Genomic DNA, 55,341 nt, shown 5'->3' with positions numbered 1-55,341 from the left:
GAGGGAGCCACTGCGGAGCATTGGCGACTGACGACAACGCGGCAAGCCGCGGTGCCAGACGACCCGGGCCCGGCCATGATCCGCCAGACACCCCCCTAGGTCGTCTCTTCCGGATCTTGTCGGCCGAGCCCGCGGCGTCCGGTGCCGTGCATGGCAGGGCTGAGGGGTGCTTCGGGTACTGGGCGTACTCGGGCGTCCCGACAACGCGGCCAGGTGCGGTGCCGGGCGTCGCGGGCCCGGCAGGATCCGGAAGGGGCGGCCTAGGCGGGGTCCTCGCCCGCCAGGCGGCCGAAGTCGCGCTGGAAGTCGCCGGGGAGGGCGATGTCCAGGCCGTAGTGGTGGTACAGCTGGAGCTCCTGTTCGGGGGAGAGGTGGCGGCCGACGCCGAAGTCGGGGGCGTCGCGGATGAGGGAGCGTTCGAAGGGCACCCGCAGGCCGTCGCCCGCCAGCTCGCTCGGTTCCAGGGGGACGAAGGCGTCCCGGCTGAAGAGACCCGTCCGTACGGCAGCCCATTCGGGGATGCCTGTGGCATCGTCGAGGTAGACCTCGTCGACGGTGCCGATCTTGGTTCCATTGCGGTCGAACGCCTTGCGGCCGATCAGGCTGCGCGGATCGATGTCGGTCTGCACGGTCCCTCCATTTGGTCGCAACTCCTCCGTAATGACTACAAAAGTGCATTTCCGGAGAGGGGGCCACTCGAGGGAGTGCCCAGATCCTCGCTGGTAGGCTGGGTGACGGCTGTTGACCCTGTGCGGGAGAGTCCTCCGAGTGAGCATGACGGAGGCGCCGAAGGAGCAAATCCTCCCCGGAATCTCTCAGGCATACGTACCGCACGTGACGAGGCCACTCTGGAAAGCAGGGGAAGGTACCGGGCGCGCAGTGCCGGTCCCTCCCCTCACCGACGGTGAAAGCCGGAGCTCACGGGCCACCCCCGCGACTCCGGTGAAGCTCTCAGGTTGAGATGACAGAGGGGGAGGCCGTCCGGGTGCCCGCGCCGTGGTGCCCCTCGCAGGTCGTACGACCAGGAGGCCTCCGTACATGACCGCCAACCGCATTCCGCTCTCCCAGCTGGAGCGAGGCATCCCCTTCGAGCAGCGCCACATCGGCCCTGATGCCGAGGCGCAGGCCAAGATGCTCGCCCAGGTCGGCTACGGCTCCCTGGACGAACTGACCGCTGCCGCGGTGCCGGATGTGATCAAGACCGCTGACGCGCTGAACCTGCCCGAGGCGCGCACCGAGGCCGAGGTGCTGGCCGAGCTCCGTCAGCTCGCCGACCGCAACCAGGTCCTGTCCTCCATGATCGGCCTCGGTTACTACGGCACCTTCACGCCGCCGGTGATCCTGCGCAACGTGATGGAGAACCCGGCCTGGTACACGGCGTACACGCCCTACCAGCCGGAGATCTCGCAGGGCCGCCTGGAGGCCCTGCTGAACTTCCAGACGGTCGTCGCCGAGCTGACCGGGCTGCCGACCTCCGGCGCCTCGCTGCTCGACGAGGGCACCGCCGCCGCCGAGGCCATGACCCTGGCCCGCCGCGTGGGCAAGGCCAAGGGCAACGTCTTCCTTGTTGACGCCGATGCGCTTCCCCAGACCATCGCCGTGATCGAGACCCGAGCCGAGCCGATCGGCATCGAGGTCGTCGTCGCCGACCTCTCCGCCGGCATCCCGGCCGAGATCGCCGAGCGCGGCGTCTACGGCGTCCTGGTCCAGTACCCCGGCGCCTCCGGTGCCGTACGGGACATCAAGCCGGTCATCGACCAGGCGCACGGACTCGGCGCGATCGTCGCCGTCTCCGCCGACCTGCTGGCGCTGACCCTGCTGACCTCCCCCGGCGAGCTCGGCGCGGACATCGCCGTCGGCACCACCCAGCGCTTCGGCGTGCCGATGGGCTTCGGCGGTCCGCACGCCGGCTACATGGCCGTCCAGGCCAAGCACGCCCGCTCGCTGCCCGGCCGCCTCGTCGGCGTCTCCGTGGACGCGGACGGCAACAAGGCCTACCGCCTCGCGCTGCAGACCCGTGAGCAGCACATCCGCCGTGAGAAGGCCACCAGCAACATCTGCACCGCGCAGGTGCTGCTCGCCGTCATGGCCGGCATGTACGCCGTCTACCACGGCCCGGACGGCCTGCGGACGATCGCCGGCCGCACGCACCGCTACGCCGCGCTGCTGGCGGCAGGTCTGACCGCAGGCGGGGTCGAGGTCGTGCACGGCTCGTACTTCGACACGATCACCGCCCGAGTGCCCGGCCGCGCGGCCGAGGTCGTCGCCGCCGCCCGCGAGGGCGGGGTCAACCTGTACCGGGTCGACGCCGACCTCGTCTCCGTCTCCTGCGACGAGACGACCCTGCGCGCCGACATCGAGGCCGTCTGGGCCGCCTTCGGCGTCACCGCCGACATCGAGGCGCTGGACGGGACCACCGAGGACGCGCTGCCCGAGGCGCTGCTGCGCTCGGACGCGTACCTGACCCACCCGGTCTTCCACCAGCACCGCTCCGAGACCGCGATGCTGCGCTACCTGCGCAAGCTCTCGGACAAGGACTACGCGCTGGACCGCGGCATGATCCCGCTGGGCTCCTGCACCATGAAGCTCAACGCGACCACCGAGATGGAGCCGGTCACCTGGCCCGAATTCGGCCAGCTGCACCCGTTCGCCCCGGTGGACCAGGCCGAGGGTTACCTCACGCTCATCACCGAGCTGGAGGAACGTCTCTGCGAGGTCACCGGCTACGACAAGGTGTCCATCCAGCCGAACGCCGGCTCCCAGGGTGAGCTCGCCGGTCTGCTCGCGGTCCGTGCGTACCACCGCGCGAACGGCGACGAGCAGCGCACCATCTGCCTCATCCCGTCCTCGGCGCACGGCACCAACGCCGCCAGCGCCGTGATGGCCGGCATGAAGGTCGTCGTCGTCAAGACCGCCGACGACGGCGAGGTGGACGCGGACGACCTGCGTGCCAAGATCGAGCAGTACCGCGACGAGCTCGCCGTGCTGATGATCACCTACCCCTCGACCCATGGTGTGTTCGAGGAGCACGTCGCCGACATCTGCGCCCAGGTGCACGAGGCCGGCGGCCAGGTCTACGTGGACGGCGCCAACCTCAACGCCCTGGTGGGCCTGGCCAAGCCGGGTCACTTCGGCGGCGACGTCTCGCACCTGAACCTGCACAAGACCTTCTGCATCCCGCACGGCGGCGGCGGCCCGGGCGTCGGCCCGGTCGGTGTCCGGGCGCACCTGGCCCCGTACCTGCCGAACCACCCCCTGCAGCCGACGGCCGGCCCGGAGACGGGCGTCGGTCCGATCTCGGCCGCGCCGTGGGGTTCGGCCGGCATCCTGCCGATCTCCTGGTCGTACGTGCGCCTGATGGGCGGCGAGGGCCTCAAGCGCGCCACCCAGGTGGCCGTGCTCGGAGCCAACTACATCGCCAAGCGCCTGGAGCCGCACTACCCGGTGCTGTACACGGGCCCGGGCGACCTGGTCGCGCACGAGTGCATCATCGACCTGCGTCCGCTGTCGAAGTCGACGGGCGTGAGCGTGGACGACATCGCCAAGCGCCTGATCGACTACGGCTTCCACGCGCCGACGATGTCCTTCCCGGTGGCCGGCACGCTGATGATCGAGCCGACGGAGTCCGAGGACCTCGCCGAGATCGACCGCTTCTGCGACGCGATGATCGCCATCCGCGGCGAGATCGAGCGGGTCGCGGCCGGCGAGTGGCCGCTGGAGGACAACCCGCTGGCCAACTCGCCGCACACGGCGGCGGCACTGGGCGGCGAGTGGAACCACCCGTACACCCGTGACGAGGCCGTGTTCCCCGGCGGGGTTTCGGCCGCGGAGAAGTACTGGCCGCCGGTGCGCCGGATCGACGGTGCCTTCGGTGACCGCAACCTGGTCTGCTCGTGCCCGCCGCTGGACGAGTACGACAACTAGGCATGACGAAGGGGCCGGTCCGGGAGCACTGCTCCCGGGCCGGCCCCTTTGCGTACTGTCGTCGGCTAGGCCGGACTCATCGCCTACGCGGCCGCGAGCGTGCGGTGCGGAGCGATGATCTGGCCGTCCGGCAGCAGCTCGCCGGTGTCCTCGAAGAGCAGGACGCCGTTGCACAGCAGGCTCCAGCCCTGTTCCGGGTGGTTGGCCACGGGGTGCGCGGCCTCACGGTCGGCGGAGTCGGCAGACGGGCATGCTGGCTGGTGCTGGCACATGGATGGGTTCTTTCGCTGCGGTGTGGTCTGTGTGCTGCGGCTCGATGCGTTGTTCATGGCCGCCCCCCGTATCAACGTCTTGGTTTGGTCAGGGTCCCAGTGTTGCCCTACGGACTTCCGTCCGCAGGGATTTCCCGGCAGCTGTCCTCATAGATTGATGACGCATCACTCGTGCGGGCGGTTCAGGCCAACTGGCCTGTCATTTCGGGTGGTTCGAGCGTGGCCCGAGTGGGCTAGGCCGAATGGGCAGTATCGGCCACGGGCCCGGATCAGGCGGCCGGCGCGGCCAGCGAGGGCGGCAGCGGCGACGCCGCCGGGGTGAGCCGGTGGGTCAGTACGGGCAGCAGCTCGGACACCGGGTGCGGCCGGTACGCGGCGATGCCGGGCGGGGCCGGCGCCAGCGGGACCAGCAGGTCCGCGGCCGCGGGCAGACCGGCGGAGGCATCGGCGCCCACCGCCCCGTGCAGCCACAGGGTCAGCATGTACAGCTCCGGTACGGACAGCAGTCGCGGCTGGTAGCTCTTGCCCAGCGCCTCCGCCTGGCGCAGGGCGCGTTCGGTGGCCGCGACGTACGGGCCTTCGAAGAAGTGGGAGAACACCCAGCCGTCCGGGGTGAGCCGGGTGTCGGCCGCCGCGACGTAGCGGTCCCCGCCGCGGATCAGGAACCGCCAGCCCGTCAGCCGTGTACGGGGAGGCCTGCCGCCGGCCGCCAACTGGGAGATGTTCAGCCGGTCCAGGACGTGGACCGGCAGGGCCAGTTCGGCGGTCGTCGGACCCTGGAGGGCGCGCAGGGCCGGGGTGTGCGCCTCGTGGACGGCCGTGGGGGACGCGAGTGCCGCGAGGACGCTGCGCAGGGCGGGCGCGGGAGCCGGAGGGACATGCAGCGGCATGGTGGGTCGCCTCTCACTTGGGAGACCTGTGGAACGGGGGCAGGTGCGGACGGCGCTGTCGCATTCTGGGGCCAGAGGGGGGCTGAGGGGCAATGGCCGCGCGCCAACTCTCTGCCTCGTTTGCGGAGTTTATACGACATGTGTTCACACAGTGTTTCGGCTAGCTGTCCCGCCTATTGCCGGCAAGGCGCTTACCGGTCCCGCTGTCATGGCTTTCATGCCGGTCGCGCGAGAACGTGCCGCGCTGACCTCGGAGGCTACCCGAACGGGGCTCGGCTGGAAAGCGCCTGTTATCCGGAAGCGGCAAAGGCGATGCGGAATTTGCATACCGCGACTTGCCAGGTGAATGTGCCCGAGCGCCCGTCGGCCAAACCGGCGCGCGCTCCCCGCCACGCACGCCCCCCGCGCGTTATCGATCACACCGTCGGGGCATCATCGACCGTACGCGGGCCTGGGGAGTGCCGGGCCAGGCCCACTCGAGGAGGGACGCTTCGATGGGGGAGAAGGTCGTGGCAGGCGGATTCGACCTGTCCGATCGGCAACGGTATCGGAGGAAGCTTCACGAGTGCTTGGAGGGACTGGAGCGGCTTCTGGCGGAGAAGAGGTTCGATCGCCCCAAGAACATGATGGGGCTGGAGATCGAGTTGAATCTCGCTGGTGCCGACGGTTTGCCGAGAATGGTTAATGCACAGGTTCTGGAGCGGATTGCCAGCCCTGATTTCCAGACCGAACTCGGAATGTTCAACCTGGAGGTGAACGTACTTCCGCACCGGCTCGGCGGCCGGGTATTCGACCAGCTCGCCGAGGAACTGAGTGCGGGACTCGGCTATGCCCACCGGCAGGCCGCCCTGATCGATGCCGGGGTGGTGATGATCGGCATTCTTCCGACGATCTCCCGCGAGGACCTGGTCACCGCCAACCTCTCGGCGGTCGACCGCTACTCGCTGCTGAACGAGCAGATCCTGATGATGCGCGGCGAGGACTTCACGCTGGACATCGACGGGGTCGAGCGGCTGACGTGGACCTCCGGGTCGATCGTGCCGGAGGCCGCCTGCACCTCCGTACAACTGCACTTGCAGGTGACGCCCGCCCGGTTCGCCGACGTGTGGAACGCCGCTCAGGCGGTGGCCGCCGTACAGATAGCCGTCGGCGCCAACTCGCCCTTCCTGTTCGGGCGCGAGCTGTGGCGGGAGTCGCGGCCGCCGCTGTTCACGCAGGCCACCGACACCCGGCCGCCCGAGCTCCAGGCGCAGGGGGTGCGGCCGCGCACCTGGTTCGGGGAGCGGTGGGTGGATTCGGCGTACGAGCTCTTCGCGGAGAACGTCCGCTACTTCCCGGCCCTGCTGCCGATCTGCGACGAGCAGGAGCCGCTGCGGGTGCTCGCGGAGGGCGGGGTGCCGAGCCTGCAGGAACTGGTCCTGCACAACGGCACGGTGTACCGGTGGAACCGGCCCGTGTACGGGGTCGCCGACGGGGTGCCGCACCTGCGGGTGGAGAACCGGGTCCTGCCGGCCGGGCCCACGGTGGCGGACGTCGTCGCCAACGCCGCCTTCTACTACGGGCTCGTACGCACCCTCGCGGACGAGCAGCGCCCGGTGTGGAGCCGGCTGCCGTTCGCGGAGGCGGAGGCCAACTTCGACGCGGCCTGCCGGTACGGGATCGACGCGCGGATCCGCTGGCCGCGCCGGGGCCGCGGCGGGGGCGGCGGGCTGGCGAGCGTGCCCGCCGTGCGGCTGGTGCTCGACGAGCTGCTGCCGATGGCCGCCGCCGGGCTGGACGCCTGGGGCATCGAGCCCGCCGACCGGGACCACTACCTCGGCATCATCGAGGAGCGGTGCCGGCGCCGGGCCAACGGGGCCACCTGGCAGGTGGAGACCTACCACCGGGCGCTCGCGGCCGGGCTGGAGCGGGACGCGGCGCTGGCGGCGACCACGCGCAGGTACAGCGAACTGATGCACAAGGGCGAGCCCGTGCACACCTGGCCGGTGGGTCTCGCGGAGGAGGAGGTGAGCACCGCGGCGGCGGCCGGGCGCTGACCGGGCGACCGCGCGACCGTGCGACGAGGCAGTATGGGGTCGTCGGAACGGGACGGCGGGACGGGAGTCGGGCGTGCGCACGGAGCCGGAAGCGGTGGTCGGGGACTCGCACCTGCGCGGGGACGGACGGGGGGTCCTGCGCTCCGAGACGCTGCTCGTGCTGGCGCTGTCGCTGGGCGCGAGCGGCGTATCGGCGCTGATCAGCTTCATCGGCTCGCTGACCAAGCCGGGCGGGCTCAAGGACCAGGCCGCCACGCTCAACGGCTCGTACGCCCCCGGGCGGCCCTGGCTGGACCTGGCCTGGCAGCTGTTCGGGATCGCGACCGCGCTGGTGCCCGTACTGCTGGTCGCGCACCTGCTGACCCGCGAGGGCGCGCCCGGCCTGCGGGTACTCGGCTTCGATCGCACCCGGCCCTGGCCGGACCTGGGCCGGGGCGCGCTCGTCGCGGCCGGGATCGGGAGCGCGGGGCTGGCCTTCTACCTCGGGGCGCGGGCGACCGGCTTCAACCTGACGGTGGTGCCGGAGGCGCTGCCCGACGTGTGGTGGAAGTTCCCCGTGCTGATCCTCTCCGCCCTGCAGAACTCGGTGGTGGAGGAGGTCATCGTGCTGGCGTACCTGCTGCGCCGGCTGGACCAGCTGGGCTGGTCGCCCATGGCCGCGCTGCTGGCCAGCTCCGCGCTGCGCGGCTCGTACCACCTCTACCAGGGCATCGGCGGTTTCATCGGCAACATGGTGATGGGCGTCGTCTTCGTGCTGGCCTACCGCCGCTGGGGCCGGGTCGGGCCGCTGGTCGTCGCGCACGCGCTGCTCGACATCGTGGCCTTCGGCGGGTACGCGCTGCTCGCGGGCAAGGTGGGCTGGCTGCCCACGCCGTAGCCCGGCTCAGGGAGCGGCCAGCAGCTCGCCGTCGATGACGGTGACGGCGTGGCCGGTGAGCAGGGTGCGGTCGCCCGCGAGCCGCACCCTGACCAGTCCCTGGCGGGCTCCGCCCTGGAGGCCGACCAGTTCGTCGCGGCCCAGGCGCCGGGCCCAGAAGGGGGCCAGTGCGGTGTGGGCGCTGCCCGTGACCGGGTCCTCGTCGATGCCGAAGGCGGGGAAGAAGCCGCGGGAGACGAAGTCGTACCCGCGCGAGGGGTCCTCGGCGGCCGCGGTGACGATGACCCCGCGCCGGCCGTAGCCGCGCAGGGCGTTCAGGTCGGGCGTGAGCTCGCGTACCGCCCGCTCGTCGGCCAGCTCGACGACCAGGTCGCCGATGTGGTCCGAGGTGTCGTGCACCGACTTGACCGGTACGCCCAGGGCGTCCTCCACCTCGGGAACCGGCGGGACCGGCGTCAGTGAGGACGTCGGGAAGTCCATGGTGATCGTGCCGTCCGCGGCAGATTCGGTCGTGAGGATGCCGCAGCGCGCGGCGAAGCGGACCGGCCCGGTGACGGGGCCGCCCGTCGCGGGGCCGTGGACGCCGAGGACGTGGGCGGTGGCGAGGGTGGCGTGTCCGCACATGTCGACCTCGCCGGCCGGGGTGAACCAGCGCAGCGCCCAGTCCGCGTCCCCGCCGGGCGGCAGCGGGTGGGCGAAGGCCGTCTCGGAGAGGTTCACCTCGGCGGCGACCTGCTGGAGCCAGGTGTCGGAGGGGAACCCGTCGTCGAGGAGCAGGACTCCGGCGGGGTTTCCGCGGAACGGGCGGTCGGTGAAGGCGTCGACGATTCTGATGCGCATGTCATCGACCGTAGGCCGGTCCCGCGAGCCCGGCCAAAGGCCAATCCGGGGTGACTGGACTGGTCGTCCCGCAGGTCAGCCGCATGGCGGACGTGTTCGTTGAAGGAGTTTCCGATATATCGTTGACGCATCGCGATGGGTCGGCGATAGTTGAGGCACCGGAACACCGATGACACGGAGACGAATGACGAAAGGAGCGCAGTCATGCGTTCACACGGACACGAGCACGGACGGGGCCACGGCCACTGCGGGCCGGAGCGTCGGGAGGAGTTCGCGGGGCGGCGTGCCGCCTTCGGGCCGTTCGGGCCGCCGTTCGGCGGCGGGCCCTTCGGTGGGCGGGGCGGGCGCGGCGGACCGCGCGGCCGGGCCCGGCGGGGGGACGTGCGCGCCTCGATCCTGGCGCTGCTCGCCGACCGGCCGATGCACGGCTACGAGATGATCCAGGAGATCGGCGAGCGCAGTGGCGGGGCCTGGAAGCCCAGCCCGGGGTCGGTCTACCCGACCCTGCAGCTGCTCGAGGACGAGGGGCTCATCACCAGCGAGAGCGAGGGCGGCAAGAAGCTGTTCACGCTCACCGACGCCGGCCGCACCGAGGCCGAGTCGGGCCCGGACGCCCCCTGGGCGGAGGCCGGGCGCGGCTTCGACTTCGAGGCGATGAACGAGATCCGGACGGCCGGCTTCGGTCTGATGGAAGCCTTCGGCCAGGTCTTCAAGACCGGCACCCCCGCGCAGCGGGAGAAGGCCCTCGCGGTCATCAACGACGCCCGCAAGAAGCTCTACCTGATCCTGGCCGACGAGCACTGAGTCCGGCCGGACCCACCCGCTGCGCGACAGCGCGGCAGCGCGCCCCGCGAGTCCTCTCGCGGGGCGCGCTGTCGTACGCGATGACGTGCGCCGGGAGCCCGGGCCGGGGTCAGGCCACCAGGCCGGCGAGCTTGCGCAGCGACTCGTTCAGCGCGGCCGTCGCCGAGTCCTTGAGCTTGCCCGCCATCAGGGAGACGGCGGCCCCCGAGAACTCGCCGTCGATGCGGACCGTGGTGGCCCCGCCGTCCGGGACCAGGGTGTAGCGGGTCAGGACGGCCACGCCCATCGGGCCCTTGCCGGTGATGGCGAAGACGCGCTCGGCCTCAAGCTCCGAGACGGTCCACACGACCTCGGCCGGGAAGCCCATCATCTTCATGTTCTCGGCGAAGGTGGACCCGACCGCGAGGGTCTCGGGACCGCCCTTGGGGAAGTTGGTGTGGGTCATGCTCCACTGGCCGTACGCGTCCCAGTCCGTCAGCTGGGCCCACAGCTTGGCGGCGGGCGCCTCGATGCGTGATTCCGCGGTGACTTCAGCCATGCGACCACCCCTTCTCGTCAGGTACGTGCGGCGGAACGTAGTCCCGGGGGACGGAACATTCAAGACTGACGACCTGTCAGATATCGAGGGCCCGGTCACGTCGGGTGTCAGGTGCGTCTCAACAGGCGTCACGTACGTGTTGGTCCTGACGGGCCCTGTCATGATGTCCGGATGCAAGCGTCAGGGAAGAACGCCGGGCTGGGCCTCGCCCTCGTTTCGGCAGTTGCGTTCGGTGGTTCGGGGGTCGCGGCGAAGCCGTTGATCGAGGCGGGTCTGGACCCGCTGCACATGGTGTGGCTCAGGGTGGCCGGGGCGGCGCTCGTGCTGTCCCCGCTGGCCTGGCGCCACCGTGATCTCGTACGCCGCAAGCCGCTGCTGCTCGCCGGCTTCGGCCTCGTCGCGGTGGCCGGTGTGCAGGCCTTCTACTTCGCTTCCCTGTCCCGGATCCCGGTGGGCGTGGCGCTGCTGTTGGAGTACCTCGGCCCGTCGCTGCTGCTCGGGTGGATCCGCTTCGTGCAGCGCAAGCCGGTGACCCGGGCGGCCGCGGCCGGGGCGGCCCTGGCCGTCGTGGGCCTGGCCTGTGTGGTCGAGATCTGGTCCGGGCTGAGCCTGGACCCGCTCGGCGTGCTGCTCGGCGTGGCCGCGGCCTGTTGCCAGGCGTTCTACTTCGTCTTCGCCGACCAGGGCACCGACGGGGACGATGCGCCCGACCCGCTGGGCGTGATCGCGTACGGGATGATCGTCGGCGCCGTGGTGATGACCGTGATCGCCCGGCCCTGGCGGATCGACTGGCAGATCCTGGGCTCCGACGCCGCCGTCGGCGACCTGACCCTGCCGGCGCCCCTCCTGCTGGGCTGGGTGGTGCTGATCGCGACCGTGTTCGCGTACCTGACGGGCGTGGTGTCCGTCCGCAAGCTCTCGCCGCAGATCGCCGGTGTGGTGGCCTGCCTGGAGGCGGTCGTCGCGACCGTGCTGGCATGGGTGCTGCTCGGCGAGCACCTCTCCACCCCGCAGATCATCGGCGGCGCGCTGGTGCTGGGCGGGGCCTTCGTCGCGCAGACCTCCCGGCCGACCCCGCCGGGAGCGGCGGATCCGGCCGCACTGGACCGCGAGACGGCGAAGGCCTAGGCTGCCGATCATGCTTTCGACCGTGCTTCCGCCTCCCGCCGCCTAGCGCGGGCGGCTGCCTTTCCCGCAAGTGACCCGGCCCGGGTGTTCCCGGGCGGGTCCGCGCTGCCCGCGAAGTGATGACCGGCTTCCCCCGTCCTTCATTTCACGCATGCGCGGAGATTTCTCGTGTCGAACCATTCGCCCGCTTCCGGGCGCAACCTGCTGTACCTCGTCGTCGCCGGAGCCGCCTGGGGCACCGCCGGGGCGGCCGCCTCCCTGCTCTTCCTGGCCAGTGACCTCGGCCCGCTCGCACTGTCCTTCTGGCGGTGCGCGGGCGGGCTCGCGGTGCTGCTCGCCGTGCTCGCCGTACGCCGCCGGGGCGGCCGGGGTGCGCGGGCCGGTGCGGGCGGGCGGCCTTCGGAGCTGTCCCTGATCGGTACGGGGCTGCTGTTCACGCTCTTCCAGGCCGCGTACTTCGGGGCCGTGCGGGAGACCGGCCTGGCCGTGGGGACCGTGGTCACGCTCGGCGCCGGACCCGTTCTGATCGCGCTCGGCGCGCGGTACTGGATGGGCGAGCGGCTCGGGAAGGGCGGCGTGGCCGCCGTCGCCGGGGCGCTGGCCGGACTGGCCGTGCTCGTCCTGGGCGGCGGGGGCGGCGAGGTGCGGCCGCTCGGCGTCGGCTGGGCGCTGCTGTCGGCCGCCGGATACGCGGCGATGACCCTGAGGGCCCGCGCGCTCGGGCGGCGCGGGGCCGGCGGCGATCCGCTGGTCACCACCGCCTGGTCGGTCGCGGTGGGCACGGTGAGCCTGCTGCCGCTCGCGGTGCTGGAGGGGGCGCTGCCGCACACCGGGCAGCCCGCGCGGGTGTTCTGGCTCCTGGTGTACGTGGCGATCGTGCCGACGGCGCTCGCGTACGCGCTCTACTTCACCGGGGCCGCGGCGGTGCGGGCCGCGACGGTGTCGGTGATCATGCTGATCGAGCCGGTCAGCGCGGCGGTGATCGCCGTCCTGCTCCTCGGGGAGCGGCTGACCGGCGCCGTGGTGCTGGGCACCGCACTGCTGCTGACGGCGGTGGGTGCGCTGATCGCGGCCGAGGCGCGGCGGCCCGCGGGCGGGCCGGTGGTCCGGCCCGCCCCGGTCGCTCAGAGCGCCGCGAGGTAGGCCGGTGCGGCGATGCCGGGGGCCAGGTCGGCGGCGGGGACCGGAGCCCCGTACGCCGGTGCGACCGGGACCACGCCCGACCAGAAGGGCAGGTCCAGGTCCTCGGCATCGTCGTTCGGCCCGCCCGTGCGCAGCTTCGCGGACACCTCGGTGAGGTCCAGGCGGATCACGGCGGTGGCGGCGAGCTCCTTGGCGTTGGTGGGCCGGCAGTCGGCGGAGCGGCCCGGTACGACGTGGTCGACCAGCGCGTCGAGCGCCAGCCGGCACTCCTCCTCGTCGGTGACCTGGTACGCGGTGCCGTGGACGACCACCGAGCGGTAGTTCAGCGAGTGGTGGAAGGCCGAACGGGCCAGCACCAGGCCGTCGACGTGGGTCACCGTCACGCAGACCGGCAGGCCGGGGTCGGCCTTGCCGGCGGCGAGGAGCGGGCGCGAACCGGTGGAGCCGTGGATGTAGAGGCTCTCTCCGACCCGGCCGAAGAGGGTCGGCAGGACCACCGGGGCGCCGTCGCGGACGAAGCCGAGGTGGCAGATGTAGGCCTGGTCGAGTATCGAGTGCACCGTCTCGCGGTCGTAGCGCGCGCGGTCCCGGGAGCGGCTGGGAACGGTGCGGTCGGTCGGCGCGTACCGGTCGTTCGGCTCCGGCGAGGGGGTCGGCTCGGTCGTCTCCGTTGCGATCGTGGCGCTCATGGTGCGTACTCCATTGCACTAGTGCATAATGTGGTTTGTGCTAGGAGAGTATCGGATCACAGGGCGGCGCGCATCCGAAATCGCGGCCAGTGTCGAGGCGGGCGTGGGCTCGGGTGCCCTGCCCCCGGGAACGGTGCTGCCGCCGATGCGGGAGCTGGCCGGTGTGCTGGGGGTGAACCCGAACACCGTGGCCGCCGCGTACCGGACGCTGCGCGAGCGCGGGGTCATCGAGACCGACGGGCGGCGCGGCAGCCGGGTGCGCGCCCGGCCGGCGAGCGCGCCCCGGGACGAGCTGCGCATCGCCGTGCCCGCGGGGGTGCGCGACATCGCGGCGGGCAACCCGGACGTACGGCTGCTGCCCGCACTGGACGCGGCGCTGGCGGGGGCCGCCCGGCGGTACGCGCAGGCGCCGACCCTCTACGGGGACGACCCGGTCGCCCCGGAACTGGCGCGCCTGGCCCGGGCCGATCTGGACGCCGACGGGGTGCCCGCCGGGCCGGTGGCCGTGACTTCGGGCGCGCTGGACGGGGTCGAGCGGGTGCTGATCGCGCACCTGCGGCCCGGGGACGGGGTGGCGCTGGAGGACCCGGGCTGGGGCGGGGTGCTGGACCTGGTGCCGGCGCTGGGTCTGCGCGCGCTGCCGGTGGCGGTGGACGACGACGGGCCGGTGCCCGAAGCGGTGGCGCGGGCGCTGGAGGCGGGGGCGCGGGCGCTGATCGTGACGGCGCGGGCGCAGAACCCGACGGGCGCGGCGGTGAGCGGGGCGCGTGCGGCGGAGCTACGGGCGCTGCTGGCCGGGTACCCGGACGTGCTGGTCATCAGCGACGACCACGCCCACGGCATCGTGGACGTCCCGCTGCACACACTGGGCGGTGTGACCCGGCACTGGGCGGTGATCCGCTCGACGGCGAAGGCGTACGGCCCGGACCTGCGGCTGGCGGTGCTGACCGGGGACGCGGTCACGCTGGACCGGCTGCGCGGTCGCCAGCGGCTGGGCGCGGGGTGGGTGAGCCGGCTGCTCCAGTACGCGATGGTGGAACTGCTGAGCTCCGGTGCGGTCGACCGGGTCGCGGTGGCGCGGTCCTACGGGCAGCGGCGGGACGGGCTGGTCGGGGCGCTGGCGGAGTACGGCGTACGGGCGCACGGGCGCAGCGGCATGAACGTATGGGTGCCGGTGGCCGACGAGACGGCCGTGGTGACGAGGATGATGGGCGCCGGCTGGGCAGTGGCCCCGGGCAGCCGCTTCCGGGTGGAGGCGGGCCCGGGGGTCCGTATGACGGTGTCCTCGCTGTCGCCCTCGGAGGTGCCGGGCCTCGCGGCCGCCGTGGCGGCGGCGGTCCGCCCGGTGGGGGGCGGCCGCTTCGGCTGAGGCGCGGGCGAGACCGCTCAGGCCGGCTTTCGCGCGGTGGGGCGGGCCTGGGTGAGGGCCGCCCCCACCAGGACGATCGCCGCGCCGACCGGGGTGTTCCAGTGGAGCTGCTCGCCCAGCAGCAGGACGCCCGCCGTGGTCGCGATGACCGGGATGAAGTAGGTGACCATCTGGGCGGTCGTCGGGCCGACCTCCGAGACCAGGCCGTACTGCATCTGCAGGGCCAGCCCCGTGCCGAGTGCGCCCAGGGCGACCACCGAGAGCGTCGGCCACAGCGGGAACGAGGTCGGGGCGGTGGTGAACAGGGCGCTGACCGCGGCGAGTTGCAGGGTGGCGATCAGGAGCTGGGCGCCTGTCAGGGTGACCGGGGAGCCCGGGGCCGATGCCAGGGTTCGGCGGACGTAGATCCAGCCGATCGGGTAGCAGAGGGAGGCCAGCAGGGCGAGCGCGGTGCCCTTGGCGTCGACTCCCGAGAAGCCCTGCCAGGCACCGAGGACGGTGAGCACCCCGAGGAAGCCCAGGCCCAGCCCCGCGAACCGGCGGCGCGTCGGGCGGTCCTCGGACAGCGCCACCAGCGAGAGGGCCATGCCCCACAGCGGTGAGGTGGCGTTGCAGATCCCCGCCAGGCTGGAGGGGATGGTCAGTTCCGAATACGCGAAGAGGGAGAACGGGGCCGCGTTGAGCAGGAGGGCCGCGACGGTCAGGTGGGCCCAGGTGCGCCGGCCCCGGGGGAGCGGTTCGCGGCGGACCAGCATGACCGTCAGCAGGGCGAGCGCGCCGAAGAAGACCCGGCCGAGGGCGACCTGGAAGGGCGCGTACGCCTCCGTGCCCACCTTGATCAGCAGGAAGCTGAAGCCCCAGATCACCGAGAGGATCGCGAAGCGCACCCGCCAGTCCAGCCGGCCGGCGGTGCGGGCCGCCGACGGTGCGGTCGGCGGGGAGGAGAGGGTGGTGGGCCGGGGCGTGGCGGGTGCGCTCATGGTCCAACTCTCTATGCTTCAACCTCGTAGGACAAGCGAGATTTCTTGATGACGAAGGCGTAGCATCGCTTACATGTTGAACCTGGAGCGGCTCCGCACCCTCGACGCCCTCGCCCGCCACGGCTCGGTGAGCGGCGCGGCCGACGGGCTGCACGTCACCACCTCCGCCGTGTCCCAGCAGATGGCGAAGCTGGAGCGCGAGGTCGGCCAGCCGCTGCTGGCCAAGAACGGGCGCGGCGTCCGCCTCACCGACGCGGGGCGGCTGCTCGCCGATCACGCGGCGCGGATCATCTCCCAGGTGGAGCTCGCCCAGGCCGACGTCGAGGCCCAGCGCGGTTGCGCGGTGGGAGAACTGCGCATCGGCGCCTTCCCGACCGCCATGCGCGGGCTGCTGCCCGAGGCGCTGGCCTCGCTGCGCGTGGAACACCCCGAACTGCGGGCCCGGGTCAGGGAGCAGGAGCCCGAGGAGAGCATGGCCGCGGTCGTCCGCGGGGACCTCGACCTGGCCCTGGCCATCGACTGGCACAACAAGCGGATGCCGGTGCCGGCCGAGCTCACCCGCACCCATCTGCTCGACGACTCCGTCGACATCGCGGTGCCGGCCGGCCATCCGCTCGCCGGGCGCGGCGAGGTCTCCCTCGCCCAGTTCGCCGACGACGACTGGATCTCCTGGAACGAGGGGCAGTTCTGCCACGAGTGGCTGGTGTACACGCTGCGCGGCACCGGCATCGAGCCCCGCATCGCGCACATCGCCGAGGAGCACCACACCCAACTGGCCTTCGTCGAGGCCGGGCTGGGCGTGTGCGTGGCACCCCGTCTGGGGCGCGGGCCGGTGCCCCCGGGGGTCCGGCTGCTGCCGGTCGCCGACACCGTACGCCGCCATGTGTACGCCGTCTGGCGTGCGGACGCCGACCGGCGGCCCTCGATCCGGGCCGCCGTCGACTCCCTGCGGCAGGTGGCCGCGAGGAGGTGAGGCCGGGCCGGTCACACCCCCTAGATCTTGCGGAAGTCCCAGGACACGACGGATTCCGGGGTGAGCCGGATCCAGGCGTGCCGGCCGTCGTGCGGCATCTCCTCGATGCCGAAATTCTTGATGGGGAAGATCCGTTCCGCCTCGGCCAGTTCCGGGCACGGCTCACCGGTGCGCGGGGCCTCGCCCACGAAGACGGCGCTGCCGGACAGTTCCACCCCGCGCAGTTCGTCGTACGCCTCGCCGGAGTCCACCACCACCGAGATGCGCGGGTCCTTGCGCAGGTCGGACCAGCGCCGGCTGCGCGTGATCGAGTACAGCCACAGCGAGGTGCCGTCCCAGGCGAACCAGAGCGCCCCCACGTGCGGGCGGCCGTCCGGGGAGACGGTGGCCACCCGGCAGGTGCGCTGTTCGCGCAGGAAGGCGTCCACTTCCCCGTCGGTCATCATGATGCGGCGGCCCCGCCGCTGCGTGCTGTCCGAGCGTGTCTCGTCCATCGCTCCCGCGCCCCTTCACATCTGACTGTGTGTCAGGAATCATGAAGGCTCTTCCGTCGCCACGCCAGGGGGAGCCATGCCCGAATTCGATCCCGCCACCACCGCGCTCCTCACCGTCGAGTGCCAGAACGGCGTCGTCGGCGAGGAGAGCGCGCTGCCCGAGCTGGCGAAGGAGGCGCAGGCATCCGGCATGCTCGGCCGGGTGGCCGCACTGGTCGACGCCGCGCACGGGGCCGGCGTACAGGTACTGCACGCGGTGGCCGAGCGGCGGCCGGACGGGCTGGGGGCCAATGCCAACGCGCGGCTGTTCCGGGCCGCCGGGCGGCTGCCGGTGCGCCAGCTGTCCGGCAGCCGGGCGGTGCAGGTCGCGCCGCCCATCGCCGTCGCCGAGCGGGACCTGGTGGTGCGCCGGCTGCACGGGCTGTCGCCGATGGCCGGCACCGACCTGGACGCCCTGCTGCGCAACCTGGGCATCCGTACCCTCGTCGTCACCGGGGTTTCCTCGAACATCGCGATACCGAACACCGTCTTCGACGCCGTGAACCTCGGCTACCGGGTCGTGGTCCCGTCCGACGCCATCGCCGGGGTGCCCGCCTCCTGCACCGCCGAGGTGATCCGCAACTCGCTCGCCCTGGTCGCGACGATCACGACGGCGCAGGACCTCATCGGGCAGTGGGATCCCGCGCGCTGAACGGGGGCTCAGGCGTGGGGGTCGAAGGCGATCCCGGCGGGCATGGAGCGGGCGAGGTGGTCGTTGAACGCCCCGTCCTTGATCTTGATGGTGGCCGCGCCGAAGTCGGCGTTCATGAGCTTGTCCCGGAAGCCGGCCGGGTAGCCCTCCCAGCCCACGAGGCGCGGGAAGAACCAGCCGCGGGTGGCGTTCTCGGGCGGTTCGTCCTTGGTGTTCGCGAAGCGGAAGGCGTGGGTCGAGGCGCCGTCCTTGTGGTAGACGATCTTCGGGTGGGTTCCGTCGAAGCGTACCGAGGCGGCGGCGGCCACCTGGTAGCTGCTGTGCTGGGACACCGAGACGTACCGGACCTGGTCGTTGTTGATCCACACGACGACGTGTTCCCAGTCGTGGGTGTGCCCGATGGCCGCGGGTCCCAGCGTGGCCTGGTCCTTCTCGAAGTAGCTGGCGTACATCACCGCGCACCAGCCGTTGTTGCACTTCTGGCGCGAGTACGTGTTGGCGTTGGCCAGTTGCGCCGGGTCGTGACAGCGGCCGTTCACGGCCCCGCCCAGCCGCAGGCCCGGGTTGAGGGCGCCGTCGGCGCCGATGGCGGCGGTGGCGTAGCAGCCGTCCCCGTCGTAGTCGTAGGCGGGGGAGAAGGTCTGCTCCAGGCCGTTGGCGTTCTGGGGCAGCAGCCGCAGGACGTTGGCGCTCGCTCCGGTCGGCAGCGCCACGACCAGGGCCGCGGCGCCGAGGGTGCTTGCGAGGGCTGAGATGAATGTTCTGCGCATGCCGAATCCAGTTCTCCGGGGGTGAGTTCCGGTTGCGGGCACATTCAACTGGCGGCCGAGTCGGCCGGTCAAGGGACCGGGTCGGCCCGCCGGACGGCGGTGTCCCGGACCGTCCGGACGGGTCGCCGGATAGCCTGGGGCGATGCTCACAGAAGTGATCGCGACCCGCTACGTCACGCCCCTGCGTGAGGGCGGCTCGCTCCCGGGCATCGTCGAGGCCGACGATCTCGGTACATACGTCATGAAGTTCACCGGCGCGGGCCAGGGGCGCAAGACCCTGGTCGCCGAGGTCATTTGCGGGCGCCTCGCCCAGCGGCTGGGGCTGCGGGTCCCGCGGCTGGTGCAGATGCAGCTCGACCCCGTGATCGGGCTCGGCGAGCCCGACCAGGAGGTCCAGGAGCTGCTCAAGGCGAGCGGCGGGCTCAACCTCGGGATGGACTACCTGCCCGGCTCGATCGGCTTCGACCCGCTCGCGTACCAGGTGGACCCCGTCGAGGCGGGGCGCGTGGTCTGGTTCGACGCGCTGATCAACAACGTCGACCGCTCCTGGCGCAACCCGAACATGCTGGTCTGGCACGGAGACGTGTGGCTCATCGACCACGGCGCCACCATGATCTGGCACCACAACTGGCCCACCGCCGGGGCCGCCGCGGCCAAGCCGTACAACGCCTCCGACCACGTCCTGGCCCCCGTCGGCCCGGACGTCGCGGCCGCTGCCGCAGCGCTGGCCCCCCTCGTCACCGAGGAACTGCTGACCGAGGTGGCCGCCGACGTCCCCGACGAGTGGCTGGTCGACGAGCCCGGCTTCGACTCCACCGACGCGGTGCGCCGCGCGTACGTGGAGGTGCTGCTGCCGCGCGCGGCCACGATCCACGAGAGGATCTCGATGGAGGCCGAGGTGAAGGCCCGCTCGGGTCCGCCCGGCTGGCTCGCCGAGCGTCTCGCCCCCCAGCCCCACCAGAAGAAGAGCGGCAGCGAGTGACCGAGCGGGACGTGTTCGAATACGCGCTGGTGCGCGTGGTGCCCCGGATGGAGCGGGGGGAGTGCTTCAACGCCGGCGTGATCGTCTACTGCCGTGCGCACTCCTACGTGGCCGCGCGCACCCACCTCGACGAGGCCAAGCTCCTCGCGCTGGACCCGAAGGCCGACGTGGCCGGCGTACGGGCAGCCCTGCGCGCGGTGGAGGGCGTGTGCACCGGCGGTGAGCGGGCGGGCCAGGCCGCGGGCGACGACCCCGGGCGGCGGTTCCGGTGGCTGATCGCGCCGCGCAGCACGGTGGTGCAGCCGGGGCCGGTGCACACCGGCCTGACGGCCGATCCCGCCGCCGAGGTGGAGCGGCTGCTGGACCTGCTGGTCCGCTGACGCGGGCGCGGACGACGACGGCGCTGCCTCGAACGTCGGCGGGGCCGGATCCGGCCCCCGTTGACACCGGGTGCCAGGGCTCCTAGCGTCTCCTCAGCTGAAGCTACTAAGCGGTTGCTCACCTCTGGGCGGCCGTTTCTCAAGGGCGAGGAGATCCAGCATGTCCACCACCGAGCAGCGCGTCGCGATCGTGACCGGGGCGGCCCGGGGCATCGGCGCGGCCACCGCCGTACGCCTGGCCGCCGAGGGCCGGGCGGTCGCCGTACTCGACCTCGACGAGGCGGCCTGCAAGGACACCGTGGAGGCGATCACGGCGGCCGGCGGCAAGGCCCTCGCGGTCGGCTGCGACGTCTCCGACAGCGCGCAGGTGGAGGCGGCCGTCGCGCGCGTGGCCGAGGAGCTCGGCGCCCCGACCATCCTGGTCAACAACGCGGGCGTGCTGCGCGACAACCTCCTCTTCAAGATGAGCGACAACGACTGGGACATGGTCATGAACGTGCACCTGCGCGGCGCGTTCCTGATGTCGAAGGCCTGTCAGAAGTACATGGTGGAAGCCAAGTTCGGCCGCATCGTGAACCTCTCCAGCAGCTCCGCGCTCGGCAACCGCGGCCAGGCCAACTACTCCGCCGCCAAGGCCGGCCTCCAGGGCCTGACGAAGACCCTGGCCATCGAGCTCGGCAAGTTCGGCGTCACCGCGAACGCCGTCGCCCCCGGCTTCATCGTCACCGAGATGACCGCCCAGACGGCCGCCCGCGTGGGCATGGGCTTCGAGGACTTCCAGGCCGCCGCCGCGACCCAGATCCCCGTGCAGCGCGTCGGCCGCCCGGACGACATCGCCAACGCCATCGCGTTCTTCACGGGCGAGGCCGCCGGCTTCGTCTCCGGCCAGGTCATGTACGTGGCCGGCGGCCCGCTCAACTGACGAGCTCACGAGAGGCAGGGCGTACGTGATGACGGACGACAGGGAAAGCGGCATCGACAGCGGCAAGGTCGCGCTGATCACCGGCGCGAGCAGGGGCATCGGCTACGGCATCGCGGAGGCGCTGGTCGCCAGGGGCGACCGGGTCTGCATCACCGGGCGCAACGAGGAGGCCCTCAAGGAGGCCGTCGAGCGGCTCGGCGCGGACCGGGTCATCGGCGTGGCCGGCAAGGCGCACGACGAGGCCCACCAGGCCGTCGCCGTGGAGCGCACGATGGAGGCCTTCGGGCGTCTGGACTTCCTCGTGAACAATGCCGGCACCAATCCGGTCTTCGGTCCGATCGCGGACCTGGACCTCGGGGTCGCGCGCAAGGTGTTCGAGACCAATGTGATCTCGGCGCTCGGCTTCGCCCAGCGGACCTGGCACGCCTGGCAGAAGGACAACGGCGGCGCGATCGTGAACATCGCCTCCATCGCGGGCGTCTCCGCCTCGCCCTTCATCGGCGCGTACGGGATGAGCAAGGCCGCCATGGTCAACCTCACCCTCCAGCTCGCCCACGAGATGGCACCGGGTGTCCGGGTCAACGCGATCGCCCCCGCGGTGGTCAAGACCAAGTTCGCCCAGGCGCTGTACGAGGGCCGGGAGCAGGAGGCCGCGGCGGCCTATCCGCTCGGCCGGCTCGGGGTCCCGGAGGACATCGGAGGGGCCGCCGCTTTTCTTACATCTGCACAAGCGGAATGGATCACAGGGCAAACTCTGGTCGTTGACGGCGGAATGTTCCTCAATGCCGGAGTGCACTGACCGATAATCGGACGGATTTGACGCCGAAAGGCGGTCAAATGCATACCGAATATGCACGGAACCGGTCAAGTGCCCCACGAAACCTGCCCATTGGATTTGTGGGGCACTGCGGTAGGGTCTGCCGCACCCCTGGCTGATCGAGGAGCGTGCACGTGTTCAACCGGACCAGATGCCTGCAGATCACTGCGGCCCTTGCGTCCATATCCCTGCTCGCCGGATGCGGACTGCTCTCGGACGACGGTGGCGACGATGCGAAGCGGGTCGTCGTGGGCACGACGAGCACGCCGACCACCCTCGATCCCGCCGACGCCTGGGACGGCTCCTGGGAGCTCTACCGGAACATCTTCCAGACCCTGCTGGCCTTCCCCACGGGCTCCACCAAGCCCCAGCCGGACGCCGCGCAGAACTGCGAGTTCACGGACGCCGCGAGCGAGTCGTACCGGTGCGTCCTGCGCAAGGGGCTGAAGTTCTCCAACGGCGAGCCGCTCGACGCCAAGGCGGTCAAGCACTCCCTCGACCGGATCCGGACCATCGACTCCAAGAACGGCCCCAAGGGCCTCTTCGGCAGCCTGGACAAGATCGAGACCCCGGACCCGCTGACGGTCGTCTTCCACCTGAACACCTCGGACGCGACCTTCCCGTACGTCCTCGGATCGCCCGCCGCCTCGCTGGTCGCGCCCAAGGACTACCCGGCCGACAAGCTGCGCGAGGACGGCAAGGTCACCGGCTCCGGCCCGTACGTCCTGGAGTCCTACAAGGAGGGCTCCCAGGCCGTCCTGACCCGCAACGGCAGCTACACGGGCTTCGCGAACCGCCGCAACGACGGCGTCACCATCCGTTACTTCACGGACTCCGCGAAGATGATCTCGGCGCTCAAGGGCAAGGAGATCGACGCGACCTACCGAGGACTCTCGGCCACGCAGATCAAGGACCTGCAGAGCCCCGAGTCGCACAACGCGGGCGTCCAGGTCGTCGAGAACGTCGGCGCGGAGATCCGCTACCTGGTCTTCAACCCCAAGGACCCGCAGGTCGCCAAGCCCGCGGTGCGCCAGGCCATCGCCCAGGTCATCGACCGCGGGGAGATCGTCTCCAAGGTCTACCAGGGCACCGCCGAGCCGCTGTACTCCATGGTCCCCAAGGGCGTCGTCGGCCACAAGACGCCCTTCTACGACGTGTACGGCCACGCGGACGTCGAGAAGGCCAAGAAGATCCTCAAGGACGCCGGGATCACCCAGCAGGTGGAGCTGACCTTCTGGTACACCACCGACCGCTACGGTGCCTCCACCGCCGACGAGTTCACCGAGATCAAGCGGCAGCTGGAAGAGAGCAACCTGTTCAAGGTCAACCTGCGCGGCCAGCCCTGGAAGACCTTCCAGGTCGGCTACAAGAACGGCGAGTACCCGGTCTTCGGCCGCGGCTGGTTCCCCGACTTCCCGGACCCGGACAACTTCATTGCGCCGTTCGTCGGCAAGGAGAACGCGGTCGGCACCCCCTACGAGCCCGCCGAGATCCTGAAGACCCTGCTGCCCAAGTCCCGCCGCGAGAGCGACCGGTCGGCCGGCGTCCACGAGTTCGAGCAGGCCCAGCAGATCTTCGCCCAGGACGTGCGGCTGCTGCCGCTGTGGCAGGGCAAGCTGTACGTCGCCGCGCGCGAGGACATCGCGGGCGCCGAGCGGGCGCTCGACCCGCAGACGGTCATGCAGATGTGGGAGCTGTACCGCAAGACCAGCTGGTAGTCGCCGCGGCGGCACACTCGGTGGGGTGTTGTCAGTGGCCCCCGGTAGGTTCTGAAGCGTTGTACGACGCAGTCGCGTGAACTTGTACCGGAGGTTGTAGACGTGACCCAGATGCTGCCCGAGTCCTGGCTCCCCGTCCTCGGCGGGGAGCTGGACCAGCCCTACTTCAAAGAGCTCACCGAGTTCGTCGAGAAGGAGCGGGCGAACGGGCCGGTCTACCCGCCCCGCGAGCAGGTCTTCGCGGCCCTGGAGGCCACGCCGTTCGACCAGGTGAAGGTGCTGGTCCTCGGCCAGGACCCGTACCACGGCGCCGGCCAGGGCCACGGCCTGTGCTTCTCCGTGCAGCCCGGGGTCAAGACCCCGCCCTCGCTGCGCAACATCTACAAGGAGATGCAGGCCGAGCTGGGCACGCCCATCCCGGACAACGGCTATCTGATGCCGTGGGCCGAGCAGGGCGTCCTGCTGCTCAACGCGGTGCTCACGGTCCGCGAGGCCGAGCCCAACTCGCACAAGGGCAAGGGCTGGGAGAAGTTCACCGACGCGGTCATCCGCGCCGTGGCCGAGCGCCCCGACCCGGCGGTCTTCGTGCTCTGGGGCGCCTACGCCCAGAAGAAGCTCCCCCTGATCGACGAGGAGCGGCACGCGGTCGTCAAGGGCGCCCACCCCTCCCCGCTGTCGGCCAAGAAGTTCTTCGGCTCCCGGCCCTTCACGCAGATCAACGAGGCCGTGGCCGCACAGGGCCATGAGCCGATCGACTGGCGGATCCCGGACCTGGGCTGACGCCCCACCGCGCCTCGGCGCCATTGCCGGTGCCTCCGGCTAGCGTCTTGACGATCAGACCGCGGCAGGTCTGGCAGAGCAAGCCGGAGGCCACGTTGACCGAGCAGCAGGAGGCGTCGGAGGACGCCGTCATGACCAGGATCGGCCAAGCGGTCATCCTGCTGCACGCAGGGGATCGCGAGGAGGCCCGCAACCGGCTCGGCGAGATCTGGTCCGAGATCGGTGAGGAGGGCGACTCCCTCCACCGGTGCACGCTCGCGCACTACCTGGCCGACGCCCAGGACGACCCCGCCGACGAACTGGCGTGGGACCTGCGGGCCCTCACCGCCGCCGAGAGGCCCGCGGAAGGGCCCGCCGAGGGCACCGCGGCCGAAGCCCGCCGCGGCGGCCCCGACCAGGCCGTACGGGTCTTCTACCCGTCGCTGCACCTGAGCCTGGCCGCCGACTACGTGAAGCTACGGCGGCCCGAGGCGGCCCGCGTCCACCTGGCGCGGGCCCGGGCGGCCACCGGCGCGCTGGGCGACGACGGGTACGGGAACGGCGTACGGGCCGCCATCGCCCGGCTGGAGCGGCGGCTCGCGGCGGAACCGGGCGAGGAGCCACGGCCGTTCCCGGAGCAGCACCCGTAGGGGGATCCGGGACGCGGGGCCTCAGTCGCCGTGGACGCCCGCGCAGATGCGGGCCTCCGGGCTGTCCGGGTGCCAGCGCCCGTGCCGGCGGCCCAGCGCGCACACGTCGGCCGGCCGCACCGGCAGCTCCCGCACCAGCTCGCGCGGCACCTGGGCGTCCGGCCGCTGCTGGTGCGGCCGGCGGCCCCCGGGACGCCCGTCGCCGTTGCCGTTGCCGTGGCCGGCCCGCTCGGCGGGGGCCTGGGGCTCCGGGATGTCCGGGACCGGAGGGCCGGCCTCCGCGGACTCCGGGACCGCCTCGTCCGCCGCGGCGCCGCGCGGCGCGGCCCGCCGGGCGGCCGCGGCCGACGGGGCCGGCCGCGCGGGCTGCTCCGGCAGCGCCTTCAACGCCTGCAGAGCGGGCGCCTCGACGACCACCGGCGCTGCCCCCGGACCGCCGCGCGGCGCGTGCTGCGGCGGCGCCCCGGGGGTACTGGGGGCGGCCGCCGGCTGCATCGGGGCGGGGGTCACGTTCACGCAGCCGGAGACAGCCGAAACGGCGCAGGCGACTCCGAGCAGGAGCTTTGTCGTGGTTCGGGTTGGATGCACTCGCGCAACTCTGCTGGGCGAGGACCCCGTTGCGAAAACCCGCAGCCGATATTCACCCCGCACGGGTGACGGCTGGTCGCCCGCCGGGCGGGACGGTCAGTCGCCCGTGGAGCCGTCTATCCGCTCCCGGAGCAGGTCCGCGTGGCCGTTGTGGCGCGCGTACTCCTCGATCATGTGGGTGTAGACCCAGCGCAGGCTGAACACCTCGCCGCGGTGGTGGCTCCCGGCGTCCGAGAGCAGGTCCAGGGAACGGCCGGCGGCGGCCTGCCGGGCCAGCCCGACCTCGGTCTGCCACACCTGCTCGGCCTGGGCCCAGGTGTCCTTCCCGGTGAAGTGGAAGTCCCCGTCCGGGTCCTCCTCGGTGCAGTACAGCTCGGGGAGCTCCTCGCCCAGCATGATCTCGCGGAACCAGTAGCGCTCCACCTCCGCCATGTGCCGGACCAGGCCCAGCAGGCTCAGCTCGGAGGGCTCCAGCAGGGTCAGCCGCAGCTGTTCGTCCTGGAGGCCCTCGCACTTCCAGGCGAGGGTGGCACGGTGGTAGTCGAGCCAACCGTCCAGCATGTCCCGCTCGTTCGCGGTGGTGGAGGGCTCGTTGCGGTCGGATCCAGCGCTGATGGTCATGGTCGACATCTTGGTCGAACGCACGCACCGTCACCAGCGATTAGGCTGCGCACGTCCCACGAGGAACGAACCTGGAGGCTCCCGGTGAAGGTCGGCTGTATCGGACTCGGCGACATCGCGCAGAAGGCGTACCTGCCCGTCCTCACCACACGTCCGGGGATCGAGCTGCACCTGCAGACCCGTACCCCCGCCACGCTGGAACGGGTCGGCGCGCTCCACCACGTCCCGGCCGCGCGCCTGCACACCGACCTCGACGCGCTGCTCGCGCAGGGGCTCGACGCGGCCTTCGTGCACGCCCCGACCGCCGTCCACCCCGAGATCGTGGGGCGGCTGCTGGAGGCGGGCGTGCCGACGTACGTGGACAAGCCGCTCGCCTACGAGTTCGCGGACTCGGCGAGGCTGGTGGAGCGGGCCGAGGAGCTCGGGGTCCCGCTGGCCGTCGGCTTCAACCGCCGCCACGCGCCCGGCTACGCGCAGTGTGCGGAGCACCCGCGCGAGCTGATCGTCATGCAGAAGAACCGCGTCGGACTGCCCGAGGACCCGCGGACCTTCGTCCTGGACGACTTCATCCACGTCGTCGACACCCTGCGCTTCCTGCTGCCCGGCGAGGCCGACCACATCGACGTACGGGCCGTGGTGCGCGAGGGGCTGATGCACCAGGTGGTGCTCCAGATGTCGGGCCCCGGCTTCACGGCCCTCGGCATCATGAACCGGCGGTCCGGCTCCACCGAGGAGGTCCTGGAGGTCTCGGGCCAGGACACCAAGCGCCAGGTCGTCAACCTCGCCGAGATCGTCGACCACCGGGGCCAGCCCACCGTGCGGCGGCGCGGGGACTGGGTGCCGGTCGCCCGCCAGCGCGGCATCGAGCAGGTCGTGGACGCCTTCCTCGAAGCCGTGGAGGCGGGCAAGGCCGTCAGCGCCAGGGACGCGCTGCTCACCCACGAGCTGTGCGAGCGGGTGGTGCGCTCGGCTCTGGAGCAGGCCTCCTGAGTACGGGCGAACGGGCGCCCCGCACCGCGCAGTACGCGGCCAGGGCGGCCAGCGCCGCGCCCACCGGCCAGTCCCCGAAGCGGACGTAGAGCGTCGTGCCGCGGGCGAGCGGCACCTCGTACACCTGGGCCGCGCTCGCCGAGGTCGCCAGCGCCGGGCCGATCCGGCCGCCCGACGGGCCGTGCACCTCGCTGACGCCCGTGAGCGTGGCGTGCACCACGGGGCGGCCGGTCTCGGCGGCGCGCAGCGCGGCCAGCGAGGCGTGCTGCGCGGGCGCCCAGCTGTCCTGGAAGGTGGAGGTGGCCGACTGGGTGACGAGCAGGGCGGCGCCGTCGCGCGCGAGGCGCCGGCTCATGTCGGGGAAGGCCGACTCGAAGCACACCAGCGGGCCGAGGCGGACGCCCCCGGGGAGGTCCATGACCACCGGGGCCGAGCCGCGCATGCGGTCCTCGCCGGCCGCCTCGCCGACCGAGGTGACCCAGCCGAGCACGGCACGGGCCGGTATGTACTCGCCGAAGGGGACCAGGCGCATCTTGTCGTACCGGTCGCCGGTGGGGCCCCCGGGACCGACGAGCACCGCGGACTTGTAGATGCCGGGGCTGTCCGAGCGGTGCGCGTCCACGTTGACCAGTAGCGGAGCCCCGACCTGCGCGGACAGGGCCGCCAGTCGGCCCGCCAGGTCCGGACGCGCGGCCAGGTCCCCGCCGACGCTGCTCTCGCCCCACACCACCAGGTCGACCCCCTGCCCGGCCAGGTCCCGGGTCAGGCGCTCCTCGGCCGCGAACCGCCGCTCGGCGCTGGTGGGACCGTCCGCCACCATGCCCGCCTGTACGACGGCCACGCGCAGCCCGCCCGACACCTCCGGGCGCGGCACCCACAGCCACACCACCCCGGTCAGCACCGCGCAGCCCGTCACCCCGGCCACCGCGGGGGCCCGGGCCGCCGGCACCGCGATCAGCAGCACCAGCGCGCAGTTCACCGCCACCACCAGCAGGCTCACCAGCCACACCCCGCCCACCGAAGCCAGCCGCAGCGCGGGCGGGACCTGCCACTGACTGGCCCCGAGCAGCCCCCACGGCCCGCCGAGCCCCTGCCAGGACCGGGCCAGTTCGCACAGCAGCCACCCCGAGGGTACGAGGACCAGCGCGGCCCAGGGCCGTACGGCCGAGGTCGAGGCAGAGGCAGAAGCAGAGGCCGAAGCAGAGGTCCCGCCGAGCAACTGCCGCACCAGCAGCGCCCAGGGGATCCACAGCAGCCCCAGCAGCGCGGCCAGCGGCACCAGGAACACGTGCAGGCTGGGCAGCAGCCAGTGGTGCACGGCCACGATGAAACCGGCCCCGCCCAGCCAGCCCTCCAGAGCCGCGCGCCGCCCGGTGGGGGCGGACCTCAGCAGCAGCATCCAGGGCACGAGGGCGACGTACGCGAACCACCAGAGCGCGGGGGCGGGGAAGGCGAGGCACGGCAGCGCCCCGGCGGCCACCGCGGCAGCCGCACGCCACCACCGGCCGGGCATCGGGACCATGACGCGCCTCCGCTTCCAGTGTGGAACAGCAGTGCAAGCCGGTGCCGTGCGCGTCAGGCCGACATGTGGCGCCACTTCTCGTGGACCGTGACCCGGGAGAGCCGCCAGCCGGCGTAGGGGGTGCGGACGAGGGCGAAGGCGTAGCGCCCGGCGGCGATGAAATTGGGCGCGGTCACCGCGCCGGCCGCCCCGGCGTCGTCGGTCCCGGCCAGCCGCATCGGGTTCACGAAGTCCGCCCGGACCTCCGCCGAGTCGCCGGGGGAGCCGCCCAGGTCCGCCAGCCGGATCAGCCGGTTGACGATGAGGTGCTGACGCACCGGGAACAGCTTCATGGTCTCCGCGAGCCAGTCCGCGACCTCCCCGGCCGGCCCTTCCAGCCCGCCGGCGGAGCTGTAGTCGGCCCGCCCGCCCGGCGCGAACAGGGCGCGGTACGCCTCCCAGTCGCCGTCGTCGACGGCCACCGCGTAACCCGTGACCACCTCGTCGATGGCCAGCCGGTCCATTACCGTCGCGAGGTCCACACGCTGCGTCATCGGGTCAGTGTGGGGCTGCGGGACGCGGAGGCCAAGGGGCGTGCGCGTAACGGATCTCCGTACGGGCGGTCAGTGACGTGAATGTGCCTCCCGCTGGCGCACCACCACGAGGAACGCGTCACTGGCCAGGTCCATCACCACCTCGGCCGGAACACCCTCGCGCAGGCGCTGCGCGGCGTACTCCTCGGCGGGCCAGCTGCCCCTCGGACTTCCGGCCGGAAACCGCTCCAGCACCACTCGCCCCATCGGACACCCCCTGCTGCTCGCCTTCACGTCTCTATGGGACAACGACGCGCAGGCCGCCCGGGAACGTTCCCGGGCGGCCTGCGGTTCATGCGAAGTGGTGAGCGGGGTCGCGCCTACGAGCCCGACTCGCCGGCGTGCGGGCTCAGCACATCCGTTCCGATCAGCGCGAACAGGACGATGCCCAGGGCGATCCGGTAGATCACGAACGGCATGAAGCTCTTGCTGGAGATGAACTTCATGAACCACGCGATGACGGCGTAGCCCACGGCGAAGGCGATGACGGTCGCGAAGATCGTCGGTCCCCAGGAGATGTGGCCCGGGTCCTCGACCACGTCCTTGATCTCGAACACGCCCGAGGCCAGGACGGCCGGGATGGCGAGGAGGAAGGAGTAGCGGGCCGCCGCCTCACGCGTGAAGCCGAGGAGCAGACCGCCGGAGATCGTCGCGCCGGAGCGGGAGACGCCCGGGATCAGGGCCATCGCCTGGCAGAGGCCGAAGATCAGACCGTCCTTGACGCCCAGCTCCTTGAGCGTCTTGCGCTCCCGGATGGCGCGGTGCCGGCCGCCCTCCTCGTCGCGCGCGGCCAGCCGGTCGGCGATGCCCAGCACGATGCCCATCACGATGAGGGTGGTGGCGATCAGCCGCAGGTCGCGGAACGGGCCCTCGATCTGGTCCTTGAAGGCGAGGCCGAGGACGCCGATCGGGATGGAGCCGACGATCACCAGCCAGCCCATCTTGGCGTCCTGCTCGGAACGCAGCGCCGGGGTGAACAGCGACCGGAACCAGGTCGAGATGATCCGCGCGATGTCCTTGCGGAAGTAGATCAGCACGGCGGCCTCGGTGCCGATCTGGGTGATCGCCGTGAAGGCCGCACCCGGGTCGTGCCAGCCGGCGAACGCCGCGGTCAGCCGCAGGTGGGCGCTGGAGGAGATCGGGAGGAACTCCGTGAGCCCTTGGACGAGACCGAGGATTAGGGATTCGAACCAGCTCATGTCGGGGTGCGCTCGTCCTTGTGATCGTCGGGAAGTTCGCGTCCGATGCTAGGGCCCGTGAGGTGCGGCCGTGACCACAGGGGGGTGCTGGGGCGTCAGTTCGCGCGGGAGCGCGGGCGCGAGCCGGTCGCGCTTGCGCCAGGCGACGGCCGCCGCGACCACTCCCGATACGGCGATGAACCCGAACGAGGCGAGGAAGGCGGGCGATCCGGGCGAGGAGGCGCTGGAGCCCGCGATCACATAGGCGGCGGTGTTGGGAACCGTCCCGACGGCGGTGGCGAGGAGGAAGGGGAGCCAGCCGCAACGGGAGACGGCGGCGCAGTAGTTGGCCGCCGCGAACGGGACCCCGGGGAAGATCCGGACGGCGAGCATCGAGCGGAACCCGTGCCGGCTCAGCTGGCTGTCCGCCGCCTTCAGCCAGCGGCCGCGCAGCAGCGGCCGCAGCGCCTCCTGGCCCATGATCCGGCCCAGGCCGAAGGCGATCCCGGCGCCCAGCACGGTGCCGCCGACGGCCGCGGCCAGGCCGAACTGGGTGCCGAAGACGGCGCCCGCGGCCAGGTTCAGCAGGGGGCGGGGCACGAAGGCCGCCGTGCACAGCCCGTACGTCGCCGCGAACAGCAGCACCGCCATGCCCACGGGGAGCCCCGGGGGCCAGCCCTCCGAGAGGAGGCGCTGGGGCTCGTACAGCAGCACGCCGACGCCGGCCGCCACGAGCAGCACGACGAGCAGTGCCAGCCGGGTCCACGGCGCGAGGAGGAGGGACATTCCGGGAGACTAACCGACCGGTGTGGCCCCGCGCCGTAATCTGGGCCTCATGCTGTCGAACGACGGGCGGCGCCCGCGGGTTCCCCGCAGCGCCCTCGCGGACCTGCTGACCGAGCGCCTCGTGGCGGCGTACGGCGGCGCCGCCGACCCGGAGCAGGCCCGTCACATGGCCGCGTACATGAAGGACGTGGCCCCGTTCCTCGGGATCCGCACCCCGCTGCGGCGCGAGCTGTCGAGGGCGGTGACCAAGGACACCCCCGCACCGGCGGAGGCGGACTGCGCAGCGCTCGCGCTGCGCTGCTGGGGGCTCGCGGAGCGTGAGTACCAGTACTTCGCCGCCGACTACCTGCGCCGGCACGTGTCCCGCTGCTCCTCCGGGATCCTGCCCGTCGTACGGCACCTGATCGTCACCGTCCCGTGGTGGGACACGGTGGACACCCTCGCCGCGCACACGGTCGGACCGCTGGTGGCCGCGGATCCGGACCTCGCGGCCGTCATGGACGAGTGGATCGAGGACGAGAACCTCTGGCTGGCGCGCACCGCCCTGCTCCACCAGCTCCGCCACAAGTCGGCGACGGACACCGGGCGGCTCTTCGCCTACTGCCGGCGCCAGGCGGCCCATCCGGACTTCTTCATCCGCAAGGCCATCGGCTGGTGCCTGCGCGAGTACGCGAAGACCGACCCGGCGGCGGTCCGCGCCTTCGTCGCCGCCGAACGGGACGCGCTGTCCCCGCTCTCCGCGCGCGAGGCCCTCAAGAACCTGTAGCCGCGCGGAAATTCATTCGACGGGCCGCGGCCGCTCGGGCAGGATCGGCCACATGTTCCGGTACGCCTTCCTCGCAGCGCCGTCCGCAGTCGCGGACGCGCCGAAGGCTGCCGTCCTCGCAGATGCGCCCGCCGCACTCGGCGGCGCACGAAGCTGACCCTTCCCGGACAGTCCGGCGGACCCCACAGGGGGAGGGTCGGCTCGCTCAGGGGGTCCCGTTCCGGCTTCTGATCACACGGGAAGAACATCATGGCCAAGACGGCCTTCGTGCGGACCAAGCCGCACCTCAACATCGGCACCATGGGTCACGTCGACCACGGCAAGACCACCCTCACCGCCGCCATCACCAAGGTCCTCGCCGAGCGCGGCGGCGCCTCCTTCGTGCCGTTCGACCGCATCGACCGGGCCCCGGAGGAGGCCCGGCGCGGCATCACCATCAACCTGACGCACGTCGAGTACGAGACCGACACCCGCCACTACGCCCACGTCGACATGCCCGGCCACGCCGACTACGTCAAGAACATGGTCACCGGCGCCGCGCAGCTCGACGGCGCGATCCTCGTCGTCTCCGCGCTCGACGGGGTCATGCCACAGACCGCCGAGCACGTCCTCCTCGCCCGCCAGGTCGGCGTCAACCACATCGTGGTGGCCCTCAACAAGGCCGACGCCGGGGACCCCGAGCTCACCGACCTGGTCGAGCTGGAGATCCGCGAGCTGCTCACCGCCAACGGCTACGGCGGGGACGGCACGCCGGTCGTACGGGTCTCCGGGCTCGGGGCGCTGGAGGGCGACCCGCGCTGGACCGCGGCGATCGAGGCGCTGCTCGACGCGGTGGACACGTACGTCCCGATGCCGGTGCGGTACACGGACGCGCCGTTCCTGCTGCCGGTGGAGAACGTCCTCACCATCACCGGGCGCGGGACCGTCGTGACCGGCGCCGTCGAGCGGGGCAGCGTACGGATGGGCGACCGGGTGGCCGTCCTCGGCGACGACGGCGAGCCGGTCGAGACGGTGGTCACCGGGCTGGAGACCTTCGGCAAGCCGATGGAGTCCGCCGAGGCCGGGGACAACGTCGCGCTGCTGCTGCGCGGGGTGCCGCGCGAGGGGGTGCGCCGCGGGCACGTGGTGGCCGCGCCCGGCAGCGTGGTGCCGAGCCGGCGCTTCACGGCGCAGGTGTACGTGCTGTCCGCCCGCGAGGGCGGCCGTACGACGCCGGTCGCCAGCGGGTACCGGCCGCAGTTCTACATCCGGACCGCCGACGTGGTCGGGGACGTCGACCTCGGCGAGGCGGGCACGGCCCGGCCGGGCGAGACGGTGACGATGACCGTCGAGCTCGGGCGGGACACCCCGCTGGAGGCCGGGCTCGGCTTCGCGATCCGCGAGGGCGGGCGCACGGTCGGCGCGGGGACGGTGACCGCCGTACTCGGCTGATCCGGCCCCCGCCGTGGTGACGGCAGTCGCCTTGCGCCAGACTGCCGTCACCACGGGCACGAGCGGAGGGGCGGGCGGCGATGACGGGCGAGACGGCACTGGTGCTGGGCGGCGGAGGACTGACCGGCGTGGGCTGGGAGTGCGGGATCCTCTACGGCCTCGCCCGCGCGGGCGTGGACCTCACCACCGCGGACCTCGTCGTCGGCACCTCCGCGGGGTCGGTCGTCGGCGCCCAGCTGACCTCCGGACTGCTCACCGCGCAGGAGCTGTACGAGCGCCAGCTCGGCGATCCCGCGGGCGAGGCCGCGGCGAAGCTGGGGGCGGGGGTCTTCGCGCGCTACGCCGTGGCCATGGTGCGCTCGCGGGACGCGACGGCCTACCGGCAGCGGGTCGGCGCCTTAGCGCTGGCCGCCGACACCGGGGCGGAGGCGGACCGGCGCAGGATACTGGCGGCCCGGCTGGTCTCGCACGAGTGGCCCGAGCGGCGGCTCGTCGTCACCGCCGTGGACGCCCTGACCGGCGAGCCGGCCGACTTCGACCGGGACAGCGGCGCCGGACTGGTCGACGCGGTCTCGGCGAGCTGCGCGGTGCCCGGGGTGTGGCCACCGGTGACGGTCGGCGGGCGGCGCTTCATCGACGGTGGGGTCCGTTCCGCGACCAACGCCGACCTGGCCGCCGGCTATGCGCGGGTGGTGGTCATCGCCCCGATCTCGCTCGGCTCGGGACTGGTCCCCTCGCCGGCCGCGCAGGCCGCCCAGCTGCGCAAGGCGGGTGCCCGGGTGCTGCTGATCACCCCGTCGGCAGCGGCCCGCAAGGCCTTCGGGCGCAATGTGCTCGACCCGGCCCGGCGGGATCCGGCGGCGCGTGCGGGGCTGGCGCAGGCCGCCGAGCACGCCGCCGAGGCGGCAGCGGTCTGGACCGGCTGACACGGGCCGGACAATGGAGCGGTGAGCGACGAACAGATCCCGGTGATCCGGGACGTGGGCCAGGGCACCGCCAAGCTGATGCCGGACGTGGACGGCGAGCGGGCCTGGCTGCTGACCGTGGACGGGGCTCCGCAGTCGTACGTGGACCTCGACGACCCGGAGCACCTGGAGTTCGAGTACGTACGCCGCCTCGCGCACGTACTGGACTGCGCGGCGGAGCCGGGCGCGGCGCTGGACCTGGTGCACCTGGGCGGGGGCGCGCTGACGCTGCCGCGCTACGCCGCGGCGACGCGGCCGGGGTCCCGGCAGCAGGTGGTCGAGTTCGACGCCGCGCTGGTGGACCTCGTCGCGGAGCACCTCCCGCTGCCGGAGGGCTCCGGTGTCACGGTGCACGCCGCCGATGCCCGGGCCTGGCTGGAGGGCGCCCCGGAGGCGGGCGCGGACGTCCTGGTGGCCGACGTGTTCGGCGGCTCCCGGGTCCCGGCGCAGCTCACCTCCGTGGAGTACGCCCGCGCTGCGGCCCGCGCGCTGCGGCCCGGCGGGCTGTACGCGGCGAACCTGGCCGACGGGGCGCCCTTCGAGTTCCTGCGGGCCCAGCTGGCCAACTTCGCGGCCGTGTTCGGGGAGCTCGCCCTGGTCGCGGAGCCGTCGGTGCTGCGCGGCAGGCGCTTCGGCAACGCCGTGCTGCTGGCCTCGGACGCGCAGCTCCCGCTGGCCGCCCTGTCGCGGCTGTGCGCGGCGGACGCGTTCCCCGCCCGGGTGGAGGCGGGCGCGTCCCTGGCGAAGTTCATGCGGGGCGCGCTACCGGTGGCCGACGCGGACGCCGTGGCGTCCCCGCCGCCGCCGGAGGGTGCCTTCAGCCTGGGATAGCCGGTACGTCGGCGAGGGGCGCCGGGGCGGCCTTCACGGGCGCAGGCCTGCGCGTCATGCGGCGGACGTCCGGGACGGCGAGGACCGCGGCGGTGACGACGACGACCAGCGTCGCGCAGCCCCACAGGGCCTGGGTACGGCCGACGGCGGTTTCGACGGGACCCGCGACGGCCGTGGCCAGGGGAAGCATCGACACCGAGCCGAACCAGTCGTAGGCGGAGACCCGGGAGAACTTCTCCTCGGGGATCTCCTGGTGCATGGTCGTCATCCAGTTCACGCCGAACACCTCTATGGCGCCGCCGCTGACGAACATCACCGCGCACAGGCCCCATACGGGCAGCGGCACCGCCAGGCCCGCCGACGGGAGCGCCAGCGGGAACACGCAGAGGGTTCCGACGAGCAGCAGCCGCCGCGGTTTCCACACCATCATCAGGAAGGCTCCGGCGATGGTGCCGATCCCGAAGAAGGCCAGCGCCAGGCCCCAGGGGGCCGGCCCGCCCAGCCGGTCCCGGGCGACCAGCGGCCCGTAGACCGACTCGGCGGCGCCGACGACCGCGACGACGACCGAGAACTGGAGCACGATGCTCCACAGCCACGGCCGCGTCCTGAACTCCACCCAGCCCTCGCGCAGGTCGGCCAGCAGGCCGCCGCCGGGGGTCCGGTCCGCGACGTGACGGACGTCGAGGAAGGCGCGCAGGGCGCCCGCGACGGCGAAGGCCGCCGCGTCCACGGCCAGTACCCAGCCGGGTCCCATCGCCGCGATCATGGCTCCGCCGAGTGCGGCGCCGCCGATGCCCGCGCCGTTCATCGCCATGCGGAACAGCGCGAAGGCGCGGTTGGAGTGCTCGCCGGAGACGCTGGAGAGCAGCATGCCCTCGGCGGCCGGGTTGAAGAAGGCGGTGCCGGTTCCGCACAGCGCGGTGAGCAGCATCATCTGCCACAGCTGCGGGTCCCCGGCGAGGACGAGCACGGCGAAGGCGGCCTGCGAGAGGCAGTTCAGGGCATTGGCCGCGACCATCACGCGGTGCCGCGGCAGCCGGTCGGCGAGGGCGCCGCCGATGAGCAGGAAGAGGACGAGCGGCAGGGTGCGGGCGGCGGCCACGAGGCCCACGTCCCCGCCGGACCCGCCGGCCTCCAGCACGGCGAAGGCGGCCGCGATGAGGGCTCCGTGGCTGCCGAGGTTCGTGACCACCGCGGCACCCGTCAGCAGGGTGTAGTTGCGACCGGCCCAGTCGGGTCGGCGGCGGCGCGGAGCGGACGTGTCTGAAGCGGCGGCGGGGGGAGAACTCACCCCCGGACTATCCCCGCCCCGGGCCGGGAATCCAAACGGATTTCCGGCCCAGGGGGGTCTCGGTGGCGGGTCAGCCGGTGGTGAGGCGGACCGTGCTCAGGATCTTCTCGTACGTCTCCTGCGAGACCTCGCCCTCGACGCCGGCGGCGCCGTAGAGGACCCAGCTGGAGAAGTCACCGTTGGCGGTCTTGAAGCTGAAGGCGATGGACTTGCCGTCGGAGGAGCACTTGTTCTCCTTCGGCAGGCCGCTCACGGTGGCGGTCGCCACGTGCCCCTTGAGACCTGACGCGGTGGTGTACTCCTTGGCGGCGGCCACCTTGGTCGTGCCCTTGGGCGCCTTCTGCGCGTACCCGGCGAAGGCCCAGTTGCCGGCCTCGTTGTACGCGGCCTCGGCCGTGTCCTTGGCGCCCTGGCCGCCCTTGGTGCCGGTGCCGGCCAGCGCGGTCTTCTCCTCGCTGCCGTTCATGTCGGAGTCGACCTTGCACCACTCTTCCTTGAGGCGGGCGGGGGCGGACATCATGACGATGGCCGAGCCGTCCTTCTTGCCCTCGTCCTCGAAGCCGATGGACGTCCCGGAGGTCAGGACGTTCCACTCCGGCGGGACGTCGAAGGCGGTGCCGTACTTCGGGTTGATGACCACCTTCCAGCCCGCGACGACCGGCTTGACGTCGCCGCCGGCCCGCGGGTTGGCGCCCGTGGGGGCCGGCGCGGCAGAGGAGGGGGAGGCGGGCGCCGAGGGGGAGACGCTGGGCTTGTTGTCGGCCTCGTTGGTCGACTTGTCGTCCCGGGTCAGTACGAACGTCCCGGTGGCGGCGGCCGCCACGACGACCGCCGCGGCGGCGACGATGGCGACGGTCCTGGTCGCGAAGGGGCTCCCGCCGCCGGCCGGCGGCTGCGGGGCGGCCTGCTGCGGCGGGCCCCACTGCGGGACGGGAACCGTCGGGGGCTGCTGGTAACCCGGCTGCTGCGGGTACCCGTAGCCGGGCGGCTGCTCGCCGTATGCCGGCTGCTGCTGGTACGGGTTCGGCTGTCCCGGCTGCTGCTGGTACGGATTCTGATGCGCGTCCTGGGGGTTCTGTTCGCCCCCGGGCGGCTGCTGCTGTCCTGGCCACATGGCCGGTAACGATAGTGGGAGCGGCCGCCGGTATCCACGGCCGCCCCCTGGCAGGTCTGGTCAAGGCTACTTACTCGTGGGTAACATGGCGTCCCATGAGCGCAGACCAGATGAACGTGGGCGAACTGCTCGCCGCGACGGTGCCGATGGCCCGGACCCTGAACCTCCAGTTCCTGGAGACCACCCCCGAGCGCGCGGTCGTCCGGCTGCCGGACCAGCCCGACTACCACAACCACGTCGGCGGCCCGCACGCCGGGGCCATGTTCACCCTCGCCGAGTCCGCGAGCGGTGCCATCGTCCTGGCCGCCTTCGGCGACCAGCTCTCGCGCGCCGTGCCCCTGGCCGTGCGGGCGGAGATCGGCTACAAGAAGCTCGCCAAGGGCGTCGTCACGGCCACGGCCACCCTCGGCCGCCCGGCCGCCGAGGTCGTCGCCGAACTCGACGCGGGCGGCCGCCCCGAGTTCCCCGTCACCATCGCCATCCAGCGCGAGGACGAGGCCGTGACGGGCGAGATGACCGTCGTGTGGACGCTGCGCCCCAACGCGTAGTGCGCACCCGCGCTCCGCGCCCGCGGCGATAGAGTCCCCCTCCGACGACGATGGGGGTGGCCGTGGCCAAGGCCGAAATCCGGCTCGACGCGGAGCTCGTGGTGGAGGTGATGGTCCTCGCCGGGATCGGCTCGCCCCAGGACGCGGTGGAAGCCGTCGTACGCGACTACATCGCGCGCGGCCACCGCACCGAGGCGCGGGTCCAGCTGCAGGACGAAACCCGGAGCGACCGCGACGGCGCGCCGCAGCCGCCGCAGGGCTGAACCTCCGCGGTGCGGTGGCGCGTCTGAGCGGAGCCGTGCGGGGCGCGGCGCACAGTGGGCGGGGGAGCGGTCCGGCGCGGGCCGCTCCCGCCGACCGGCGCCGACGCCGCAGGGAGCCCCCATGAGCGAGGCCGTGTCCAGACGTTCCGCGATGCGGCTGCTCGGCGCGGCCGGCGTGGTCGGCGCCGTCGTCGGGGCCGCGGGCTGCGTGGCCACGGTGCCGCCCGGCGCGCGCGTGCGCGGGGCCACCGCGGCGGCCGCGCCCGCGCCCGCGCCCGGCAGCAGCGCCCGGCTCGACGCCCTGCTGGAGCGGCTCACCCTCGACGAGAAGACCGCCCTGCTGCACGGCGCGCCCGCCCCGGCCCCGCTCGGCCAGGCCGGGTACGTACCCGGCGTACCGCGCCTCGGCATCCCTCCGCTGCGGCTCGCCGACGGGCCCGCGGGGGTCCGCGTCGCCAGGCCGGCCACCGCCCTGCCCGCGCCCGTCCTGCTGGCCTCCGCCTTCGACCCGGCGCTGGCCCGCGAGTACGGCCGGACCATCGGCCGCGAGGGCCGCGCGCTCGGCCAGGACGTGCTGCTCTCGCCGATGGCCAACCTCATCCGCACCCCGTACGCCGGGCGGAACTTCGAGACCTTCGCCGAGGACCCCAGGCTCACCGCCGACCTGGTCGCCGAGGTGGTCCGCGGGATCCAGGACGAGGGGCTCATCGCCACCGTCAAGCACTTCGCCCTCAACAACCAGGAGCAGGGCCGCGACACCGTCGACGTCGTCGCCGCCGAGCAGACCCTGCACGAGACCGAGCTACGGGGCTTCGAGGCCGCCGTGGCCGCCGGAGCCGGGGCGGTGATGGGCGCGTACAACAAGGTCAACGGCGTCTACGCCTGCGAGAGCAAGCCGCTGCTCGACGAACTGCTGCGCGGCCGCTGGGGGTTCGACGGCTGGGTGATGTCCGACTGGGACGCCACCCACAGCACCGTTGCGGCCATCGGGGCGGGCCTCGACATGGAGATGCCCGGCGGCACCCACTTCGGCGGCCCGCTGCGCGACGCCGTGCGCGGCGGCACCGTGCCCCAGGCCTCCGTCGACCTCGCCGTACGCCGGATCCTGGCGACCATGGACCGGTTCGGGCTGCTCGCGGCCCGCCCCGCCGCCCGGCCCGCGCGCGATCCCGCCGCGGGGGCCCGTATCGCCCGCCGGGTCGCCACCGCGGGCGCCGTGCTGCTGCGCAACGAGCACGCCACCCTGCCGCTCACCGGCGCGGCGGCCCGCTCGATCGCCGTGATCGGGCCCACCGGGCAGACGCCCTTCGTCAGCGGCGGCGGCAGCGCGCACGTGGTCCCGGACGCCGCGCCCGCCCCGCTCACCGCCATCCGGGCACGCGCCGGGAGCGGCTCCACCGTGCGCTACGCCCTCGGCGAGGACCTGTACGGGCGGCCCCTGCCGGCGCAGCTGCTGACGCCGCCCGCGGACCTGGACGACCGGGGCGTGGACCCCGGGCGCACCTGGAGCCACGAGGCGGTGTTCACCCTCGCGGCCGACGACGAGTGGACCCTGCTCGTGCACTACACGGGGCAGCGCCCCGGCGTGCGGCTGGACGGCACCGAACTGTTCCCCGTCCGGGAGGGCGTCGCCGAGCACTTCGCCGGCGGACTGCTCGGCTGCGCGCCCGACGGGCTCACCGTGCGCCGCCGTACGCTCGCACTCAAGGCGGGAGCCCACCGGCTGGCCGTCACCGCCGAGGGCGGGCCGAAGGGGCAGCGGTTCCGGCTCCGGCACACCACGAAGGCCGGCCGGGCCGCCGATCTCGCCGAGGCCGTGCGGACCGCCAGGTCGGCCCGGAGCGTCGTGCTCTTCGCGTACGAGGACGCCACCGAGGGCAGCGACCGCACCTCCCTGGGCCTGCCGGGCGGGCAGGCGGCGCTCATCGAAGCGGTCGCCGCCGCCAACCCGCGTACGACCGTCGTGCTCAACACCTCCTCCAGTACGACGATGCCGTGGCTCTCGCGTACCGGAGCGGTCCTCCAGATGTACTACCCGGGCCAGGAGGGCGCGGGCGCCACCGCCGACATCCTCTTCGGCGACGTGGACCCGGGCGGCCGGCTGACCCAGACCTTCCCGGCCGACGAGCGCGCCACCCCGGTCGGCGGGGACGCGCTGCGCTATCCGGGGGTGGGCGGCCGCCAGGAGTACACCGAGGGCGTCCACGTCGGCCACCGCTGGTACGACGCCCAGCACGTGACCCCGCTGTTCCCGTTCGGGCACGGGCTCTCGTACACGACGTGGGAGTACGAGAAGCTGACGGTCCGGCCCGGCGGTGCCCACGGACGACGGGCCGGGCTGCGCGTGGAGTTCACCGTCCGCAACACCGGGCGCCGCAAGGGCACCGAGGTGGCCCAGGTGTACCTCGGGCCGTCGCCCGACCTCACGCTCGACCAGCCGGTGCGGGCGCTGGCCGGCTACCGGCGGCTCACCCTGGCGCCCGGCGAGGCCCAGCGGGTGACCCTCGACATCGACTCCAGGGCGCTGTCCTCCTGGGATCCGGAGCAGCACGCATGGGTGCTGGGCTCCGGCCGTCGCGAGGTGTTCGCGGGCCGTTCCTCCCGCGAACTGCCGCTGAGGGCAAAGGCTGTGGTGGCGAGCCGATAAGCTGCCCGTTCGGCATGCGAAGACTCGGGAGGACGTACCGGTGCACATCCAGGAATGGCTGGAGACGATTCCGGCAGTCAGCATCTATCTCCTGGTGGGGCTGGTCATCGGGCTGGAGAGCCTCGGCATCCCGCTGCCGGGGGAGATCATCCTGGTCAGCTCCGCCCTGCTGGCCTCCCAGAACGGGGAGATCGACCCCGTGGTCCTGGGGGTCTGCGCGACCACCGGGGCGATCGTGGGCGACTCGATCGGCTACGCGATCGGACGCAGGGGCGGACAGCCGCTGCTGGACCGGCTGGGCCGGAGGTTCCCCAAGCACTTCGGGCCGGACCAGGTGGCGGTGGCGGAGCGCTCCTTCGAGAAGTGGGGCATGTGGGCCGTCTTCTTCGGGCGGTTCGTCGCGCTGCTGCGGATCTTCGCCGGGCCGCTGGCGGGGGTGCTGCACATGCCGTACTGGCGCTTCCTGATCGCGAACATCCTCGGCGGCATCCTGTGGGCCGGCGGCACGACCGCCGTCATCTACACGATCGGGATCGTGGCGGAGCCGTGGCTCAAGGGCTTCTCCTGGGCGGCACTCGTGGTGGCCCTGCTGTTCGGCATGGCGGTGACGGTCATGATCCGCAACCGCATGAAGAAGGCGGCCAGGGCGGCGTCGCAGACGCCGGCGCCCGCGGTCCTGGCCGACTGAGTCGCCGGCCGGCCCGGCGACTGAGAGGCCGCCGAACCCGCCGGGCCCGCCCGCGGCGCACCGCGGGCGGGCCCGGCCCCGGCGGTCAGCCGGCCGGGGTGACCGAGGCGCGGTGCTGCTTGGCCAGCTCGATGTACATGGCGGCGTTGAGCTTGATGCCCTCGCGCTCCTCCTCGGACAGCTCGCGCCGCACCTTGGCCGGAACGCCCGCGACGAGCGAGCCCGGCGGGACGACCATGCCCTGCGGGACCAGCGCCTGGGCCGCCACCAGGGAGCCGGCGCCGATCACCGCTCCGTTCAGGACGGTCGCGCCCATGCCGATCAGACAGTCGTCCTCGACCGTGCAGCCGTGCACCACCGCGTTGTGGCCGATGGAGACGCGCGCGCCGATGGAGACCGGGAAGCCGGGGTCCACGTGGATCGTGCAGTTGTCCTGCACGTTGCTGTCGGCGCCGAGCACGATCGGCCCGCAGTCGGCGCGCAGCACCGCCGAGTACCAGACGCTCGCGCCCGCGGCCAGGGTGACGTCACCGATCACCACGGAGGTGGGCGCCGTGAACGCCTCGGGGTCGACGTCCGGGTGCTTCCCGCCCACACCCGCCACGAGTGCCTGAGCCGCGTGCTGCGTCATGTTCTCTTCCTCTGTTCTTGCGTCGTGCCGTTGTCGCGCTCCCCACGCACGGTAGGGCACGCGGCCCGCCGGCCCGGCGATGGGGTGAAGATCACAGGAGCGCGATCCGGACCGCCGCCGCCCGGCGCACTACCGTGGCCGGGTGCCGAAGAACCAGAACACGTTCTCATCACTGACCGCCCTGCGCCGTCGGCTCGCCAACCGCGTCGTCCACGCCGGCTGGCAGTGGATGCAGCGCGCCGGCGCGGTGACCGCGCAGACCCCCGGGCGGCTGCGGTTCGCAGCGATCGGGCACGGGACCCGGCTCGCCTTCCCGCAGGGCACGGTCTTCGGCGAGCCGTGGATACGGCTCGGCGACCACTGCATCATCGGCGAGCAGGTCACGCTCACCGCCGGGATGATGCCGGACCTCGACCTCGGCAGCGAGCCCGTGCTCGTCCTCGGCAACGGCGTGGTGATCGGCCGGGACAGCCACGTGATCGCGGACACCCGGATCACCATCGGCAACGACACGTTCTGCGGCCCCGGGGTGTACATCACCTCCACCAACCACAGCTACGACGACCCGCACGAGCCCGTCGGCAAGCAGTGGCCCCGCAGCGCCCCGGTCGAGATCGGGCCGGGCTGCTGGCTGGGCACGGGCGCGGTGATCCTCCCCGGGGCGCGGCTGGGCCGCAACGTGGTGGTGGCCGCGGGCGCCGTCGTACGGGGCGAGGTGCCCGACCACGCGGTGGTGGCGGGCGCGCCGGCCCGGATCGTACGCCGCTGGGAGCCCGAGACGGGCTGGCAGCCGCCGCTGCGCTCCCCGGCCCCCGTACCGATCCCCGACGGGGTCACGCCGGACCAGCTGCGCGCCCTGGCGGAACTCGCGGAGGCCGAGCAGCAGGGCACCGCCTAAGACGTCCTAGGGGAGTGCGGGGATCTCGATGGCCGGGCAGCGGTCCATGACCATGTCCAGCCCGGCCGCGCGGGTGCGCTCGAAGGCGGCCTCGTCGACCACGTTGAGCTGGAACCAGACGGCTTCCGCGCCGGCGGCCACGGCCTCGTCGGCGACCGTGCCGGCCAGGGCGCTGTTCACGAAGACGTCCACCACGTCCACCTTGAACGGGATCGCCTCCAGCGACGGGTAGCCCTGCTCGCCGTGGACCGTCTCGGCCTTCGGGTGCACGGGGACCACGCGCTTGCCGTACCGCTGGAGCACGCGGGCCACGCCGTACGCCGCCCGGTCCTCGTTGTTGGACAGGCCCACCACGGCCCAGGTGTCGCCGAGCTCGGTGAGGATCTTGCGGATGGTTGCCGGATCGCCGTACACGGGTGCCGCCTCCTGCTGGTTCGCTGGTCTGCGTCTGGTCTGGGTCTGTAGCCCTGACAACCGAAAGGACGCCTGTCCGATTCCCCGTAGGGTGGAGCGGTGAAGGCAGACCAGTACGTGACGGTGGCCCGCGAGGGAATGCACGAGTCCGAGATCAACCGCTCGCGGTTCCTGTGCTCGCTCGCGCCCGCCGCGACCGAGCAGGAGGCGCAGGAGTTCATCGCGCGCATCCGCAAGGAGCACCCCACCGCCACGCACAACTGCTTCGCCTACGTGATCGGCGCCGACGCCTCGGTCCAGAAGGCCAGCGACGACGGTGAGCCCGGCGGCACCGCCGGGGTCCCGATGCTGCAGATGCTGACCCGGCGCGACATCCGTTACGCGGTCGCCGTCGTCACCCGGTACTACGGCGGTGTGAAGCTCGGCGCCGGCGGTCTCATCCGCGCCTACGGGGGAGTCGTCGGCGAGGCCCTCGACGCGCTCGGCACCGTCACCCGCCGCCGGTACCGCCTGGCCACGGTCACCGTCGACCACCAGCGGGCCGGCAAGACCCAGAACGACCTGCGCTCCACCGGCCGAACCGTGGTGGACCTGCGCTACGGGGCGGCCGTGGAGATCGAGGTCGCGCTCCCGGAGGCGGATCTGCCCGCCTTCGAGGCCTGGCTCGCCGACAGCACGGCCGGCAGCGCCACCCTCACCCTCGGCGGGGAGACGTACGCGCCCTGAGCTCGCGGCGCGGCCCCGGCCAGGTCATGCCCGGTCGCGTGCCGGGTCAGACCCAGTTGACCTCGGACAAGCCCGGCAACGTGTCCTCGACCATCGCCCACAGCGGCACCGCGAAATTGCCGGAGCGGTAGCGGCCGCCGTAGTGGAGGCCGAGGACCCGGTGGTCGTTCAGGTCGAACACCGGGGAGCCGCTGTTGCCGCCCAGGGTCGAGCAGTCGTGCTTCATCGTGAGCTCGTCCGCGATCAGCTCGGTGGCGGTACCCGGCTGCAGGCGCTTGACGTTGTAGATATCCATGAAGATGCGCCGCATGGACTCGGGCTCGTTGCGGCGGCCGTCCCAGGCCGGGTAGCCGATGACGTACACCGGCCGGCCGGGCAGGTCGGCCGGAGCCTCGGCGGCCACCGCCAGCGGGGTGGGCAGGGAGCCGCCGCCCCGCGCGGTCGGGGCCACCCGCAGCAGGGCCATGTCCGCCTCGCGGTGGATGCCCAGCACCCCGGTGACCTCGTACTCGAAGGAGCCGTCACCCGGGGCCGTGCCCGCGAGCGGCAGTTCCTCCGTGGTGTCCACCCGGGCCGTCATGCCCGGCCGGAAGACCCAGCCGGAGTTCCCGTCGCTGCGGGTGAACTCGGCGGCGACATGACGGTTGGTCATCACCACCTCCGGGCCGACCAGGAAGGCGGTGCCCACCCAGTCCAGCGAGGGGTGCCCGGTCACCTCCACCCGGCCGACCCGGGCGATGGACTCCCGGATGGGGGCGCGGTGCCCGTCGAGCACCGCCCAGTCGTCCGTCGGCGTGGCGAAGTCCTGGCCCTGCACCAGCAGCGCGGGGCGGCCCTCCAGCAGGACGATGGCCTCCACCCCGAAGTACTCGTCCTCGTCGATCTCGTCCTCGCGGCCCTCGGCCAGCTTCTCCAGCCCCCGGGCCCCCGCCGCCAGCACCCGGTCCCGTTCCTCCCGGGCGAACCGGGAGATCTCCCCGGCCGGGGCGGCGGCTCCGTCGGCTCCGTCGGGGAGATCCTCGGCGGACTCGGTGATCTCCGCGTTCAGGCGGTCGCGGATGCGTGCGGCGACGGCCGCCAGGTCGTCGAAGACCTGCGCCGGGTCGGTCGCCACGGGTGAACGGCTGGACATCTCACACCTCCGGGTCCCTCTGTCCGGTGAGCGCTGCCTGTGCCGCCGCGATCTCGGCGTACACCTCGGGGCTGTTCTGCTGCAGATGGCCCAGGACACTGCTCATCTGGGTGCCGACGTTCACGAACGCCGTGCTCTTGCCCTGGAAGCTGACGTCCTCGACCCGGCGGGCGCCGCGGTGCAGCGCGACCACGGTCCAGTCATCGGTGAGGACGGGCGATCCCGAGGAGCCGGCGCGGGTGTCGGTGAAGTAGCGCAGGTCCCGATCGTCCGCTTCGTAGACGAGGTTGTTGCGCAGGGCGATCCGCTTGGGCTGGCCGCCCGGGTGCTGGATGACGTTGACCGCCACCGGCTGGTCCTTGGCCACCTTCAGAGGTTCGGTGGCGACCCGCAGGACGGTCTGCGCGGTGGTCCGGCCGTCCGCCAGCCGCAGGACCGCGTAGTCGAGGGCCTCGTCCGAGGCGAGCAGGGCGCCGCCGGGCACCTCCTCGGTCTGCGAGACGTCGTCCAGGTAGTCGAAGCGGCACGTCGAGTTCTGTGCCTGGAGCTGCAGGTCGGCGGGGTCCACCACGATCCGCTCCGGCCCGGTGCGGTTCCGCGCGGTCACCACGTGGTGGTTGGTGACGAGCAGGCTCGGGGCGATCAGCCAGCCGGTTCCCGCGTGCGGAAAGGCCTGGGGCTGCGGGGCGCCTCCCTGGTACGGGGAGACCTTGATCCGGGCCACGGCGCGGCCGGCCACCTCGCCGCCCTGGAGGAAGAGGAACGGAACCGTGTCGTCCCGGAAGATGACCTCCTCTTTGGTCTCTCCGGTGAACACCACGGGGGCCACGTCCGGCTCGCCCGTCGACTTCCGGACCACCGCGTCCAGGGCGCGGTCGAAGACGGCGACCGCGGTCGCCACCGGGGTCAGCCTGCGGGCGTTCTCCAGCCACTGCTGCAGGGGGACGCTGGAGTCGACGAGCCGTTCCACATGGTTCATCGAGTTCAGGTCGGAGAGCATCTGCTGGTAGGGGCCGGTGGGTTCGTTGGGCAGGAGGTTCTTGTACTGCGGCGTGATGCCGATGAACAGCAGCCGCCGCTGGCCGGCCAGCTCGGCCTCCATGGCGGCATCCGCGATCGCGTAGATCTCTTCGGTCGGTAGATACGGTGTCGCGCTCATGGGTGCTCAGGCCGCTTGCGGGCCGTTCCCTTCGAGAGGTGTGCGAGCGGTCGGCCCGGCGTCCGGTCCGGTGTCACCGCCCGGGGTTTCCACGGGCCGGGCGGGCCCGTGCTCCGGCGGCCCGTTCTCTGCAGGCCCGTTCTCCGGCGGCCCGTTCTCCGCCGGCCCGGGCACGGGGGCGCCGGCGGCCATCGCGGCCGCCACCCCGGAGAGCAGCTCCCCGCTCTGGTCCTTGACCTGCAGCAGCCGCCGGGCCAGCTCGTCGAGGGTGCCGAGCCGCTGGGCCTCGCGCAGGATTCCGGCCGTCCCCGTGGGCCGTGCGTCCGCCGTCGGCGCGGCGGCGGCCTCCCGGGGTTCGGGCGGACCGGCCGCGCTCGCCAGGATGGTCAGCAAGGCCTGGCGCAGCTGCGGCTGGTCGGCGACGGCCCGCCGGATGGCCTCCGCGAGGGTGTCCGGTACCGCGTCCTCGGACGCGGGCAGACCCACCACCTCCAGGGTGTGCTCCAGCGCCTTCGGGTCCTGCTGGGACACCTGGGCGGCGGCCATGCGCGCCAGCGCGGAGTACCGGTTCAGCTGTTCGGCGGGCATGGAACGCAGCTGCCGGGCCAGCTTGGTGCCGGCCTCCGGGTTCTCCTCGGGCGCTGCGGTGGCGGTGAGCTTGGCACGGGCCAGCAGCGCGCCCATCGCCTCGAAATCACGGCCGATCAGGGTGGCCACGTCCTCGGCCTCCGCGAGGGACCGGTCGGCCTCGTCGACGTCCCCGTCCTCCTCGGCCAGGCGCGCGGACAGCAGCAGCAGCTCCAACTGCAGCTCGGGCTGACCCCCCTCCTCCGCCCGGTCCACGGCGGCCTCGGCCTCGGCCCGGGCCTCCGTACGGCGTCCCTGCCGGGCCAGGGTCTCCACCAGCAGCGGGTGCAGCCGGCTGCCGGGCGTCCAGGGGCGGCGCTCGGCCAGGCGGGTCGCAGCCGCGTCGACGAAGCCCTGGGCCAGCAGGTCCTCCACCTCGCGGGCCGCGAGCTGCTCCCAGTCCTCCTGATCGGCCTGGGCCAGATCCGTCTCCGGGATGTGCCCGCCCAGGCGGGCGGTGAGGAAGGCGGCCGATCTCGGCGCCATGTCCTTGCTGGCCCCGGTCAGGAAGCGTTCGACTCCGGGCAGCCAGCGCTGCTCGACCTCCCGCGGGCTCTCGTTGCGCCGCAGCCGGTGGTAGATCTCCTCGGCGCGGGCCTCCAGCCCCGCGCGCTGCTGGTAGTACGTCACCGCAAGCTGGTCGACCGTCTTCATCAGCTGGATCTCGTTCCGGTCGGCGAGGCGCAGCATGATGCCGCGCAGGTCCGCACGGTGGCGGACGGCACCCGGCCCGGCCGGTTCCACGAGGTCGAGGCGGGACAGCAGGCCGAACAGGTGGCGGGCGTGCTCCGGGCCCGCGACCTCGATCCCGCAGGCCTCGGCGAGCACGTCCTGGATCAGCTCCGGGGTGATGCTCCGCAGGGCCAGCGCGGCCTCGGCCAGCAGGCGGACCTCGTCGTTGACGATGTGGCGGAGGATGCGGTCGTACAGGATGCCCTGGACCAGCATCTGGTCGACCGAGCGGTACAGGCCGCGGCGCCGGGCCGGGAGGTCCCCGATCAGCCGGGCCATCGACCCGGCCTCGTTGCCCGCGAGGACGGCGGCCCGTGCGGCCAGCTTCAGGCTCAGCGGATGGCCGCCCACCCGCTCCACGAGGGCCCGGGCCACGTCCTCGTCCTCGACCCCGTTGATGACGAGGAGTTCCACTGCCGCGTCGGGCTCCAGCTCGCCCAGCTCCATGGTCCGCAGCTCGGCCAGGCGGCCCGGGTGCGGGACCGGCGCGCTCCCGGAGACGATGAACCGCAGCCGCGGGTACACCTCCTGCAGCGCGGCCCAGACGGCCCACATTCGGCCGATCATCGGGGAACCGCGGTACTGGGCCTCCTCGAAGGAGTCCACCGCGATCACCAGGGGCGGGCCCGGTTCGCCCGCCGGGACGGCCACCGCTTCGGCGACCAGGGCGGCGACCCGCTTGACGAGTTCCGTTTCCCGGGCGCTCGACTGTGCCTGGAACTCGGCGGACGAGCTCCGTGCGAGGGCCGAGCGGGTGGCGGAGAGCCCGTACAGCTCGTCGATCTCTTCCTGCTCGTCGCGCAGGGCGCCGACCGTCTCCTCGCACTCCCGGGCGAGCGCGTCGAAGGCGTCCCGGTACTGCGGGAACTGGATGCCGAACTGCCGGGCGATCTCCGCGATCAGGGTGGCCGGCTCACTGATGGAGATGGTGGGGCGGTCGAAGTCGACGTAGGCGAAGGGGAAGCCGGGCCGGTAGTCGCGCAGACTGTTCAGCAGGAACTTCGCGAGCAGGGTGCTCTTGCCGACGCCGGCGAGGCCGTGGAGGAGCAGCGGGGGCTCGGGGTCCCGGGTGCGGGCCCGGACGAAGTCCTGGCCCGGATCCTCCGGCCCGCCGTGCGGCTGCTCGGCGGGCAAACCGACGTAGGCGCGCAGCTCGTTCAGCTCCGCGGTCCGCCCGTGGACGGGGTCGCGGAGGAGCCGTTCCAGGGGCTGCAGCAGCCGGGCCTGCTCCATCAGCTGCTGCACGTGATCGGGATCGGGGAGACCGGTCGTGCCGGGCACCTGCGAAAGCCACAGCACGGCCTGCAGGGTGTCGGTGAGCTCGGTGGTGTTCTGGGCCTCCAGGGGCGGCGGGCTGCCCATGAGGTAGGCGAGGGCCCGGGCCTCGGTGTCACGGCTGCCCGGCCGGAGTTCTCCTTCCGTCCGGAGTTCGCCTTCCGTGGTGCGCTGTATGAGGGCCGGTACCGCGTCCGGGGAGAGGTTCACGGCCAGGGCCCGGGCAGCGGCTGCGGCGGTGAGCCCGCGCAGCGTCGCCTCGCGCACCTTGGGCTTGAGCACCCAGAGGGGATGCTCTCCCGTGCCGACCGTCCGGCAGTCGTCGACCAGTTCCAGCTTGGCCTTCCCGCTGGGTTCGGTCTCGTCCGGCAGCCGCAGCCGTCCGGGGTCGAACTGGGTCAGCAGGCAGGCCGCCTCGCGGTAGGCCTGGCGCAACTCCGCCACGGCCGCGGGCTGTTGTTCCTGCTCCGTCCGGAGCTCCGTGCGCAGCCGCGCCGCGAACTCCTCGGCGGCGTCGAGGGATTCGTAGACCCGTACGGCCGTCTCCGCTGCCGTGCAGATCCTCCGCATGAAGCTGTCAGCGCCCGGACCCTGCGCAGCCCGCAGGATCTCGGACACGGCCGTGTCCACGAGCGGGGCCAGCCCCTCGAAGTCCGAGGACGGGATGGGCGGCGGCTCCGGTGACCCGGTGAACAACCCGCGGAAGAAGCGGCGCAGATCCTCCTCCTCCACCACCCGCGCGGTGTCCCAGCTCTGGTACTTGCGCACCTCGTGGGGGAGATGGGGCATCGACGGGGAATAGCCGAGCAGCACCAACCGGGGAGCGGACTCCGGGCGGGCGTTGTCGTAGATGGCCTGAGCGAGCTTTCCGATGCAGTCCCAGACGTCGGAGTTCACATCGAGCTTGTCGCACTCGTCGAACACCAGCCAGAACCGGTCTTCCGAGGCGGTCGCCCAGCGCACCACGCTGTTCGCGTCGTTCTGCAGGACGGCTCGTGGATCGTTCAACTGTGTCGCGTTCGACGGCGGGGGTCCGGTGCGCTGGCCGATCGCCTCGGGGGCGACCCAGGTGGCCAGCTGCTGGAGCACTTCGGCGGCCGTGGACGTACGCGAGAGCACCACCCGTACCGGTGTGAATGCGCAGTACTGCGCGAGGTGGCGGATGTAGGAAAAGGTGTACGAGCGTCCGCTGTCCGGTTCGCCGTCGACCAGCAGCACCATTCTTCTCGGGTCGTCGACGAGTTTGCGCACGCTCTGGCGCAGTTCCGCGCGGTCGATGAAGACCTCGGCGCCCCCACCGAGGACGGTGCTGCTGTAGGGGTCTCCCTCGGAACTCTTCAGTTCCAGGTGCAGTTGCAGGTCCGCCTGAAGGGTGTTCCGGTACTCCGTGGCCAGGGGTGCGGTGTCAGCCCGTACGCCCACCTCGGTCTGCCGGATCAGGCCGTCGACCAGCTGGTACTGATGATCGATCTTCCGTTTGGCCGCGCGGACGACCTCGACCGCGTTCTCGCCGGCTTTTCCCCCGAGCGAGAGGGATTTGATGAACGTTCCATCAAATCCGATGGCTTGGAGGCGAGAGTAGGGGTCGATGGTGTCGAGGAGATACGTCCCCACCCACTCGGTGACGATGTCCCACTGGGGTTCGGTGAGCGGCATTCCGCACCTGCCCGTGCGCCCGTCGGGGGCGGGGAGAGGACCGGCTGACACATTTCATGGTTTCACCGGGTCTGTTCCGTCGCAAGGCGGCCGAACAGGGCCCGGACCGGGTCCCGTACCGGACCGGCTGCCAGGTACTCGCGGATGCCGTGGTGGTTCGCGCTGCTGTTGGTGACCAGGTGATCGGTCACCAGGTCCACGGGCGCGTACTCGGGCCGCAGGGTGTGGTCGAGGGCCACCAGGTCCCGCAGGTCCGAGGCGTTGTGCCAGACGGAGGTCCCGCCCGGCACCGCGGGCGGCAGCGCGAGCACGTCCTGCACTTCGCGGATCGCCAGCGGGCAGCCGACCGTGACCAGCAGGTCGACCGGGCGCTGCTCCTCGCGCAGCACCTCGTACGCCACGATGCTGCCCAGGCTGTGCGCAACCACGACCAGCGGCCCGTTGCCGGACGCGGGCAGTGCGGCCCGCACCACCTCGCGCATGGCCGGGCCCGCCCCGCCGAAGAAGTACGCGTGGACGTCCTTGTAGGTGCGCTCCACCAGCAGCCGGAACGCCTGCTTGCGGGCGAAACCGGGCAGCGGCAGGACCCTCGGGGTGTCGCTCGCGCCGGAGCCGGCCGACAGGTCGTCGCCGACGAGGGTGTCCGCGAACCAGGCCATGTCCCGCAGCCAGCCCGCGAGCCGCTCCTCCGCCGCGGGGTCGCGGGCGGCGCCCTTCTCGGTGCCGGCCGAGGCCGCCGCCTCACGCCGGGCCTCGGCGAGGACCTGGGCCACGAACTCCTCCGGCGGGGCCTGCGCCCCGGGGCCGGGCAGCTCCTCGATGCCGCCCGGCCCGTCCTCCGTCGGGTCGTCCTCCGTCGGGTCGTCCTCCGTCGGGTCGTCCTCCGTCCGGTCGTCCTGCCGGTCCGGCAGCGGGTCGGGGTACCGGACCGGGGCCCAGTACGCCATGCGGGAGGCGCTCCCCATGTCGGTGCCGAACAGTGCCCGGTCCCACTGGGACTTGAGCAGTTCCTCGCGGACCTTGTTCCCGTTGCCGTGGACGTAGACGACCGTGGCTCCCACGGTCAGTTCCGCATCAGGATGTCGTCGTAGCTCTCCAGGCGGCGCCAGCGGTCCCCGGGGTCGCGGACCGGAGGCATCAGGTCCACTTCGGGGAGCCGGCCGAAGCCGATGCCGGTCACCTCGGCGACGTCCGCCACCGGCACCTGGAAGGTGCGGAAGGCGCCCAGCGGTGGCGGGCCGGCCTTGGCCCCCGCCATGGCCTGCTCGCGGGCCCGGCTGAGGTCGGGGCTCTGATCGAGGATGTACGCCGTGGAGGCGAGGTTGCCGTCCTGGATGAAGGCCGTCACCTTCCAGAAGCGCAGCGGTACCTGGATGCCGCGGTAGGGCGGGTCGGAGTCGTGCAGCACCGGGCCGGTGAACACGCTCAGCTTCCGGTCGAACTTGGCCGCGTGGTCGAGGAGGAAGCTCTCCAGCCCCAGCCACAGCTTCTTGCCCTGGTTGAACGTGTTCTGCTGCGGGGCCGCGTTGGTGAAGTGGAAGGTGTCGGTGTTGGCCTTGTTGGCCTCGGTGACCGAGCCCCACACGGGGTCCAGTCGGCGCACCAGGTGTCCCCTGTCCAGGTCGTTGTCGGCGTAGATGGCCTGGCCGGCCTGCTGGTTCGCCGGGATGCGCGGGTCGAGGTTCCACTTGTCCTCCCGGTCCACGTCCTCCACCAGCGCCGAGCCGTCGATGCAGACGGCGGTGGAGGCCGCGAACCGGCGGTCGGGACGGTGGACCACCGTGAAGTGGGTGTACGGCAGAACGATCGTCGGGATGCCGTCGCCGGGCATGGGGAGGGGCACGACCTCGCCCAGGAAGGCCTCGTCGTAGCCGGTGCGATCGTCCAGCGGACCGCGCGAGGCCGCGGCCCCAGATGAAGTGTTCATAGGATGGAAGTACCGCGCTGCGGCGATCACTCACGGTGTCCGTCGCCAAGTCACTCGAACAGGGGCCACGCTCGGAGGAGCCCCTCGGGGGCGCTGGAAGAGGCCCGATCGGGGGGCGCAGGCGCACTCCTGGTTCAGCCGGGGTCCGGCCACGGAACACATGAGGCGACTCCCCGTGACACCCGTGACATCCGTGACCCGGTGCCCTGCGCCGAAGGAGGCCCTCCATGCCCAATGGCCTGTCCATCCACATCGGACTCAACTCGGTCGACCCCGCCAAGTACGACGGCTGGGACGGCCAGCTGAACGCCTGCGAGAACGACGCGCGCGACATGGCGGCCCTCGCCCGCGCCAACGGCTTCGACGAGAAGGTGATCCTGACCCCCGACGGAACCGTCGAGAACATCACCGCCGCCCTGCGCGACGCGGCCGGCCGGCTGACGGCGGGGGGCATCCTGCTCTTCACGTACTCGGGCCACGGCGGCCAGGTGGACGACACCACCGGTGACGAACCGGACAAGCTCGACGAGACCCTGGTGTTCTACGACCGCATGTTCCTCGACGACGAGCTCTACGCCGAGTTCCGCCGGATGCCCGAGGGGGTGCGCATCGTCGCCCTGCTCGACTGCTGCCACAGCGGCAGCGGCATCGAGTCCGTGCAGGACATGCTCACCCCGGAGGCGCTCGAATCGCAGTTCAAGACCAAGGATCCGGCCAAGGTGGAGGCCGCCTCCCGGCTGATGCCGATGTTCAAGCAGCAGGAGGTCCTCGCCCGTGACCGGGAGTTCTACACCGGGCTGCAGCGCGAGCTGAAGAACGCGCGGGACGGGGTGCGCGAACCCGACGCCCTCCTCATCGCGGCCTGTCAGGACAATCAGGTCGCCTCGGACGGAGACGTCAACGGCCTGTTCACCGCGCACCTGCTCAAGGTCTGGGACGACGGGCAATTCCGGGGCGGGTACCGCACCTTCCACCGCGCGATCCAGCGCCGCATGCCGGCCATCCAGAGCCCCAACCTCTACCTGACCGGGGCGCCGGCGACGAGTTTCCTCGATCAGAAGCCCTTCACGGTCTGAGATCCGCGAACAAGCCGGATCGACACCATTGGGCCTAAAGTGGATTGAAGAGGTATATATCGCCCCTCTATGCCTTCAGGCGGCCGGCCAAGAGCCGTCGTAGCGAAGGAGGTTCACATGACTACGGACATTCGCCGGTGGCTCGGCCGGTCGGCCGTCACACTGGTGCTGGCGGGCGGCCTGCTCGGCGCCGTGGCCCCGGCGGGCTCCGCGAGCACGGAGGGCGACTACGGGCCGTTCACCTGCAAACAGGGCTATGTGTGGCGTGAGGCGTACACCGGTGACGTGGTCTGCGTGACCCCGGACATCCGGGACCAGTCGGCCCGTGAGAACCGGCTCGGTCCGTCCCGCAAGCAGCCCGGCGGCGGCGCGTACGGCCCGGACACCTGCAGGGCAGGTTACGTCTGGCGCGAGGCCGCACCCTGGGACGTGGTGTGCGTCCCGCCGGCCAGCCGGGACCAGGCCAGGGCGGACAACGCCGCGGCGGTGTCCCGACTGGCCTCCACCGGGTGAGCCATACCCCGTGAGCCACTGACGCCCGCCCCGCAGGCGGGCGTCAGGGCGTCATGATCCAGATGTCCGGATCACCGCTGACGGCTTTGGTCACCCGACCCCGCACGCCGGTGGCAGACTGAGGTCTGTGGCGGATCAGGTGCCGACCGGCGTTAGCGTGGTGGGTGCCGTCCGCGGCGCCCGTGCTGGTCAGGTGCTGGTTTCGGAGGTGGAGGAGCAGTAAACGTGCAGGTCAGAAGGTCGGAGCGGGTCGAGTGAAGTTTCTGCACACCTCCGACTGGCACCTGGGGCGCTCCTTCCACCGCGTGAACCTGCTCGCCGCCCAGGCCGCCTTCGTCGACCACCTCGTCGAGGCCGCCCGCGAGCACGAGGTCGACGCCGTGCTCGTCGCCGGTGACGTCTACGACCGGGCCGTGCCCCCGCTGCCCGCCGTCGAGCTCTACGACCAGGCCCTGCACCGGCTCGCCGACCTCGGCGTGCCCACCGTGATGATCTCCGGGAACCACGACTCCGCCCGCCGCCTCGGCGTCGGGGCCGGGCTCATCGGGCGCGCCGGGATCCACCTCAGGACCGACGCGGCCGGCTGCGCCGACCCCGTCGTGCTGGCCGACGCACACGGTGAGGTGGCGCTGTACGGGCTGCCGTACCTGGAGCCGGCCTTGGTCAAGGACGAGTTCGGCGCGCAGAAGGTCAGCCACGAGGCCGTACTGGGCGCGGCCATGGAGCGGATCCGGGCCGACCTGGCCGGCCGCGCGCCCGGCACCCGCTCCGTCGTTCTCGCCCACGCCTTCGTCACCGGAGGCCAGGCCAGCGACAGCGAGCGCGACATCACCGTCGGCGGGGTCGAGGCCGTGCCCGCCGCAGTCTTCGACGGCGTCGACTACGCGGCCCTCGGCCACCTCCACGGCTGCCAGACGATCAACGAACGGGTGCGCTACTCCGGTTCCCCGCTCGCCTACTCCTTCTCCGAGGCCGACCACCGCAAGACCATGTGGCTGATCGAACTCGGCGCCGCCGGCGCACCCGTGCGCGCCGAGCGCATCGACACCCCCGTGCCCCGCCGGCTCGCCCGGCTGCGCGGGCGCCTCGACAAACTTCTGGAGGACCCGGCCCACACCCCGTACGAGG

At 72.4% G+C, this 55,341-nt stretch carries 55 protein-coding genes and 1 riboswitch (1 of these 56 cut by a window edge); of the genes, 30 read left to right on the top strand and 25 right to left on the bottom strand.

The annotated features are described in order from the left end of the window. Positions 1-260: 260 nt before the first annotated feature. Positions 261-629, bottom strand: coding sequence for a PRC-barrel domain-containing protein (locus AB0M99_RS25835; protein WP_365924339.1), 369 nt, complete (start codon positions 627-629; stop codon positions 261-263). A gap of 113 nt (positions 630-742) precedes the next feature. Then, positions 743-841: riboswitch (glycine riboswitch) on the top strand. Positions 842-1,038: 197 nt separating this feature from the next. Here AB0M99_RS25835 and gcvP point away from each other — a divergent pair. Continuing rightward, positions 1,039-3,924, top strand: coding sequence for an aminomethyl-transferring glycine dehydrogenase (gcvP, locus tag AB0M99_RS25830; protein ID WP_365924337.1), 2,886 nt, complete (start codon positions 1,039-1,041; stop codon positions 3,922-3,924). An 83-nt stretch (positions 3,925-4,007) separates the two neighbouring features. On the opposite strand, the gene AB0M99_RS25825 is transcribed toward gcvP, so the two are convergent. Together AB0M99_RS25825 and AB0M99_RS25820 are read right to left on the bottom strand one after the other, a co-directional pair. After that, positions 4,008-4,196 carry a DUF5999 family protein gene (locus tag AB0M99_RS25825; protein ID WP_365924335.1) on the bottom strand — a complete coding sequence of 63 codons (189 nt, stop codon included), beginning with the start codon at positions 4,194-4,196 and terminating at the stop codon, positions 4,008-4,010. A 269-nt stretch (positions 4,197-4,465) separates the two neighbouring features. Next, the gene (locus AB0M99_RS25820) at positions 4,466-5,086 is read right to left on the bottom strand and encodes a hypothetical protein (RefSeq protein WP_365924333.1); all 621 of its coding nucleotides are present in this window, start codon (positions 5,084-5,086) and stop codon (positions 4,466-4,468) included. A gap of 494 nt (positions 5,087-5,580) precedes the next feature. Here AB0M99_RS25820 and AB0M99_RS25815 point away from each other — a divergent pair, with 494 nt between their 5' ends. Both AB0M99_RS25815 and AB0M99_RS25810 read left to right on the top strand, forming a co-directional pair. Next, complete coding sequence (locus AB0M99_RS25815) at positions 5,581-7,122, top strand: glutamate-cysteine ligase family protein (protein WP_365924331.1); 1,542 nt, start codon at positions 5,581-5,583, stop codon at positions 7,120-7,122. Positions 7,123-7,195: 73 nt separating this feature from the next. Next, positions 7,196-7,999: a CPBP family intramembrane glutamic endopeptidase gene (locus AB0M99_RS25810; protein ID WP_365924329.1), complete on the top strand. Its 804-nt coding sequence runs from the start codon at positions 7,196-7,198 to the stop codon at positions 7,997-7,999. A gap of 6 nt (positions 8,000-8,005) precedes the next feature. Here the strand turns inward: AB0M99_RS25810 and AB0M99_RS25805 are convergent, their stop codons facing one another. Further along, positions 8,006-8,839, bottom strand: a complete 834-nt coding sequence (locus AB0M99_RS25805; RefSeq protein ID WP_365924327.1) for a PhzF family phenazine biosynthesis protein — start codon at positions 8,837-8,839, stop codon at positions 8,006-8,008. 204 nt (positions 8,840-9,043) lie between these two features. Here AB0M99_RS25805 and AB0M99_RS25800 point away from each other — a divergent pair, with 204 nt between their 5' ends. Beyond that, positions 9,044-9,643, top strand: a complete 600-nt coding sequence (locus AB0M99_RS25800; protein ID WP_365924325.1) for a PadR family transcriptional regulator — start codon at positions 9,044-9,046, stop codon at positions 9,641-9,643. Between the two features lie 109 nt (positions 9,644-9,752). Here the strand turns inward: AB0M99_RS25800 and AB0M99_RS25795 are convergent, their stop codons facing one another. Beyond that, the gene (locus AB0M99_RS25795) at positions 9,753-10,181 is read right to left on the bottom strand and encodes an SRPBCC family protein (RefSeq protein WP_365924323.1); all 429 of its coding nucleotides are present in this window, start codon (positions 10,179-10,181) and stop codon (positions 9,753-9,755) included. 171 nt (positions 10,182-10,352) lie between these two features. On the opposite strand from AB0M99_RS25795, the gene AB0M99_RS25790 reads away from it, so the two are divergent. Both AB0M99_RS25790 and AB0M99_RS25785 read left to right on the top strand, forming a co-directional pair. Then, positions 10,353-11,309, top strand: a complete 957-nt coding sequence (locus tag AB0M99_RS25790; RefSeq protein WP_365924321.1) for an EamA family transporter — start codon at positions 10,353-10,355, stop codon at positions 11,307-11,309. 168 nt (positions 11,310-11,477) lie between these two features. Continuing rightward, the gene (locus AB0M99_RS25785) at positions 11,478-12,452 is read left to right on the top strand and encodes a DMT family transporter (protein ID WP_365924319.1); all 975 of its coding nucleotides are present in this window, start codon (positions 11,478-11,480) and stop codon (positions 12,450-12,452) included. Here the strand turns inward: AB0M99_RS25785 and AB0M99_RS25780 are convergent. Next, positions 12,434-13,141 carry a pyridoxamine 5'-phosphate oxidase family protein gene (locus AB0M99_RS25780; RefSeq protein WP_365924317.1) on the bottom strand — a complete coding sequence of 236 codons (708 nt, stop codon included), beginning with the start codon at positions 13,139-13,141 and terminating at the stop codon, positions 12,434-12,436. The genes AB0M99_RS25785 and AB0M99_RS25780 overlap by 19 nt on opposite strands. A gap of 37 nt (positions 13,142-13,178) precedes the next feature. Here AB0M99_RS25780 and AB0M99_RS25775 point away from each other — a divergent pair, with 37 nt between their 5' ends. After that, the gene (locus tag AB0M99_RS25775) at positions 13,179-14,510 is read left to right on the top strand and encodes an aminotransferase class I/II-fold pyridoxal phosphate-dependent enzyme (protein WP_365924315.1); all 1,332 of its coding nucleotides are present in this window, start codon (positions 13,179-13,181) and stop codon (positions 14,508-14,510) included. Positions 14,511-14,527: 17 nt separating this feature from the next. On the opposite strand, the gene AB0M99_RS25770 is transcribed toward AB0M99_RS25775, so the two are convergent. Beyond that, complete coding sequence (locus AB0M99_RS25770; RefSeq protein ID WP_365924313.1) at positions 14,528-15,490, bottom strand: DMT family transporter; 963 nt, start codon at positions 15,488-15,490, stop codon at positions 14,528-14,530. A gap of 73 nt (positions 15,491-15,563) precedes the next feature. Between AB0M99_RS25770 and AB0M99_RS25765 the strand changes: the two genes are divergently transcribed. Then, positions 15,564-16,463, top strand: coding sequence for a LysR family transcriptional regulator (locus tag AB0M99_RS25765; RefSeq protein ID WP_365924311.1), 900 nt, complete (start codon positions 15,564-15,566; stop codon positions 16,461-16,463). Positions 16,464-16,483: 20 nt separating this feature from the next. Here AB0M99_RS25765 and AB0M99_RS25760 read toward each other — a convergent pair whose 3' ends face one another. Further along, positions 16,484-16,957, bottom strand: a complete 474-nt coding sequence (locus AB0M99_RS25760) for a pyridoxamine 5'-phosphate oxidase family protein (RefSeq protein WP_365924309.1) — start codon at positions 16,955-16,957, stop codon at positions 16,484-16,486. 76 nt (positions 16,958-17,033) lie between these two features. On the opposite strand from AB0M99_RS25760, the gene AB0M99_RS25755 reads away from it, so the two are divergent. Then, a complete protein-coding gene (locus AB0M99_RS25755; RefSeq protein ID WP_365924307.1) occupies positions 17,034-17,648 on the top strand; it encodes a cysteine hydrolase in 615 nt (204 codons plus the stop codon). A gap of 8 nt (positions 17,649-17,656) precedes the next feature. On the opposite strand, the gene AB0M99_RS25750 is transcribed toward AB0M99_RS25755, so the two are convergent. After that, positions 17,657-18,418, bottom strand: coding sequence for an NPP1 family protein (locus tag AB0M99_RS25750; protein WP_365924306.1), 762 nt, complete (start codon positions 18,416-18,418; stop codon positions 17,657-17,659). A 142-nt stretch (positions 18,419-18,560) separates the two neighbouring features. Here AB0M99_RS25750 and AB0M99_RS25745 point away from each other — a divergent pair, with 142 nt between their 5' ends. The 7 genes from AB0M99_RS25745 to AB0M99_RS25715 all read left to right on the top strand — a co-directional run bounded on the left by AB0M99_RS25745 (position 18,561) and on the right by AB0M99_RS25715 (position 24,646). Then, a complete protein-coding gene (locus tag AB0M99_RS25745) occupies positions 18,561-19,400 on the top strand; it encodes a HipA family kinase (protein WP_365924304.1) in 840 nt (279 codons plus the stop codon). Beyond that, positions 19,397-19,780: a DUF3037 domain-containing protein gene (locus AB0M99_RS25740; RefSeq protein ID WP_365924302.1), complete on the top strand. Its 384-nt coding sequence runs from the start codon at positions 19,397-19,399 to the stop codon at positions 19,778-19,780. The genes AB0M99_RS25745 and AB0M99_RS25740 overlap by 4 nt, the downstream gene beginning before the upstream one ends. A gap of 160 nt (positions 19,781-19,940) precedes the next feature. Beyond that, positions 19,941-20,702, top strand: coding sequence for a 3-oxoacyl-ACP reductase FabG (gene fabG / locus AB0M99_RS25735; protein WP_365924300.1), 762 nt, complete (start codon positions 19,941-19,943; stop codon positions 20,700-20,702). Between the two features lie 28 nt (positions 20,703-20,730). Continuing rightward, the gene (locus AB0M99_RS25730; RefSeq protein ID WP_365924298.1) at positions 20,731-21,501 is read left to right on the top strand and encodes an SDR family oxidoreductase; all 771 of its coding nucleotides are present in this window, start codon (positions 20,731-20,733) and stop codon (positions 21,499-21,501) included. A 152-nt stretch (positions 21,502-21,653) separates the two neighbouring features. Next, positions 21,654-23,237: an ABC transporter substrate-binding protein gene (locus AB0M99_RS25725; RefSeq protein ID WP_365924296.1), complete on the top strand. Its 1,584-nt coding sequence runs from the start codon at positions 21,654-21,656 to the stop codon at positions 23,235-23,237. Between the two features lie 111 nt (positions 23,238-23,348). Continuing rightward, entirely contained in the window at positions 23,349-24,017 is a 669-nt protein-coding gene (locus AB0M99_RS25720) for a uracil-DNA glycosylase (protein WP_365924347.1), read from the top strand. Between the two features lie 95 nt (positions 24,018-24,112). Beyond that, positions 24,113-24,646 carry a hypothetical protein gene (locus AB0M99_RS25715; protein ID WP_365924345.1) on the top strand — a complete coding sequence of 178 codons (534 nt, stop codon included), beginning with the start codon at positions 24,113-24,115 and terminating at the stop codon, positions 24,644-24,646. 21 nt (positions 24,647-24,667) lie between these two features. Here AB0M99_RS25715 and AB0M99_RS25710 read toward each other — a convergent pair whose 3' ends face one another. Both AB0M99_RS25710 and AB0M99_RS25705 read right to left on the bottom strand, forming a co-directional pair. Next, complete coding sequence (locus tag AB0M99_RS25710; RefSeq protein WP_365924294.1) at positions 24,668-25,234, bottom strand: hypothetical protein; 567 nt, start codon at positions 25,232-25,234, stop codon at positions 24,668-24,670. Positions 25,235-25,330: 96 nt separating this feature from the next. Then, on the bottom strand, positions 25,331-25,855 hold the full coding sequence (locus AB0M99_RS25705) for a DinB family protein (protein WP_365924292.1): 525 nt from the start codon (positions 25,853-25,855) through the stop codon (positions 25,331-25,333). Between the two features lie 84 nt (positions 25,856-25,939). On the opposite strand from AB0M99_RS25705, the gene AB0M99_RS25700 reads away from it, so the two are divergent. Further along, positions 25,940-26,845 carry a Gfo/Idh/MocA family oxidoreductase gene (locus AB0M99_RS25700; protein ID WP_365924291.1) on the top strand — a complete coding sequence of 302 codons (906 nt, stop codon included), beginning with the start codon at positions 25,940-25,942 and terminating at the stop codon, positions 26,843-26,845. Here AB0M99_RS25700 and lnt read toward each other — a convergent pair. From lnt to AB0M99_RS25675, 5 genes are all read right to left on the bottom strand, one after another. Next, entirely contained in the window at positions 26,790-28,367 is a 1,578-nt protein-coding gene (lnt, locus tag AB0M99_RS25695; RefSeq protein WP_365924289.1) for an apolipoprotein N-acyltransferase, read from the bottom strand. The two genes, AB0M99_RS25700 and lnt, sit on opposite strands and share 56 nt — an antisense overlap. A gap of 53 nt (positions 28,368-28,420) precedes the next feature. Beyond that, positions 28,421-28,900, bottom strand: a complete 480-nt coding sequence (locus AB0M99_RS25690; RefSeq protein WP_365924287.1) for a nuclear transport factor 2 family protein — start codon at positions 28,898-28,900, stop codon at positions 28,421-28,423. A 69-nt stretch (positions 28,901-28,969) separates the two neighbouring features. Next, positions 28,970-29,146 (bottom strand): hypothetical protein, encoded by a 177-nt coding sequence (locus tag AB0M99_RS25685; protein ID WP_365924285.1) that lies wholly within the window; start codon positions 29,144-29,146, stop codon positions 28,970-28,972. A gap of 113 nt (positions 29,147-29,259) precedes the next feature. After that, on the bottom strand, positions 29,260-30,138 hold the full coding sequence (locus AB0M99_RS25680; RefSeq protein WP_365924283.1) for an undecaprenyl-diphosphate phosphatase: 879 nt from the start codon (positions 30,136-30,138) through the stop codon (positions 29,260-29,262). Between the two features lie 48 nt (positions 30,139-30,186). After that, positions 30,187-30,903, bottom strand: a complete 717-nt coding sequence (locus AB0M99_RS25675) for a VTT domain-containing protein (protein WP_365924281.1) — start codon at positions 30,901-30,903, stop codon at positions 30,187-30,189. 49 nt (positions 30,904-30,952) lie between these two features. Here AB0M99_RS25675 and AB0M99_RS25670 point away from each other — a divergent pair, with 49 nt between their 5' ends. From AB0M99_RS25670 to AB0M99_RS25655, 4 genes are all read left to right on the top strand, one after another. After that, entirely contained in the window at positions 30,953-31,669 is a 717-nt protein-coding gene (locus AB0M99_RS25670) for a DNA alkylation repair protein (protein WP_365924279.1), read from the top strand. A 249-nt stretch (positions 31,670-31,918) separates the two neighbouring features. Beyond that, positions 31,919-33,100 carry an elongation factor Tu gene (tuf, locus tag AB0M99_RS25665; RefSeq protein WP_365924277.1) on the top strand — a complete coding sequence of 394 codons (1,182 nt, stop codon included), beginning with the start codon at positions 31,919-31,921 and terminating at the stop codon, positions 33,098-33,100. Between the two features lie 80 nt (positions 33,101-33,180). Further along, positions 33,181-34,026: a patatin-like phospholipase family protein gene (locus AB0M99_RS25660; protein ID WP_365924275.1), complete on the top strand. Its 846-nt coding sequence runs from the start codon at positions 33,181-33,183 to the stop codon at positions 34,024-34,026. A 78-nt stretch (positions 34,027-34,104) separates the two neighbouring features. After that, complete coding sequence (locus AB0M99_RS25655) at positions 34,105-34,896, top strand: fused MFS/spermidine synthase (RefSeq protein WP_365924343.1); 792 nt, start codon at positions 34,105-34,107, stop codon at positions 34,894-34,896. Here the strand turns inward: AB0M99_RS25655 and AB0M99_RS25650 are convergent. Beyond that, on the bottom strand, positions 34,883-36,187 hold the full coding sequence (locus AB0M99_RS25650) for an MFS transporter (RefSeq protein ID WP_365924272.1): 1,305 nt from the start codon (positions 36,185-36,187) through the stop codon (positions 34,883-34,885). The two genes, AB0M99_RS25655 and AB0M99_RS25650, sit on opposite strands and share 14 nt — an antisense overlap. A gap of 70 nt (positions 36,188-36,257) precedes the next feature. Next, on the bottom strand, positions 36,258-37,301 hold the full coding sequence (locus AB0M99_RS25645) for a hypothetical protein (RefSeq protein WP_365924270.1): 1,044 nt from the start codon (positions 37,299-37,301) through the stop codon (positions 36,258-36,260). Between the two features lie 95 nt (positions 37,302-37,396). On the opposite strand from AB0M99_RS25645, the gene AB0M99_RS25640 reads away from it, so the two are divergent. The 4 genes from AB0M99_RS25640 (at position 37,397) to AB0M99_RS25625 (ending at position 41,447) form a co-directional block, all read left to right on the top strand. Further along, positions 37,397-37,849 carry a DUF4442 domain-containing protein gene (locus AB0M99_RS25640; RefSeq protein ID WP_327363359.1) on the top strand — a complete coding sequence of 151 codons (453 nt, stop codon included), beginning with the start codon at positions 37,397-37,399 and terminating at the stop codon, positions 37,847-37,849. A 62-nt stretch (positions 37,850-37,911) separates the two neighbouring features. Then, positions 37,912-38,112, top strand: coding sequence for a DUF2191 domain-containing protein (locus AB0M99_RS25635; protein ID WP_365924267.1), 201 nt, complete (start codon positions 37,912-37,914; stop codon positions 38,110-38,112). 121 nt (positions 38,113-38,233) lie between these two features. Further along, complete coding sequence (locus tag AB0M99_RS25630; protein WP_365924265.1) at positions 38,234-40,759, top strand: glycoside hydrolase family 3 C-terminal domain-containing protein; 2,526 nt, start codon at positions 38,234-38,236, stop codon at positions 40,757-40,759. A gap of 40 nt (positions 40,760-40,799) precedes the next feature. Beyond that, positions 40,800-41,447 (top strand): DedA family protein, encoded by a 648-nt coding sequence (locus AB0M99_RS25625; RefSeq protein WP_365924263.1) that lies wholly within the window; start codon positions 40,800-40,802, stop codon positions 41,445-41,447. Between the two features lie 85 nt (positions 41,448-41,532). Here AB0M99_RS25625 and AB0M99_RS25620 read toward each other — a convergent pair whose 3' ends face one another. Further along, positions 41,533-42,078, bottom strand: a complete 546-nt coding sequence (locus AB0M99_RS25620) for a gamma carbonic anhydrase family protein (RefSeq protein ID WP_365924261.1) — start codon at positions 42,076-42,078, stop codon at positions 41,533-41,535. Positions 42,079-42,220: 142 nt separating this feature from the next. On the opposite strand from AB0M99_RS25620, the gene AB0M99_RS25615 reads away from it, so the two are divergent. Further along, complete coding sequence (locus AB0M99_RS25615) at positions 42,221-42,976, top strand: acyltransferase (protein WP_365924259.1); 756 nt, start codon at positions 42,221-42,223, stop codon at positions 42,974-42,976. Between the two features lie 6 nt (positions 42,977-42,982). Here the strand turns inward: AB0M99_RS25615 and AB0M99_RS25610 are convergent, their stop codons facing one another. Beyond that, on the bottom strand, positions 42,983-43,390 hold the full coding sequence (locus AB0M99_RS25610) for a CoA-binding protein (RefSeq protein WP_365924257.1): 408 nt from the start codon (positions 43,388-43,390) through the stop codon (positions 42,983-42,985). 99 nt (positions 43,391-43,489) lie between these two features. Here AB0M99_RS25610 and AB0M99_RS25605 point away from each other — a divergent pair, with 99 nt between their 5' ends. After that, entirely contained in the window at positions 43,490-44,116 is a 627-nt protein-coding gene (locus AB0M99_RS25605; RefSeq protein ID WP_365924255.1) for a YigZ family protein, read from the top strand. Between the two features lie 46 nt (positions 44,117-44,162). Here the strand turns inward: AB0M99_RS25605 and AB0M99_RS25600 are convergent, their stop codons facing one another. The 5 genes from AB0M99_RS25600 to AB0M99_RS25580 form a co-directional block, all read right to left on the bottom strand. Further along, positions 44,163-45,248 (bottom strand): trypsin-like peptidase domain-containing protein, encoded by a 1,086-nt coding sequence (locus tag AB0M99_RS25600; RefSeq protein WP_365924253.1) that lies wholly within the window; start codon positions 45,246-45,248, stop codon positions 44,163-44,165. A 1-nt stretch (position 45,249) separates the two neighbouring features. Further along, complete coding sequence (locus AB0M99_RS25595) at positions 45,250-46,407, bottom strand: trypsin-like peptidase domain-containing protein (protein ID WP_365924251.1); 1,158 nt, start codon at positions 46,405-46,407, stop codon at positions 45,250-45,252. A gap of 6 nt (positions 46,408-46,413) precedes the next feature. Continuing rightward, entirely contained in the window at positions 46,414-50,697 is a 4,284-nt protein-coding gene (locus AB0M99_RS25590) for an AAA family ATPase (RefSeq protein WP_365924249.1), read from the bottom strand. Positions 50,698-50,759: 62 nt separating this feature from the next. Next, positions 50,760-51,758 (bottom strand): hypothetical protein, encoded by a 999-nt coding sequence (locus AB0M99_RS25585; RefSeq protein ID WP_365924247.1) that lies wholly within the window; start codon positions 51,756-51,758, stop codon positions 50,760-50,762. A 2-nt stretch (positions 51,759-51,760) separates the two neighbouring features. After that, positions 51,761-52,624: a DNA/RNA non-specific endonuclease gene (locus AB0M99_RS25580; RefSeq protein ID WP_365924245.1), complete on the bottom strand. Its 864-nt coding sequence runs from the start codon at positions 52,622-52,624 to the stop codon at positions 51,761-51,763. A 227-nt stretch (positions 52,625-52,851) separates the two neighbouring features. Here AB0M99_RS25580 and AB0M99_RS25575 point away from each other — a divergent pair, with 227 nt between their 5' ends. The 3 genes from AB0M99_RS25575 to AB0M99_RS25565 all read left to right on the top strand — a co-directional run. Then, a complete protein-coding gene (locus AB0M99_RS25575; protein WP_365924243.1) occupies positions 52,852-53,700 on the top strand; it encodes a caspase family protein in 849 nt (282 codons plus the stop codon). 117 nt (positions 53,701-53,817) lie between these two features. After that, positions 53,818-54,213, top strand: coding sequence for a hypothetical protein (locus tag AB0M99_RS25570; protein WP_365924242.1), 396 nt, complete (start codon positions 53,818-53,820; stop codon positions 54,211-54,213). Positions 54,214-54,467: 254 nt separating this feature from the next. Then, positions 54,468-55,341, top strand: the 5' portion of a protein-coding gene (locus AB0M99_RS25565) for an exonuclease SbcCD subunit D (protein WP_365924240.1). 296 nt of this gene lie beyond the right edge of the window; 874 of the gene's 1,170 nt are visible here — the first part of the coding sequence; it begins with the start codon at positions 54,468-54,470; its stop codon lies beyond the right edge, outside the window.

The organism is Streptomyces sp. NPDC051183 (genome assembly GCF_040682455.1).
Taxonomy (GTDB): domain Bacteria; phylum Actinomycetota; class Actinomycetes; order Streptomycetales; family Streptomycetaceae; genus Streptomyces.
The sequence above is the reverse complement of the archived record's forward strand: the minus strand, read 5'-3'. Positions and strand labels throughout refer to the sequence as shown.

Excerpts from the sequence above, each read along its gene's own strand:
- AB0M99_RS25600 (WP_365924253.1), bottom strand. The coding sequence starts at position 45,248 with ATGTCCAGCCGTTCACCCGTGGCGACCGACCCGGCGCAGGTCTTCGAC.
- AB0M99_RS25720 (WP_365924347.1), top strand. The coding sequence starts at position 23,349 with ATGCTGCCCGAGTCCTGGCTCCCCGTCCTCGGCGGGGAGCTGGACCAG.
- AB0M99_RS25825 (WP_365924335.1), bottom strand. The coding sequence starts at position 4,196 with ATGTGCCAGCACCAGCCAGCATGCCCGTCTGCCGACTCCGCCGACCGT.
- AB0M99_RS25620 (WP_365924261.1), bottom strand. The coding sequence starts at position 42,078 with ATGACGCAGCACGCGGCTCAGGCACTCGTGGCGGGTGTGGGCGGGAAG.
- AB0M99_RS25570 (WP_365924242.1), top strand. The coding sequence starts at position 53,818 with ATGACTACGGACATTCGCCGGTGGCTCGGCCGGTCGGCCGTCACACTG.
- AB0M99_RS25705 (WP_365924292.1), bottom strand. The coding sequence starts at position 25,855 with ATGACCATCAGCGCTGGATCCGACCGCAACGAGCCCTCCACCACCGCG.
- AB0M99_RS25690 (WP_365924287.1), bottom strand. The coding sequence starts at position 28,900 with ATGACGCAGCGTGTGGACCTCGCGACGGTAATGGACCGGCTGGCCATC.
- AB0M99_RS25640 (WP_327363359.1), top strand. The coding sequence starts at position 37,397 with ATGAGCGCAGACCAGATGAACGTGGGCGAACTGCTCGCCGCGACGGTG.
- AB0M99_RS25575 (WP_365924243.1), top strand. The coding sequence starts at position 52,852 with ATGCCCAATGGCCTGTCCATCCACATCGGACTCAACTCGGTCGACCCC.
- AB0M99_RS25685 (WP_365924285.1), bottom strand. The coding sequence starts at position 29,146 with ATGGGGCGAGTGGTGCTGGAGCGGTTTCCGGCCGGAAGTCCGAGGGGC.
- fabG (WP_365924300.1), top strand. The coding sequence starts at position 19,941 with ATGTCCACCACCGAGCAGCGCGTCGCGATCGTGACCGGGGCGGCCCGG.
- AB0M99_RS25655 (WP_365924343.1), top strand. The coding sequence starts at position 34,105 with ATGCCGGACGTGGACGGCGAGCGGGCCTGGCTGCTGACCGTGGACGGG.
- AB0M99_RS25800 (WP_365924325.1), top strand. The coding sequence starts at position 9,044 with ATGCGTTCACACGGACACGAGCACGGACGGGGCCACGGCCACTGCGGG.
- AB0M99_RS25765 (WP_365924311.1), top strand. The coding sequence starts at position 15,564 with ATGTTGAACCTGGAGCGGCTCCGCACCCTCGACGCCCTCGCCCGCCAC.
- AB0M99_RS25790 (WP_365924321.1), top strand. The coding sequence starts at position 10,353 with ATGCAAGCGTCAGGGAAGAACGCCGGGCTGGGCCTCGCCCTCGTTTCG.
- AB0M99_RS25730 (WP_365924298.1), top strand. The coding sequence starts at position 20,731 with ATGACGGACGACAGGGAAAGCGGCATCGACAGCGGCAAGGTCGCGCTG.
- AB0M99_RS25595 (WP_365924251.1), bottom strand. The coding sequence starts at position 46,407 with ATGAGCGCGACACCGTATCTACCGACCGAAGAGATCTACGCGATCGCG.
- AB0M99_RS25580 (WP_365924245.1), bottom strand. The coding sequence starts at position 52,624 with ATGAACACTTCATCTGGGGCCGCGGCCTCGCGCGGTCCGCTGGACGAT.
- AB0M99_RS25745 (WP_365924304.1), top strand. The coding sequence starts at position 18,561 with ATGCTCACAGAAGTGATCGCGACCCGCTACGTCACGCCCCTGCGTGAG.
- AB0M99_RS25670 (WP_365924279.1), top strand. The coding sequence starts at position 30,953 with ATGCTGTCGAACGACGGGCGGCGCCCGCGGGTTCCCCGCAGCGCCCTC.
- tuf (WP_365924277.1), top strand. The coding sequence starts at position 31,919 with ATGGCCAAGACGGCCTTCGTGCGGACCAAGCCGCACCTCAACATCGGC.
- AB0M99_RS25660 (WP_365924275.1), top strand. The coding sequence starts at position 33,181 with ATGACGGGCGAGACGGCACTGGTGCTGGGCGGCGGAGGACTGACCGGC.
- AB0M99_RS25590 (WP_365924249.1), bottom strand. The coding sequence starts at position 50,697 with ATGCCGCTCACCGAACCCCAGTGGGACATCGTCACCGAGTGGGTGGGG.
- AB0M99_RS25680 (WP_365924283.1), bottom strand. The coding sequence starts at position 30,138 with ATGAGCTGGTTCGAATCCCTAATCCTCGGTCTCGTCCAAGGGCTCACG.
- AB0M99_RS25630 (WP_365924265.1), top strand. The coding sequence starts at position 38,234 with ATGAGCGAGGCCGTGTCCAGACGTTCCGCGATGCGGCTGCTCGGCGCG.
- gcvP (WP_365924337.1), top strand. The coding sequence starts at position 1,039 with ATGACCGCCAACCGCATTCCGCTCTCCCAGCTGGAGCGAGGCATCCCC.
- AB0M99_RS25760 (WP_365924309.1), bottom strand. The coding sequence starts at position 16,957 with ATGGACGAGACACGCTCGGACAGCACGCAGCGGCGGGGCCGCCGCATC.
- AB0M99_RS25780 (WP_365924317.1), bottom strand. The coding sequence starts at position 13,141 with ATGAGCGCCACGATCGCAACGGAGACGACCGAGCCGACCCCCTCGCCG.
- AB0M99_RS25675 (WP_365924281.1), bottom strand. The coding sequence starts at position 30,903 with ATGTCCCTCCTCCTCGCGCCGTGGACCCGGCTGGCACTGCTCGTCGTG.
- AB0M99_RS25815 (WP_365924331.1), top strand. The coding sequence starts at position 5,581 with ATGGGGGAGAAGGTCGTGGCAGGCGGATTCGACCTGTCCGATCGGCAA.
- AB0M99_RS25770 (WP_365924313.1), bottom strand. The coding sequence starts at position 15,490 with ATGAGCGCACCCGCCACGCCCCGGCCCACCACCCTCTCCTCCCCGCCG.
- AB0M99_RS25645 (WP_365924270.1), bottom strand. The coding sequence starts at position 37,301 with ATGTGGCCAGGACAGCAGCAGCCGCCCGGGGGCGAACAGAACCCCCAG.
- AB0M99_RS25795 (WP_365924323.1), bottom strand. The coding sequence starts at position 10,181 with ATGGCTGAAGTCACCGCGGAATCACGCATCGAGGCGCCCGCCGCCAAG.
- AB0M99_RS25820 (WP_365924333.1), bottom strand. The coding sequence starts at position 5,086 with ATGCCGCTGCATGTCCCTCCGGCTCCCGCGCCCGCCCTGCGCAGCGTC.
- AB0M99_RS25755 (WP_365924307.1), top strand. The coding sequence starts at position 17,034 with ATGCCCGAATTCGATCCCGCCACCACCGCGCTCCTCACCGTCGAGTGC.
- AB0M99_RS25805 (WP_365924327.1), bottom strand. The coding sequence starts at position 8,839 with ATGCGCATCAGAATCGTCGACGCCTTCACCGACCGCCCGTTCCGCGGA.
- lnt (WP_365924289.1), bottom strand. The coding sequence starts at position 28,367 with ATGGTCCCGATGCCCGGCCGGTGGTGGCGTGCGGCTGCCGCGGTGGCC.
- AB0M99_RS25750 (WP_365924306.1), bottom strand. The coding sequence starts at position 18,418 with ATGCGCAGAACATTCATCTCAGCCCTCGCAAGCACCCTCGGCGCCGCG.